This is a genomic window from Proteus hauseri (genome assembly GCF_040139125.1).
Lineage (GTDB): Bacteria > Pseudomonadota > Gammaproteobacteria > Enterobacterales > Enterobacteriaceae > Proteus > Proteus hauseri_B.
The window spans coordinates 115,343-173,013 of the sequence record NZ_JBEEUB010000001.1; the positions used below are offsets into that span (position 1 = coordinate 115,343).

Here is a 57,671-nt window from a genome sequence, read left to right on the forward strand (position 1 = left end):
CATTAACAGTTGGGTTTTATTGCCTACGTTAAATCGCTTATTTTTTAACAAGAATAACAACAACTATTTATCTATAAGCCTTTTTTATCTTCTGTTTTTTCTTAAAAATATAAATAATCAAGTGAGTAATGTATGAAAAACATCAAAGAGATGGCGTTACTTTCCACCCCTTTATCTCGCCGTGGCTTTGTCAAAGTGGGTGCAGCAGGTGGATTAGTCGCAACTGCAGGTGGGTTATCTCTCCCCTTCAGTCAAGCTATCGCGGCACAACAGGGAGCCGAAACATCTGCAAGTAACGAAAAAGTGGTATGGAGTGCATGTACCGTAAACTGTGGTAGCCGTTGCCCATTACGTATGCATGTTGTTGATGGTGAAATTAAATACGTTGAAACTGATAATACTGGTAACGATATTTACGAAGAGCTACACCAAGTACGTGCTTGCCTGCGTGGTCGTTCTATGCGCCGCCGAGTTTATAACCCAGACCGTTTACGTTACCCAATGAAACGTGTTGGTAAGCGTGGTGAGGGTAAATTTGAGCGCATCTCATGGGATGAAGCCTTTGATACCATTTCTGACACCATGAAGCGTCTGATTAAAGATTATGGTAATGAATCGATCTACCTAAATTATGGTACAGGTACATTAGGTGGCACGATGACCAAATCTTGGCCACCGGGAGCAACCTTAATTGCTCGTTTAATGAATTGCTGTGGTGGTTATTTAAACCATTATGGTGATTACAGTACTGCTCAAATTGCTGCTGGTCTTAATTATACCTATGGCGGCTGGGCTGATGGTAATAGCCCTTCTGATATTGAGAATTCTAAATTAGTCGTGATGTTTGGTAATAATCCCGGTGAAACGCGTATGAGCGGTGGCGGTGTTACCTATTATGTTGAGCAAGCCCGCGAAAAATCAGATGCTCGCATGATTATTATTGACCCACGTTATACAGATACCGGTGCGGGTCGTGAAGATGAGTGGATCCCTATTCGCCCTGGTACAGATGCCGCATTAGTCAATGCCCTCGCTTATGTGATGATCAAAGAAGATTTAGTTGATAAACCATTTTTAGATAAATATTGCGTTGGTTATGATGAAACCACAATGCCAGCAGGTGCGCCTAAAAATGGTCACTATAAAGCCTATATTTTAGGTGATGGCATTGATGGTCAGCCAAAAACCCCAGAGTGGGCAGCACAAATCACCGGTATTCCTGCATCTCGTATTGTGAAATTAGCCCGTGAAATTGCCAGCGCCAAACCCGCTTATATTACCCAAGGTTGGGGACCTCAACGCCGTTCTAATGGTGAGCTCGCTTCTCGTGCTATCGCTATGTTGTCTATTTTAACTGGCAATGTGGGCGTTAGCGGCGGTAATACGGGTGCTCGTGAAGGTTCTTACAGTATTCCTTTTGTTAGAATGCCAACTTTTACCAACCCAGTAACCACCAGTATTTCGATGTTTATGTGGACTGACGCTATTTTACGTGGACCTGAAATGACAGCGACTCGTGATGGTGTTCGTGGTAAAGATAAGCTTGATGTGCCTATCAAAATGGTTTGGAACTATGCGGGTAACTGTTTAGTTAATCAGCACTCTGAAATCAATCGTACTCATGACATTTTGCAAGACGATAAAAAATGCGAAATGATTGTGGTGATCGATAACCATATGACGGCTTCAGCAAAATATGCGGATATTCTATTACCTGATTGCACCGCTTCAGAGCAGATGGATTTCTGCATGGATGCATCAGCCGGTAATATGGCTTACGTTATTTTTGCCGACCAAGCAATTAAACCTCGCTTTGAAAGTCGTAATATCTATGAGATGACTAGCGAAATCGCTAAACGTATGGGCGTTGGTGAGAAATTCACTGAAAATCGCACTCAAGAAGAGTGGTTACGTCACCTTTATGAGCAATCTCGTCAAGCATTGCCAGAACTGCCAACCTTTGAAGAGTTCCGTGCTAAGGGTATTTTCAAAAAACGTGACCCTGAAGGTCATCATGTTGCTTATCGCCAATTCCGCGAAGATCCCGTTAATAATCCACTGACAACACCATCAGGTAAAATTGAAATCTACTCTTCTCAACTTGCTGAAATTAAAGCGACATGGGAATTAGCCGCCGATGATGTTATCGATCCACTGCCAGTCTATTCTGCTGGATTTGAAAGCTATGGCGACCCTGCAATGGAAAAATATCCATTACAAATGACAGGATTCCACTATAAATCACGAACTCACTCTACTTATGGCAACGTTGATGTATTAAAAGCGTCATGTCCGCAAGAGATGTGGATAAACCCTGTAGATGCATCAAAACGAGGCATTAAACATGGCGATTTAGTGCGTATTTATAATGGTCGTGGTGAAGTGCGTATTAACGCCAAAGTAACGCCTCGTATTCTGCCCGGTGTTGTCGGATTAAGTGAAGGTGCATGGTATAACCCAGATAGCAATCGTATTGATCACGCAGGTAGCATTAACGTGTTAACGACCCAACGCCCTTCACCACTTGCTAAGGGTAATCCTTCTCACAGTAATCTTGTTGAAGTCGTCAAGGCGTAAGGAGTCTGGTTATGTCAACGCAATATGGTTTTTATATCGATTCAAGTCGTTGTACCGGCTGCAAAACCTGCGAACTCGCGTGCAAAGATTTTAAAAATTTATCTCCTGAAGTGAATTTTCGCCGCATTTATGAATATGCTGGTGGTGATTGGACTGAGCAAGATGGCGTGTATACACAAAATGTGTTCGCCTATTATTTATCTATCTCTTGTAACCACTGTGATGATCCTGCTTGTGCAAAGGTGTGTCCAAGTGGTGCGATGCATAAACGTGAAGATGGTTTTGTCGTTGTTAATGAAGAAATTTGTATTGGGTGTCGTTATTGTCATATGGCATGCCCTTATGGTGCCCCTCAGTTTGATGAAGTGAAAGGTCATATGACCAAGTGTGATGGCTGCTACGAGCGTGTTGCTGAAGGTAAAAAGCCGATTTGTGTCGAATCTTGCCCACTGCGTGCATTAGATATGGCACCTATTGAAGAACTTCGCGCTAAATATGGTGACTTAGCTGAAATCGCACCACTGCCTTCTGCTAAACATACACAACCAAATATCGTACTTAAATTAAATGCCAATAGCCGTCCTGTGGGAGATACATCAGGTCATCTGGCAAACCCAGAGGAGGTTTAAGATGGGAATGGGATTACATGAATGGCCACTAATGTTTTTTACGGTTATTGGTCAAAGTGTTGCCGGTGCCTTTATCATTATGGGATTAGCTATTCTCTCAGGTAAATTACCAGAGGAACTTAATCGTAAGGTTCATTACAGTATGTTTGGACTTTGGGCATTAATGGGAATTGGTTTTTTACTCTCAATGATGCATATGGGGTCACCTTTACGCGCATTTAACTCATTTATTCGCTTTGGACAATCATCGCTGAGTAATGAGATTGCCAGTGGTGCAACTTTCTTTGCCCTTGGCGGACTCTACTGGTTATTGGCTGTATTGAATAAAATGCCAGCAGCATTAGGTAAATTATGGCTTGCACTAGTGATGGTATTAGCCGTGTTATTTATCATTGCTATCTCTCGTGTTTACCAGATTGATACCGTACCAACTTGGTATAATGGTTTCACTACCTTTAACTTTGTTCTTACTGCATTTATTGGTGGCCCTATTCTTGCGGCACTTTTAATGCGTATCGCAGGTTTTAACTTAAATTGTGTGAGTTCACTACCGTTACTGAGTGTTATTGCGGTGGTGATTAGTGCCATTGTGGCAACATCACAAGGTTTTGAGTTAGGTTCTATTCAAACATCAGTACAACGAGCGGTTGATTTAGTACCTGATTACGGTTTCTTAATGGGGCTAAAACTGGTCGCTTTAGTGTTAGGTTTAAGTTGCTGGATTGCACCATTGCTGCGCAAAAACAACCCTTCTGTTGCTATTATGGCATTGGGCTTTGTTTTGGTGTTTGCGGGTGAGTTTATCGGTCGTGGCGTGTTCTATGGTTTACATATGACTGTCGGCATGGCTGTTGTTGGCTAATAGTTCATAATTCTATTAATTAAGCCGCTATAATAGTTTAGAGTCAAACTTTCTAACTATATGGCGGTTTTCTTTTTTGCAGCACTGCGCTTTTTTAATCTTGGTCATTATGTTGAGATAGAAAATCGCTTATAGTAAAAGCAATAACTTTGAGCGGATTATAAAAATATTATGGAACAACAACTTATTACAGATATTTCTCTGACAGCACGCATTCTTGGTGCCGCTTTTTATTACCCACCTACAGAGAACAATGATATTGTTGAGCTACTTTCTAGTGGCAACTGGGTTGCTGAATGGCCTTATGGTAACGATGAAGAAAAGCAGCGTATTGCTAAATTGCTTGAGCAAACAACACTTAATGATGAAAGCTTAGCACAAGCTTATCAGCGTTTATTCGTTGGTCCTTATGCACTGCCAGCGCCACCTTGGGGCTCCGTTTATTTAGATAATGAAAACGTGTTATTTGGTAATTCCACATTAGATTTACGTGAGTGGATGTTAGAAAATGGTATTGATATCGCACTAACGCAAAATGAACCTGAAGATCATTTTGGTTTGGTGGTTATGATGGCTGCGTGGATAGCGGAAACGCGTCCTGAGAAATTAAATGAGCTATTAGCAGAGCATTTATTACCGTGGGCTTATCGTTATTTAGAAAAGTTGTCACTACAAGGCGCATTTCCTTATTATGAAGGATTAGCGATGCTGGCAACATTAACACTAAAAAATTGGCAATCACTATTAAATGTGACACCAGCTCAAAAACAGCTATTTTGCTAATTAAGTGTATTAACTGATTTTATAGACCAGCCTAAAGGCTGGTTTTTTATGGTCTAAAGTAGTATCGGGTTGGTTAGCTCATATTGATCAAATATATTTTTTTGAATGATCCCAGCATCAAGCATTTTTGCAACTACGACTTCTTTTATTTCCTTGTTTCTATAAAAATAATAATCGGGTGTAATTTCTTTATTAGAAAACATTTCAATTAAATCGATAATTTCTGAAAACTCTTCTTTATGCTCTAATGTATTGAGCAATTTAATATAAATATTTATTTCTGGTATGATTTTTTTAAAATCATCTTCCATTTTTTTTGATAGGTGTGTATTAACAAAGTCATTAATAAACTCATCAAAACTATCACCATATTTTAATTTTAGACGTTTAATATCATCCGTTATAGCATCAAGAATATTTGAATAGGCTCGTCCATAAACAATATTGAAATCAAAATAGTTATATTTAAATAACTTTTGGCATAAGTAAAATAAGGTATTTAGGCTATATCGCTTTTTATCTTTAAGATGCGTCATTGCATAACAAACCAACAAGTGATTAGTGTTTAATGTACTTTCATTATTTAAATTATCTTTTTTTACCACAGGTGGATATATCGTTATTTCAACAGAGTCTAAATCTGAAAGTATGCTGGTAATCATATTTTCAACACACTCCCAGTCTAACCCACCATTACCACACCCCAATGGCGGTAATGATATTGATGGAATATTTCTTTTTATTATTTCTTGTTTTAGCGTCAATAACCCTTTTTCAATATAATCATATTGTGATTTTTTACGCCATGAGTCTTTAGTTGGAAAATTAACAATAATTTTTTCATTTTCGCTTGTGATTAGAATATCTCCAATTTTGAATCGGTTATCATCACACGCTTTTTTGTAGATTATATAATTTTCTGGGAATTTCACTTTGAATTGATAGGCGATGCCTTTCCCCATTACACCTTGACAGTTAACGGCATTGACTAATGCTACAGAGCTAGACTCAAAAATATCACCAGAAGAATATATAATCATTTTTTTACACAGAAATGTTCCATAATATTGATATATGTATTTAACCCATTTTTACTCAATAAGCCTTTAACTTCTTTCTCCATTTTTGCATCTTTTACATAAATACAGAAAAAGGAGCTTGCTGGTACTGTATTAGGAGAAAGACATTCTGCCATACAGACTAGCTTAGACGCAGTATTCTTGTAATCGCGTTGATCCATCAATTCCCAATTAATTGCATCAATGCCTTGTTCATAATCCATTTTTAATAATGTTTGGTAAATTGTCCAAACAAGTAAGATGATAAAGTAATAATTTATCTCGAATAGAAATATTTTCAGACATAATAACCCTTCATTGAATTAATAAATAGGTGAATATTTTCCAATTAAAAACTTTCCAATTAAAGAAGGTAGGCATGTAAAAATAATGCAATATAAACAATCTTTAGTCATATTAATTATTTTAATTACAAACTTACCTATTTGATATATTAATTATTATATTTTAAATACTTGAAGTTATTATTTAGAATGGTTTAACGCCATTTATTTTTTATTGACTCTTATCTTTATACCTATTTTTATACTTTTTTTACATCTTTTACCGCCCTTTTATCAACATCTTTACAGCCCTTTAAGTACGCTCACTCAATCAAAATAGTGAAAGGACAATTCTGATGTTGATATTTGGTGCTGTGGCGTTAGTTACCTTGCTCACTGCTTATCTTGTTTATGTGTTATTTCATGCAGAGGCATTTTAAAAATGGAAACGACAGCGTTGATATATATTGCTGTTTTTCTGATTACACTGTTAATCATAGGAAAATTTGTAGGCAATTATCTTGCTCGATTAATTGAAGGCGATTTACCTTATTGGATAACAAAAACAGAGCTGATTATTTGGCGCTGTTGCGGTTTTAAACCCATGGGTAAAGCCATTCAATCTATGAGTTGGTATCACTATATGCTCGCCCTACTTATTTTTAATTTAATGGGGGCTGTACTGCTATTTATTATATTGATAAACCAAAGCTACTTACCTTTAAATCCTCAAGCTATTCCTAATATGAATTGGGATTTAGCACTGAACACAACAATAAGTTTTGTTACCAATACCAATTGGCAAGCCTATAGCGGCGAAACTACTGTGAGTTATTTAAGCCAAATGACGGGGTTGGCGGTGCAGAATTTTCTTTCTGCTACCACGGGTATTGCTGTGGCTTTTGTTCTTATTAGGGCATTAACACAATCATCTTGCACTTTGTTAGGCAATGCATGGGTTGATATTGCTCGAATCACGCTCTATGTGTTACTTCCATTGGCTATTGTTTGGTCGCTGTTATTTGTAAGCCAAGGTGTTATACAAAATTTTCATCCGGCATTACTAAGTAGTGGTCTTGATGGGCAACAACAGTGGCTTCCAATGGGACCTGTTGCTTCACAAGAAGCGATTAAATTGTTAGGAACTAACGGTGGTGGTTATTTTGCTGCTAACTCTGCACACCCTTATGAAAACCCAACCGCATTAAGTAATTTTCTCCAAATACTGGCTATCTTCTTATTACCCACTGCATTGTGCTTTTCTTTTGGGCGTTTAAGTGGCGTGCAACGCCAAGGTCATACACTACTCTGGGCGATGTCGGTAATTTTTATTGTCGCGGTTAGTGTCATTTTATATGCCGAATGGCAAGGCAATCCTGAATTTACACTTGCTGGTGCTGATAGCACTTTTAATATGGAAGGCAAAGAGAGTCGCTTTGGCATTATTGGTAGTGCACTCTTTGTGGCTGTAACAACCGCGGCATCTTGTGGTGCGGTTAACGCGATGCATGATTCTCTCACTGCATTGGGTGGATTAGCCCCTATGTGGTTAATGCAAACGGGTGAAGTCGTTTTTGGCGGCGTAGGTTCTGGCTTTTACGGTATGATCCTCTATGTATTATTAGCCGTATTTATTGCAGGTTTAATGGTAGGTCGAGCACCTGAGTATTTAGGTAAAAAAATTGGCGTTGCTGAGATGAAATGGGTTGCTGTTGCTATTTTAATTTCACCTGCCGTTATATTAACAGGTACAGCGCTTGCCCTATTTACAGATGCTGGTCGTGACGCAATTTTAAACCCCGGCGCTCATGGCTTTAGTGAAGTGCTTTATGCACTAACTTCGGCGGCAAATAATAATGGCAGCGCTTTTGCTGGTTTAAATGCTAATTCTATGTTTTATAACTTATTACTTGGCTTTGCGATGTTAATCGGTCGCTTTGGTGTCATGATCCCTGTTCTTGCCATTGCGGGCAGTTTAGCAACCAAAAAGCGCCAACCTGAAAGTTTAGCAACCCTCTCAACAACATCTCCTTTATTTATTTTATTGCTTATCGTTACGGTATTAATGATAGGAGCATTAACGTTTGTTCCAGCGTTAGCGCTTGGTCCTATTGCTGAACATTTACAATCATTTTGGGCTAAATAAGGGGACATATCATGAAAAAAACAGCGATTTTTGACCGCGAAATGATGATATCTGCTTTTGCTGATGCAATAAAAAAATGCACGCCACAAGCACAATGGCGTAATCCGGTAATGTTTATTGTCTATGTCGGGGCGATATTAACAACGTTGTTTTGGCTAGCTTCATTATTGGGTTATCTACCTAATAATAACCAAAATGATAGCCGTTTTACGTTTCATATTACCTTGTGGTTATGGATAACATTACTGTTTGCTAATTTTGCAGAATCCCTTGCTGAAAGCCGCAGTAAAGCACAAGCGTCAAGTTTAAGAGGTGCAAAACAGTCATCAAAAGCCGTTCGTTTACAAAGCGCTGATATCAATGCGACTCAAGAAATTATTGATTCTCTATCATTGCATAAAGATGACATTGTTCTCGTCAAAGCTGGTGAAATCATTCCTTGCGATGGTGAAGTTATTGAAGGTGGTGCTTCTGTTGATGAAAGCGCAATTACTGGCGAGTCAGCGCCTGTTATTCGTGAATCAGGTGGCGATTTTTCTTCCGTAACTGGCGGTACTCGAGTGTTATCGGACTGGCTGATTATTTGCTGCACTGCTGAAGCGGGTAATTCATTTCTTGATCGAATGATTGGTATGGTAGAAGGCGCTAAGCGTAGGAAAACACCGAATGAAGTGGCATTAACTATTTTATTAACTGCCTTAACGCTTATTTTCCTATTAGCTTGTACTACGCTGTATCCATTTAGTGTTTTTGCGGTGGAATATCAAAAAAGTGGTGATGTTATTTCGATAGTGACTTTAATCGCTTTATTAGTCTGTTTAATCCCAACTACGATTGGCGGATTGCTCTCCTCTATAGGTGTGGCTGGGATGAGTCGTATGTTAGATGCCAATGTAATTGCAACAAGTGGTCGCGCTGTTGAAGCCGCAGGAGATGTTGATGTTTTACTACTGGATAAAACAGGCACAATTACTTTAGGCAATCGCCAAGCATCTCGCTTTATTCCTCTTTCGGGTATTACTGAACAACAACTTGCTGATGCTGCCCAATTAAGCTCATTAGCAGATGAAACACCTGAAGGCCGTAGCATTGTTATTTTAGCTAAGCAACGATTTAATTTACGTGAACGTGATTTAACCTCTCTTGGTGCTTCTTTTGTCCCATTTTCAGCAATGACCAGAATGAGTGGTGTTAATTTGGGTGAGCGCCTAATTCGTAAAGGTTCTGTTGATGCCATTCGTCGCTATGTTGAAGTAAGTCATAATCATTTTCCTGATGAAGTTACGCTAATTGTTGAGCAAGTAGCCAGAACTGGCGGTACTCCATTAGTTGTGGTTGAAAATCAAAAAATTCTTGGTGTGGTTGAGCTAAAAGATATTGTTAAAGGTGGTATTAAAGAGCGTTTTGCTCAGCTTCGTCAAATGGGGATAAAAACGGTGATGATCACCGGTGATAATCACCTTACAGCAGCCGCGATTGCCGCAGAATCGGGTGTTGATGATTTTTTAGCAGAGGCAACGCCAGAGGCAAAATTAGCATTAATTCGTCAATATCAAGCGGAAGGTCGCCTCGTTGCAATGACAGGTGATGGTACTAACGATGCACCAGCATTGGCGCAAGCAGATGTTGCAGTAGCAATGAACTCAGGAACTCAAGCGGCAAAAGAAGCCGGTAATATGGTTGATTTAGACTCTAATCCAACCAAATTAATTGAAGTCGTGCATATTGGCAAACAGATGTTAATGACGCGTGGTGCATTAACAACATTCAGTATTTCCAATGATATCGCAAAATATTTCGCCATTATTCCAGCCGCATTTGCGGTCACTTATCCTCAGTTAAATATGCTAAATGTAATGAATTTACATTCCCCTTCATCAGCAATGTTATCCGCCGTGATTTTCAACGCATTAATTATTGTATTTCTTATTCCATTAGCACTGAAAGGTGTGCACTACCACCCTGTTTCCGCTCATTCATTATTGCGTCGTAATCTGACTTTATATGGATTAAGTGGGCTGTTAGTGCCTTTTGTTGGCATTAAAATCATCGATATGCTTTTAGCTTTTATTGGATTTTAAGGGGTTGAATATGCATCTATTTCGTTCATCACTGGTGATGTTGTTATTACTGACACTTATCACTGGATTAGTCTATCCTTTATTGGTTACTGGATTAGCAAACTTATTTTTCCCATGGCAAGCTAATGGTTCTCTCATTTATCAAGATGATAAACTAATAGGCTCAACATTAATTGGTCAGCCATTTTATCGTACTGATTATTTTCAAGGTCGTCCTTCAATGACCGCTGAAATGCCTTATAACAGTATGGCTTCAGGAGCGAGCCAATTAGCCTCTTCTAATCCTCTGTTATTAAATGAAGTTACACAACGTGTACAAACATGGCAAAAAATGATGAATAATCATCAAGTTGTTCCCGTTGATTTAGTCACAGCATCAGGTAGTGGACTTGATCCTCATATTTCAATGCAAGCGGCTTATTATCAAGCGGATAATATTGCTCATCAACGTCAATTAGCTAAAAATGAAATTAACCAGCTAATTAAGAGTAATACTATCTCACCCTTTATTTCATTTATGGGTGAACCTGTTGTAAATGTATTCACACTTAATCAAGCGCTTGATAAGTTAACATTTGAAAAAAAAGCCAATGAGTGAGCAGTAAAATGGAAAATAAACAGCAATGGCAACGTCCTGATCCAGATGATTTACTTGCTCTAACAAAAAACTCAACTCGTGGGCGTTTAAAAATATTTTTTGGCGCTTGTGCTGGCGTTGGAAAAACTTACGCCATGTTGCAAGAAGCACAACGTTTACATCAACAAGGAATTGACGTCCTTGCGGGAATAGTGGAAACACACCAACGACAAGAAACCGCAGCCCTATTAAATGGGCTGCCTATATTGCCACTCCAGCGAATTCATCATCATGGTCGAAAACTCACTGCATTTGATTTAGATAGCGCTTTAGCACGACATCCTGCGGTGATCTTAATGGATGAGTTGGCATTTAGTAATCCACATAAATGTCGTCATCCTAAACGATGGCAAGATGTAGAAGAGTTATTAGATGCTGGCATTGATGTTTTAGCAACCATTAACGTTCAACATATTGAAAGTCTTAATGATATTGTAGGAAGTATCACCGGTATTCGCGTTCAAGAAACGATCCCTGATTATATTTTTGATCAAGCAGATGAAGTGGTGATGGTAGATTTACCACCTGATGATTTACAGCAACGATTACACGAAGGGAAAGTCTATCTTACAGGACAAGCAGAACGTGCCATTGAGCACTTCTTTCGTAAAGGTAATTTAATTGCTCTGCGTGAATTAGCACTGCGTAGAATGGCAGATCGCGTTGATGCTCAAGTAAAAGAGTTTCGTGATAGCCAAGGTTCAGCGCCTGTTTGGCATACCACAGATAGTTTAATGGTATGCCTCGGTGCACATGGTGGAAATGATAAATTAGTACGTACTGCAGCACGTTATGCCGCTGCTTTTGGTTGCCAATGGCACGCTATTTATGTAGAGACACCCAAACTACACCAAATAGGCGAGAACAAACGGCGAGCAATTTTACACTCACTTAAATTAGCTCAGCACCTTGGCGCAAGAACCGCTATTCTTTCTGATAATCAAGCAGAAAAAGCAGTGATTCGTTACGCAAGAGAGCATAATCTCGGTAAGGTAATCATTGGGCAGCGTTCGTATCAAAAATGGCAATGGTTAAAGCGTTGGATACGGATGCGTTTTGCTGAAAGACTAGCTCGATATGCACCTGATTTGCATATTATTAGTGTGGCGCTAAATGATGAGGATTTACGCTATCACACTAAAACGCCACAACTACAAAACGACAAATGGCGACAAAACCTAAAAGGTTATCTCACAGCTATTGCACTCTGCTTAGCAATTACACTTTTTTCACGCACTTTTTTATTGGCATTAGATAAAGCTAACTTAGTGACACTCTATTTATTGGGTGTCGTTTTAATTGCACTCTTTTTTGGTCGTCGCCCTTCTATTTTTGCCGCTTTAATCAATGTAATTAGCTTTGATCTGTTTTTTGTTCAGCCCCATTTTTCGCTTGCTGTATTAGATATGCAGTACTTAATTACCTTTACTGTTATGTTAATTGTGGGGTTAGTTGTCGGTAATTTAACCGCAGGTATGCGTTATCAAACCCGAGTTGCACGTTATCGGGAACAACGTACTCGGCATTTATTTGAAATGACAAGAGAACTAAGCCGAGCCGTGACATTAGCAGAAGTGGTACGTACAAGTTATCATTTTTTATCCAGTGCCTTTGATGCCAAGGTTTGTCTTCTTAGCAAAAATGAAAATGATGAGTTAGTTCCATTTCAAGCGCAAGGTATGGCTCATTTACCTATCGATGAAGCTATTGCGCGCTGGTGTTGCGATAAAGATCAAGTTGCAGGTGCTGGCACAGATACCTTGCCAAGTGTTCCTTACCAATTACACCCAATTACGGCATCCCAACAAGTTTTGGCTATTTTAGCGATTGAACCTAATAATCTTCGCCAATTGCTTATTCCTGAACAACAGCAGTTATTACAGACTTTTAACGGGCTTATTGCGAATGCACTTGAGCGATTACAACAAGCTAAAATAGCAGAACAATCTCGCATTAATATAGAACGTGAACAACTACGAAATGCGCTATTAGCGGCACTTTCTCACGATTTAAAAACACCATTAACCGTGTTGTTTGGTCAATCAGAGATTTTGCTTCTCGATTTAAGCGCTGAAGGTTCAGCACATACGGAACAAGTTAATCAAATTCGTCAGCAGATCCTGACAACATCTCGATTAGTGAATAATCTGTTAGATATGGCTCGTATTCAATCGGGTGGTATTCAAGTCAATTTACAATGGAACTCATTACAAGAGATTGTTGGAAGTGCGGTTCGTTCACTCTCTTATCTACTTGATAAACACCCTTTACAAATTGATATTTCAGCCGATTTATTACTCTATTGTGACAGCAACCTCATTGAGAGAGTTATTACAAATTTGCTGGAAAATGCAGTTAAATATACGCCATCAAACACAAAGTTAGGGCTAAAAGCGGCGATAGAAGAAAAACAGATCCATGTAGAAATTTGGGATGAAGGTAACGGTATTCCAACCGAGCAATTGCAAATTATCTTTAATAAATTCTCACGAGCAGTAAAAGAATCCGCTATTCCTGGTGTCGGTTTAGGGTTAGCAATTTGCAGTGCCATAATTCGTTTGCATGAAGGTTTAATTTGGGCTGAAAATAATGAAAAAGGTGGAGCAAGCTTTCACTTTGTTTTACCTTTAAAATCACTTCCTAATATTGATGAGATTGAAGCAAATCCGTGACTCCTTATAACGTATTGATTATTGAAGATGAAAAAGAGATTTTACGCTTTGTTCGGCTTGCACTAGAGAACGACGCTTTTCGTGTTTATGAAGCATCAGAATGCCAACGGGGATTAATGGAAGCGGCATCAAGAAAACCCGATTTAGTTATTCTTGATCTTGGTTTACCCGATAAAGATGGCATCCATTTTATTCAAGATTTTCGTCAATGGAGTGCAACGCCGATTATTGTACTTTCTGCTCGAGATTCAGAACAAGATAAGGTGATAGCATTAGATGCAGGTGCTGATGATTATCTAACAAAACCCTTCGGTATTAGCGAGTTATTAGCCCGAGTTCGTGCCTCATTACGTCGAACAATCAAACAGGAAACTGAACATACTCAGTTCTCTTTTGGTGATATTACTATCGATTGGGTTAATAGAATGGTAACTCGTAAAGAAGACGCTATTCACTTAACCCCCACAGAATTTCGTTTATTAAGTGAGTTAGTTAATAACAGCGGAAAAGTATTAACTCAACGCCATTTAATGCTTCATGTTTGGGGACCCAACTTTGTCGAACATAGTCATTATTTGCGGATATATATGGGGCATCTACGTCAAAAACTTGAAACCGATCCCACATGTCCTGTGCATTTTATAACAGAAACAGGGATCGGTTATCGTTTTATGCCATAGCTGAGATTGTTTTTCTAAATCGCAAGAGTGCTAAGCAGAAAAACACTGAGCCAATAACAATTAAGATAATAAATTGTGGCCATACAATAGAGAAATCTGCACCACGATATAAAATTGCCTGCGCCAAAGTCACAAAGTGAGTTGTTGGCATCGCTTGCATTACATCTTGAACAAACTGAGGCATACTTTCTCGTGATGTCATCCCTCCTGATAACATGATTAAGGGAAGTAACACCATGATCATTAATAAGCCAAACTGAGGCATAGATCGTGCCATTGTCCCTAAAAAGATCCCAATAGAAGTCGTCGCAAATAAGCTTAATGCTACACCACACATAAATAGTAAAACCGAGCCTTCAATAGGCACATTGAGCAGTGATTTAACGACTAAAACCAAAGATATAGCTGAAGCCAATAAAACAACAAGCCCCATTGACCAAATTTTAGAGAGCATAATTTCAAAGGGAGTTACAGGCATTACTAATAAATGCTCAATAGTGCCGTGTTCTCGTTCTCTAATTAATGCAGCCCCGGTTAAAACTATCGATAACATAGTGATATTATTGATAATTGCCATTACTGAACCAAACCAAGATTGTGTAAGATTAGGGTTAAAACTCATTCTTACTTCTAAATCAACAGGAAGTGGATCATTAGATCTGTTTTTTGCTAAAAAGGTTTTTGCTTCACCCATCACAATACTTTGGATATAGCTATTTCCTAAAAATGCTTGGCTCATACGGGTTGCATCAATATTGACCTGTATTTCGGGCTTACGCCCCGCCAGTAAATCACGCTGAAAATTAGGTGGAATATCTAAAGCGAAGGTATAAGTTCCTCTATCTAGAAAGCCATCAATTTGTTCAGGTGTAATATCTGCTGGTGGCAAGAAATATGGCATATAAAAACTATTAACAATACGTGCAGATAACTGTGATTTATCCTGATCCGCTACCGCTATTGGCGCATGATGTAGTGAACCGGGAGTAACAGTGGCTGATGAGTAAATTGAGACAGTAAAAGCAAACACAATCAACGCTAACATCGCCTTATCTCGCGAAAGACTTCGTAGCTCTTTTATTCCAAGATTAAAAACATTTTGAATAGTGCGCCACATTTAAGCCTCCTGCTTTTTCAAGAAAAAGACACTCAGCCCAATAACAATGGGGATTGTGATTAATAAAGGAATAAAAGACCAAGGTAAATCGAAGAGATTTAATCCTTTAGAAAAGGTCCCTCTTGTAATGGTTAAAAAGTGTGATGTAGGGTAAATATGCCCTATCCATTTACCAATACCTTCAAGAGATGAAACGGGATCAATCATGCCTGAAAATTGAGTTGCAGGTATTAAGGTCATAATTGATGTACCAAAAATAGCCGCAATTTGGCTTTTCATAAAACATGAAATTAATAATCCCATACCTGTTGCAATAGTAATATAGAGCAACGCGCCTAAAGAAAGCGTTAATAGACTGCCTTTAAAACTCACGCCAAAGACAAAAACGGAGAGTATACAAAGCATAAAGAAGTTAAACATACCTAATAAAATATAAGGTAGCTGTTTACCTAATAAAAATTCAGCTTTGGTTACTGGCGTTACATACAAGTTAATAATAGAGCCTAGCTCTTTTTCACGTACAACGCTTAAGGCGCTAAGCATTGCGGGTATCATCATCAATAATAGCGGAATAACTGCGGGTACAATTGCAGGTAAGCTTTTTACATCAGGGTTATAACGATAACGGGTTTCAATATCAATGGGTGCAAGCCTATCTACCATATTGGTTGGTTGACGCATCGCCATATCAAGCATCCAAGTTAAATGCATTGCTTGAATATATCCACGTACTGTTTCAGCTCGGTTTGGCATTGCGCCATCAATCCACACACCAATTTTTACCGTATGCCCTTTGGCTACATCACGAGCAAAATTAGGTGGAATTTCAACTGCAACGGTAATATCGCCACTGCGTAATCTGCGCTCAAGTTGGTCATAATCAGTAATAGGTGCTTTTTCAATAAAATAACGAGAGCCAGATAAGTTCTGACTATATGCTTGACTTAATCCTGTTTGGTCTCTATCCATAATACCAAAACGAAGATTTTCCACATCCATACTGATACCGTATCCCATAATAAACATAAGAATAACTGTACCTAATAGTGCTAGCGTTAAACGTACAGGATCACGACGTAACTCCATACCTTCACGAATACTGTAGCTAAATAACCGGCGTAAACTAAATCGCTGTTTTAATGCTTGTTCTGCACTTTCGGTACTAGATGTTGGAAGTTGTAACTCTTTACCTTCAAGTTCAGGGTTTTCTTGTTCTCCTGATGCCTTTTTAAGGTAATCAATAAAGACTTCTTCTAGCGTATCAAACTGACTATTTTTAACTAAATTACTCGGTGTATCTGTAACCAATACTTTACCTGCATGCATCAATGACATTCTGTCACAGCGTGCCGCTTCATTCATAAAGTGGGTTGAGATAAAAATAGTGACACCGTCACGTCTTGATAGGTCAACCATCAAATTCCAGAACATATCACGAGCAATTGGGTCAACGCCCGATGTCGGTTCATCTAATATCAACATCTCAGGTTGGTGAATAACGGCAACGGCAAGAGATAAACGTTGGCGAATACCTAATGGCAAACCATCTGGCATCATATCTTCAACTTCAGTGAGATTAAATCGCTCACTCATCTCTTTGATTCGTTCAGGAATTTCATTTTCAGGAAGATGAAAAAGTTTGGCATGTAATTCAAGATTTTGCTTAACTGTTAATTCACTATAGAGCGAGAAAGCTTGTGACATATAACCAACACGTTTACGTGTTTCAATATCTTTAGGATCAACTTCTTGACCAAATAACCATGCTCGCCCTTCGCTTGCTTCTAATAACCCAGTTAGCATTTTCATTGTGGTTGATTTACCACAACCATTTGAACCTAAGAATCCAAAAATCTCACCTTTTGGAATACGAAAGCTTACATGGTCAACCGCGACAAATTGACCAAAGCGCATGGTTAAATCTTGCGCCTCTATCGCAATGATATCGTCATCGCTTTTATCTCGTGGTGGAATAACCACTTTTTGGTGATTTTTACGCTTTTCTTCTGGTAAAAGCTCAATAAATGCAGCTTCTAATTCATCAGTATTGGTTTTAGCTTTTAGCTCATCGGCATGACCTGTTGCTAAAACTTTACCGGCATCCATCGCAACTAACCAATCGAAACGTTCAGCTTCTTCCATATAAGCCGTTGCAACTAATACGCTCATATTTTTTTGACGTTTACGAATTCGGTTAATCAGTTCCCAAAATTGCGCTCTTGATAATGGGTCAACACCCGTTGTTGGCTCATCTAAAATAAGTAATTCCGGGTCGTGAATAAGCGCACAACAAAGCCCCAATTTTTGCTTCATACCACCTGATAATTTTCCTGCGGGTCTATCGCGAAATGGCGCTAATCCTGTACTCTCTAATAGATCATTAATACGTTCTTTACGTTCTTGTTTTGATTGACCAAATAACCGACCAAAAAAATCCACATTTTCAAAAACAGAGAGAGTGTGATAAAGATTTTTACCTAATCCTTGAGGCATATAAGCAATACGCGGACAAACGGCTCGGCGGTGATCCAGATCATGCATATCACCATCAAGTACAATGACTTGCCCTGCTTGAATTTCTCTTGCTCCTGAAATAAGTGAAATTAAACTCGATTTTCCGACGCCATCAGGACCTATTAATCCCACCATTTTTCCTGCGGGAATTGCTAATGTCACATCATCAAGAGCCAAAGTATCACCATAATGTTGGGATACATGAGTCAGTTCGATGATATGAGAATGACTTTCCGTTCTCATCGTTTGACTCATTGTGGTAATTTCACCTCTAATTCAGCGGGCCAATCTTGTTTGTTATCTAAGCGAATATAAGCACGACCAGGTAATCCTGTTTTTACATATTCTAAATGTTGTTCTAATAATTCTGGTGCGATACGTGCCCTGACACGAAACATGAGTTTTAATCTTTCATTATCTGTTTCAACCGTTTTGGGTGTAAATTGTGCAACGCTGGCAACATAAGTTGTTTTTGCTGGGATAACAATATGTGGAGCTGCATCTAAAATAATATGGACTTCACTACCTAAAGCGGCTTTACCTGCAGCTTCGGTAGGTAAGAAAAAAGTCATATAAACATCACTTAAATCAACCATATTTAATACACGACCGCCAGCGCCTAAAACTTCACCGGGTTCTGCAACACGATATTGTACTCGACCATTACGCGGCGCTTTTAATATGCTGTCATCAAGTTCGGCAATAATGCGACGTTCGCTAGCTGTTGCGGCATCTACTTTTGTTTTGGCTTGAATAATACCTGCTTTTGCTGAATTTATTGCCGCCAACGCAGCGGTTACTTGTGCTTTAGAAGCTTCAACAGCAGCTCGCGCGCCTTCAGTTCTTGCTATGTCATCGTCGAGTTGTTGAATAGAAATTGCATTCGTTTTTACTAATGCACGAGAACGGTTAAGTCTTTTTTGTGCGGCATCAAGTTCAGCAATGCGTTGCCTAACCACGGCTTGAGCAGCAAGTTGCTCACTTTGACGTTGTGAGAGTGCTGATTCAGCGGTTACAACACTACTTTTAGCTTGATTTAATTGGGCTTGAACTTCATGAAGTTGCTCTTTTAATGTACGGGTATCCATATTAGCTAACACTTCACCCGCTTTAACAAAATCACCTTCTTGAACAAGTATAGAGTCAATTCTTCCTGGGCTTTTGGTTGAAATATCAATTTCGGTTGCTTCTATTCTCCCATTACTTTGAGCAAAGCCTTCGGGAAGTGCAGGTATTTGAGACTTCCACCAAAAAATACCTGCTGCAACTACTGCAATAAGTACAATGCTGTAAACAAAAAAACGATTCTTTTTTTGATTTTTCATATAAATTATTTAACCTTCCTTTAGCCATAAAATAACGTCAATATTTTGTGTGAATTACTGTATGTAAAAAAATAGTTAAACAACGCAAGAAAATTATAATTTGTTTTTTATCTACGTTAAAAATAGTTCAATTATATTAATAAAGCTAATTTATCTAATACGGAAAACAAAAGAATTTAAAGTTAACCATATGAATTATAAAATATAATACATTCATCATAGAGCGTTAAGCTAAATTAATGTAGTGCGTTTATCACATAATCGTTATCTATTTTTGATTATTAGAGAAAACACACAATTTGTATATCGCATAAAGGAGCGGTTACATTTAAAAACAGAAGAGATAATAACGATTATGAATTATAAAGAATCAAACTAAGTAATCTTGCTACTAGGTTATTTAAAGTGATATTAGGAAAATAAAAAAACAGATAGGAGTTTCGAACCTGGTGCAATGTAAAATATTAAATTAATCAACAAGATGGCCTGAAAAAACAACAAAATAAAAACTACTTTTATTAACTTCAAATAGAGACATCAACTTAATATAATTTTATTGTCATTTCTATTTTCTATAATATTATTTTTATTAAAAATAATATAGCCATTTGTTTTTGCTGCATTTAATCTTATTAGATGACAAATAAAAAAGTGTCAATGCACTCAATAAATAGAAAAATAATATGTGATCAGACCACTCTTACTATAAACTTTTTATATATTGATTATTGCAGTTAATAATCACTGCATAACAATATCGATGTGTAGCAATATAAATATAGTGATAAGTTTTTATGAAAATATCAAATTAATTTTAATAAAAAAGAAGAAGGTTTATATGAACAATACTAAGTATAAGCTCGCAACTATCACCCTATGTACTCTTTTTGCCTCATCTGTTTTAGCCAGTAGTGAAGCGCCTATTCGTTTAGTTATTCATGGTGGTGCAGGTACAATCACTAAAGATACGATAACTCCGGAACAAGAAAAAGAATATAACGAGAAATTAACGGAAGCATTAACTGCCGGATATGCGGTACTAAATAGTGGAGGTACAAGCATCGAAGCTGTACAAAAATCAATAAATATCATGGAAGACTCTCCTCTTTTTAATGCTGGAAAAGGTGCCGTTTTTACACATGATGGACGAAATGAACTTGATGCTTCAATTATGGATGGTAAAACTCGCAAAGCAGGTGCAGTTGCTGGTGTTACTACGGTAAAAAATCCTATCAATGCTGCAATTGCAGTGATGAATAATAGCCCACATGTATTAATGGTTTCTACTGGAGCAGATCTTTTTGCCAAAGAGCAAGGTCTTACTATTGTTGAACCTTCATATTTTAAGACTGAACATCGTTGGCAACAGTTACAAAAAGCGATAGAAAAAGAGACGGTCGTTTTAGATCATGATGGTAAAACAGCCGCACTTTTTATTGATCCAATGATGTACGACTATAAATATGGCACAGTTGGTGCTGTTGCATTAGATAAACAAGGTAATTTAGCTGCGGGAACTTCGACAGGTGGAATGACCAATAAACGTTATGGTCGAGTTGGCGATTCCCCTATTATTGGCGCAGGAAATTATGCAGATAATGAAACTGTTGCCGTATCTGCAACGGGTTCTGGTGAAATGTTTATTAGAACATTAACCGCATTTAATATTGCGGCTCAAGTAAAATACCAAAAGCTTCCATTAGAACAAGCAGCAAAAAATGCATTAGATGAAGTCAAAGCTATAAATGGAAGTGGTGGTGTAATTGTTTTAGATAAATCAGGAAACTACACCATGTCTTTTAATTCTGAAGGCATGTATCGCGGCACTGTTGGAAATGATGGAAAACCAACCGTTGCTATCTACAAAGACTAATAGATATTTTTCGTACCCTAATTTTTAGCTTATGTGTGCTACTGTTAAAAATTGCATACCAAAATATTAGGGTACGTCGCTAATTAAAAAGCGTTTTTCTTCACTGACTCACCTGCCTTTTCAGTGCATATTCTCTGATCCATTTAGAGAATTCTATTTTAGACTAACTAGCCTCGTTTACTATTTAAACTACAGTTGAACAAATAACACTCCGATTGCTTTAAAAATAGACTAGATCCGCTCTACTTATTAAAATGATCCTTTGAAAAAGTAGTCTTTTTATTCTTTAAATCTGTTAGAATATTCATTACGGTTATGTTGATTTAATAAGGAAATTACAATGGAAAATCACCACAACGATCAGGAAAATACCTCAGAAACATCGCTAGTATTATCTGAAAAACAGACATTATTGGATCTGAATGCAACCTTCACTTCACCCGCTCACAGTAATCCTGCATTAGCTTATTTAATGAGCTTAGGTTCTAAGCGTAGTCGTCAAACGATGGGATCGTTTTTAACTATAGTTGCAAAAATGATCGGGTTTTCTTCTCTAAAAAATTGCCAATGGGGTGCCCTTCGCCGCCATCATATTCAAGCAATTATTGATATGTTGTCAGATGCGAATAAAGCACCAGCAACAATCAATACTTATCTTGCTGCATTAAAAGGTGTTGCTTTAGAAGCTTGGGCAATGAAACAGATGGACACGGAAAGTTATCAACATATACGACAAGTAAAATCTGTTCGAGGAAGTCGATTACCAAAAGGTCGAGCATTAACCAGCCAAGAAATTCGCACTTTATTTCGTTGTTGTGAAAAAGATAATTCATCTAAAGGATTAAGAGATGCTGCAATATTAAGTGTGTTATTAGGTTGTGGATTACGCCGTTCAGAAATAGTGGCTCTTAATTACGAGCATATTCAATATCGTGATCAGGCTTTTATTGTTCGAGGAAAAGGTAATAAAGAACGTATTTCTTATATGCCTGATGATACTTGGGATAGAGTTCAGCTTTGGATTGATGAAATTAGAGGTGAGCAAAATGGTCCACTATTTACACGAATTCGCCGATTTGATGATGTCACTGATGAACGAATTACAGACCAAGCTATCTACTTTATTTTAGAAACTCGCCAACTAGAAAGCGGTATAGATAAATTTGCTCCTCATGATTTACGAAGAACGTTTGCATCCGCAATGCTGGATAATGGCGAGGATATTGTCACCGTAAAAGATGCAATGGGACATGCCAGTATTATGACAACCCAGCGTTATGATAGACGTGGTGATGATCGTTTAAGAAAAGCCGCACGACATTTACGTTTTTAACTCATCTAGTTATCTTAATAATCCCCTATCTGCTTCAGATTAAATGTATAAAAAAACACCCAGCGCTATTTTTAAGCTTGAGTGTTTTTTTACTACTCTAATTCTAATTTTTTTAATGTAATTATCTAAATGGTGGTTCGTTAAATGTTCTTAATTTTCGAGAATGTAAACGGTCTTCTTCTTGTTTCAATAATTCGATAGCTTGTATACCGATTTGCAAATGTTCAGATACGGCTCCCTCATAAAAATGGTTAGCCTGACCGGGTAATTTAATCTCACCATGCAAAGGTTTATCAGAAACACATAATAATGTGCCATAAGGAACACGAAAACGATATCCTTGTGCGGCAATTGTTGCGCTTTCCATATCAACTGCAACAGCTCGACTTAAATTAAATCGTCTTGCGGATGCTGAAAAGCGTAATTCCCAGTTTCTATCATCGGTTGTTACAACAGTTCCTGTTCTTAACCGCTGTTTTATTTCATGCCCAGGCTTACCACTGATCATTTTAGTTGCATCATATAAAGCGCGTTGAACTTCAGCAATATTAGGAATTGGAATATCTGGTGGTAACACCGCATCTAAAATATGATCATCACGTAAATAAGCATGAGCTAAAACATAATCACCAATCAATTGGCTTTCACGTAATCCACCACAATGACCAATCATTAACCAAACATGTGGGCGTAATACCGCCAAATGGTCGCAAATTGTTTTAGCATTTGAAGGGCCAACGCCAATATTAACTAATGTTATTCCGGGACCTTCTTTTGCAATTAAATGATACGCCGGCATTTGATATTTCTTCCACGTTAAGTCAGAAATAAATTTTTCGGGATCTATAGTATCTGCGGTAATTTGTTGAAATCCGGCACAAGAAAGTGCGCAATATGGGCTATTTTTATCAGCAACTTGTTCACTTGCCCAGCGAACAAACTCATCAACATAACGGTTATAATTGGTGAATAAAATATAGGGTTGCACATCATCAGGTGGCGTACCGGTGTAATGTTTTAAACGAGCGAGTGAAAAATCGGTTCGTAAAGCATCAAAATGAGAAAGGGGTAATACTTCCCTATCACAAACTAAACCATCCGTTATTTCGTCTCCTATTTTAGAGAGATCGGTTGTCGGAAAATATTTAGCTAAAGAAGCACTCATTACTCTATCAAAACCAATACCTGTTCCATCAATAACAAATGGATATGGAATTTCTTGTTTTGAGGCACTAACTTCAAAAGTAGCGTGATAAGCATCGGCAATTAATTGAAGTTGTTCAATTAAATAATTTTCAAACAGACTAGGATTAGTAATTGTGGTTGAATAGACTCCTGATTGAGGTAGTCTTCCATAAGCTCTTGTTCTATCTTCTGTTTTTGTTTCACCATACCAATTAACTGTTAATTGGGGATAAGCAAATAATCCTTCGGCTCTCTGTTTTATATCAGGTAATTTTCCATCTTGAGCATAATCAATAATTGCATTACGTAGTGCATCGACTGCATTTTGATATTGTTGCTTTAACTCTATGATTATTCTATTTATTTCTGAGGTATGCAATTGTGACATAAAAGAGCCTCTTACTTATTATTAGTTTGTCTACATCATAGCAAGAAGCTCTGTTTAGCCCAAGATTAAGATCTTAAAATGGCATATTCATAGCTACTTTTATTATCTAAAGTAAGTTCTCTTTTTTTAAGATCATATTCAAAAAATAATGTTATTTTATCTTCTAACGCTGCTTTATCACCAACAGATAATAAGTTGGCAATTTTAGGATTATCGTTTAAGATTTTTGTATAGTCCTTTATTTCCATTGGTTTTTCAAGAATTTCGTCACCTATGAGTCCTACCAATTTATAGTTATCTTCATTAAGATAATCTAGTCCTAATCCAATTAATTTATCCATATTTTTTCTACCATCACTATCATTAACAAATAGCGATTTCTCATTTGTTGCTTCTATTTTAATTTTATCGTCTTTTCTTGTTATATTTATAGAAGTATGACCATTATAAGGAACATTAACCATTCCAGCAAAAAGGTCTTGCTTGCCAATAAATTCTTTAAATGCTAGAACACCTTTTTGATATAATAATGAAAAAATCAATTCTTTATCTTCGACGTCCATAAGCTTAGATTTTAATTTATTAAATTCAGATTTTTTAAAGTCATTTTCACCTATTTCTTCTGCTTTGTTTTTTAAGTCAGCGATTGGCTCTCCATTGAATGTAAGTGACATTCTTGATAAATCATTAAATAGCTCTTTTTCTATTTTATCTAATAATGTTAGTTCTTCTCCTTTTTTTTTCTCAACCACACCTGACTCTTTTATTCTTGATTCTTGGATGGTATTTATTTTTTCTCTTTCTTTTTCTATTAAGTTATTGAGTTCAAATAAGAAATCCTCCACTCTAACATCTGCTTTTTTAGTGATACTATTTTTTAAAATATATTCATTATTTAAGTTTTCGTGATTTTTAAATTTATCACCATTATCAGCGATTAGCTTTATAATGATCTCTTGTTTTATTTTATCACCATCCTTTTTTATGTCTTTCCTCTCAACATATTCATGTATGGCATCGTACAATAAATCACTAAGCCCATGTTTTATTAGTGGAATGATTATATTATTTCTTAATTCACTATTATTATTTCCATATTCGCTTTCACACCATGAAAAAGTTACTTTTTCATCATTATCAAATTCATTTAAGAGGATGGAAAAATGTATATCATTCTCTTTCATCTCAACTATAAATTTATCCTTATATACATTACCTGCAAAGTTTCTTAATTGATTAAACCCATCTATTTTCTCTAAAATACTTTTTTCATTATTAAAAAAAACATCATTAACTAAAGGTAAAACTATATTTTCCTTTCCAACACCAAACCAGTTTTTTATTTTTTCCCACAAGGTTCTAGCATTTAATGGAGTGTCCGAATTTTTTATTCTATCTATTTTTTGGTTAGTAATTACAACACCAGAAATTTTCATGATTTTTGTTCCTATATATAAAATCTATAAAAATTAAAGTATCAAAAAATAGTTTTTATGATATAAAAAAACACCACTCTATTTTGCAAGTGGTGTTTTTTAAATAAAAACTCTCAAATTTTCACATGACTACATTGCTAAAAATCCTAATACAATAGGCAATGTAATTGCAGCAAACATAGTTTGTGAGGTAATAATTCCTGCCATCAATTCTGAATCACCATTAAGCTGACGAGTAAGAATATAAGAAGTCGGTGCAGTTGGTATTGAAAAGAAAATTACCATTAACACAGTGACTGATGATGATAACCCTAATACGCTCGCTATCGTATATGCAATAATGGGTACAACTGTTAAACGGCTAATGGTATTGACGCTAATCATTCTACTTTCTGCTTTTAGCGTCGAAATATGTAATGCGGCACCGATACAAATTAAGCCTAAAGGTAAACTGGTTGCGGCTAGTAATTTAAGGAACTGATCACTACCAAAAGGTAGCCCTATTCCGGTTAAATTAATAACAATGCCAATAACGCAGGAGATAATAAGAGGGTTTTTTATGATAGGTAAGACCAATTGCCGTAAAGTAACATTTTGTCCGGCGGTTAAACATAAAACAGATGTAACGTTAGATAATGGAACCAAAATTGCTAATATTAATGCAGCTATCCCAAGCCCAGAAGTACCAAATAGATCAGCCACAATAGCTAATCCTAAATAAGTATTAAATCTAATATTACCTTGGACAATTGCGCCAAATCGACCCGCTGTCCAGCCTGTAAATTTCTTTAATAGCAAACATAAAATAGTAATCGTTATTACAACAGAAAAAATTGCACCTGCAAGGTGAAATAATTGAGGATCGTTTAAAGGTGCTTTAGCCAAACTATTTATAAGTAACGCAGGGAATAGTAAAAAGTAATTAAGTTTTTCTGCACCGACCCAAAAAGCAGGTTCAAATGTTTTATTTCTTCTTAAGATTGCACCTAGCGCAATTAACGCAAATAACGGCCATAACGTTAATAACACATTTTGCATAATTTTCATCACCCTAGAAATATTTTATTTCTTTACAATATCGCAACATCAGCGAGATTACTATTTTATATCAATAAATATAAAAGCCAATTCAACAAATAACGAAAATAGATAACTTATCGCATTTTAAGAACAGCTTTTTATATATTAGCATGACTAAAAATAGATGCTCTTTTTATGATTATTTTGGTGTTAATTTATTAATTCCGTATCTAAATCAATAAACATTCGATAGCAGTGTAAATTTGTTTTAGTCAAATTAGAATAATATTCGCGTTCTTCCAACACTTTAAATCCTTGTCTTAAATAGAAAAGCACTGCATTAGGAGTGGAATCCAGTAATAATTGTGGTTGCCCTCTTTTTTTAGCCTCTATTTTAAGCTGCTTAAGGATCAAACTTGCAAAACCCCTTCCCATATATTCAGGAAGTGTAAAAATTGCTTCAGCAAACCCTGTTTCAAGACTCAAAAAACCTGAAGCAACAGGAATATTATGATTATCATTATCAATAACATAAAATGGGTTTTTGGTTATTGCATTTCGATAACCCTCTGGCATTTCATCAGGAGTCCACGCGGCTAAAATAGCTGGGGGATAAACATTTTCACAACCAAACCTCAATGCTTGATTTCTCAAATACCATAGTCGTTTAGCCTCCTGCGGCTCTGCCAATCTTAGTTGAATACTTTTCATTACCACCTCATTCATTAGAATTAAGCGTTAAAAATTAATTAATATAATTTATATAATCCATACTCTGCGTTATTGCCATTTTCTCTTTTAATAAATCGGTACAAATTTTTCAGATGACATGATATGTTTCTGTAGAAGGAATAAAATAAGGAAATTCCATGCCTACAAAAATATTACCTTCAACAATAACAAATACCCCTCTAGTTGTTGCAGGTTCCCCACTCCCTTTCTATTATCAAGTAGTCTCAAAAAGTATTAGAGAATTTTATTTTTCTAATATTACGACTGTTTACCATAATAGAAATTCACCAAAAGATATACATCCTAAACTGATAATTTGTAGTCATCGGAACAGTGCTTTTGATGCTTACATTGCACTAAAAGAATTCCCTAAAGCACAGGCACTGGCTTCAATTCAGTTACTAAATAGTCGTTTAATGAGAGCTTTTTTTACAGGTATTCCTGTTATAAGAAAAAAAGACAGAGCGCGTTTCGGTATTAATTCCAACGTGTTTTCTAGCCCATCAGAAGCAGCAATAGCACATATCAAAGCCGGTGGGGATTTATTGCTATTTCCTGAAGGTAGTAGTGAATGGGGGCATAAACCACTGCCTTATCAACGAGGTGCAGCACGAATTATTAGAACGTTACTTGATGAGGGGATTACTTTTGATGTTGTTCCTGTCGGTTTATTTTACCTTGCACCAGATAAATTCAGCTCTGAAGTAGAGTTATATATAGGGGAAAATATTGTTATTCCTCAAAAAGATAATTTAACATCAAGAGAATGGGAGCAAAGTATTCATCAAGATATTTCTCTTGCTTTAAATAATATTTCTGTTAACTGCCCTGATATTGATTCATTTAAAAAAGCATCAGATTATGCTTATAACAAAAAAAGTAATGGAAGCTCTTATGCTGAATCGTTTATTGATTATCAAAATAATTTAATTAACCATGATGATTTGAATAAGAATATAAAAAGTAATGTTTTGTCTTCTATTAAAATTTGGCGCTATATCTCTTTTTGCTTTATGTTTATTTTATTTCCAATATTGCTTAGTGCTCTTATTGCTTCTCGTTTCGCTGATGCACGTAATACAGTGAGTTTTTTTAAAATTATAGGGGGCAGTTTAGCGACTGTTATTTGGTTACCTATACTGTTTATTTTATTATTTATCTCACCACTCTCTATCTGTGTAAGCCTTATTAGTGCATTAATTGGGATTGGAATTATAAGAACTAAAGGTTCAAAAATATGTTAGCTTCTAAGACAAAACAACAACTTAATCACCTGTTTTCTCTTCAGTTATTTGTTATTTGGTCATTAGGTACTTATGGTAGTTGGCTGCTTAATAGCGCAGATATGCTTCCTGCCATTATTTCAGGCTTGTTCTTTTGGCTTTTACTCATTCTTGTTGGATACAGAACTCGGAAACAGACCTCACCTACCCGATTTTATTGGTTTGGATTACTGCAATTAATTGCATGTTGGTCAATTTTTCCACTTTTCAAATCAATTCGATATGGGTTATACCAAGAAAATTTTGATGTTGTTTTATATAAGTTAGATAAATTCCTATGGTTTGGTAAAAGTCTACCAGAGTGGTCTATCTCTATACAATCAGGCTTATTAAGCGAATTGCTCGCATTTTGCTACTTCAGTTTCTATTTTTTAATCATAGGTAGCGCGTTATTTTTCTTTTTTATTCGTCAACCAACAGTTACCCATAACTATTTTTTTGGCTTAATGCTAATGTATTTATTTGGTTTTATTGGCTATTTTTCCATACCCGCTGCGGGTCCTTACGCTGCTTTTCCTATGGATTTTACTTATCCTGTTCACACCGGAGCAATGACACTATTTCTGACCGAATTGGTTGATAAAGGTATTACTGGAATGGATGTATTTCCTTCCTTACATACTGGAATAACACTTTACATACTTGGTTTTTTCTATTTTTCTGGTTATCGAAAAATAGCTTACTGTTTATTTCCTCTATCAATGGGACTTATCTTAGCTACAGTCTACCTACATTACCATTATGGTATTGATGTTATTTGTGGTGCATTACTAGCGCTGTTTGTACTTTATTTCACATGTAAAAATAATAAGGTCATATATGGAACTCATTTATAAAATTAACGACCCTGCTGCTACTGATGTGCTGATAAGCGGTGGAAAAGGCGCTAGTTTAGCTAAAACAATCCAATCACTACCCGTTCCTGATGGTTTGATCCTATCTTGTCACGCATATCAATTATTTATTGCTCCTTTGCTTCCTAAGATTAATTTGCTGTTATCAACCTCCAACCAAGAAGTTGATGTAATTAGCAGCCAAATCCGCCAAATTATCTTACAAGCTGAATTACCTAAAAAACTAATTGATTCATTAAGTTTAATGTTGGATAAACTGGACTTAAATAGCACACCTTTGGCAGTAAGATCTTCAGGCACACTTGAAGACATGCCTGGTGCAGCTTTTGCCGGACAACATGATACGCTGTTAGGTGTTAGAACATTACCGATATTACTTGATGCGATTCGCCAATGTTATGCTTCCTTATGGCACGCTCATGTAATGCTCTATCGCCAACATTTAAATCTGTCACATTCTCATGCCTCTATGGCAGTTGTTTTACAACGAATGGTCGATGTTCAACAACATGAAGCTGCTGGCGTGGCTTTTTCTATAGATCCCGTTCAAGGTTCTCTTTCTACTGTATTAATTAATGCCGCCTTTGGGCTTGGTGAAACGGTAGTTGCTGGTGAAGAGCCTATTGATGAGTATCTTGTTGATAGAGATTCTTATGCGTTAAAACAGCAAACTATTGCTGAAAAAACAAATGCCATTATCATGTCAGAAAATGGTGTTAACTGTTTACCAATTGATAATAAAAGAAAAAATACCCCTTCATTAAATGGAGAACAATATACACAAGTCGCTAAGTTGGCAATTTCAGCTGAGAAGTATTTTGATTTTCCACAAGATATTGAGTGGGCATTTCATGATGGGAAACTGTGGCTTTTACAATCACGAAATGTGACACAAATTGCCCCTATTTGGACAAGAGAAGAATCAGCAGAACGTTTCCCTAATCCGATAACACCATTAACTTGGGATATGTGTGAGGCAGGATTCCATTCTTCATTAAACTTTAGCCTTAATCTTATGGGATTACCTTCTTTTAATGGTAAATGGTTTGGTGTGCAAGATTACTATATTTATGGTAACCAAAATGCGGTCTCTTTATATAGTAATCGTCTGCCAGCTTCAATGATGAATGATTTACCAACGCTGTTAAAATCATTACCTGAGATTGCTCAAAAATTTAGTTGGGTACAAGAATTACCAATAACGTGGATGCGAGATTTAGATAAATATTTAATCTCTATTGGTGCATTGATAAGTGAACCATTACAAGATAAAAATTTATTAGAATTATGGCACTATGTGCAACGTATCAATAAATTAGGTGCTGACTATTTCTTACCTAACATCGCGATATCGTTAACTCAGCGTTCGCTCTATTCTGCATTAATGGCATTATTGAAACTGTTTTTTAAAGAAGAAAAACATGCTCATAATGCATTCGATAATTTAATTGCTATGTCTGATACTAAAACAGGACAAGTTAATGCAGAGCTTTGGACTCTTTCACGTTATGTACGTCAGCATAATGATTTAGTTAATGTGTTAGAGAACATTAAGCCAAATACCATAATGGCTGAGCTTGCTGCCATAGATCCTCATTTCTATCAGCAATTTACCCTATTTCTTACCAATCACGGGCATCGAGAATTAGATTTTGATGCATATCATCCTACTTGGTTAGATGCACCGCATATTGTTTTAATACAAATAAAAGCAATGGCTGATTTAGCGGATGATAAACGTGCTGAAGATCCTCTTAGCAAAAAGATCCTACAGTCGGAAACTGAATTTGAAATTATTTCAGATGCTCCTGAAGAGCTACGCTTTTTCTTACAAGAGATTATTCGACTTGCTCGTGTTTATACCGCATTAGATGATTTAGAACATTATCAAACAACACGTCTTGCTCTACCTATGCGCCGAGGATTAAAAGCATTAGGCGAACGTTTAGTTATCCGTAGTATTTTGGATTGCCCAATGGATATCTATTTTGCTAATGAGCAACCACTTGCCGAAGCAATAAAAGCCGACGAACCGACAAAATGGAATGAGTTACGCTTACATATTTACCAAAACAAAGTGGGTTACTTAAAAGCTAAATCGACAACGCCACAATGGATTTATGGTGAAGAGAGTCATGATATTGATACTGCTGAACACTTGTTAAAAGGATTAGCGGGTAGTGCCGGAATTATAGAAGGTGAGGTTTATTTAGTTCATGGTCCTGAAAACTTTGCAGAATTTCCGCAAAACGTTATTTTAGTTGCAAGAACCACCAACCCTGCATGGACTGCACTTTTCTATCGCGCCTCTGGTATTATCACTGAAAGTGGTGGTCCATTATCACATGGTGCAGTAACTGCTCGTGAATTAGGTTTACCCGCCGTTATGGGAGTTCGTAATATATTGAATATATTAAAAAATGGGCAAAAAGTAAGAGTTGATGGTCAGAAAGGTACTATCGAGATTTTATCTTGATAAATCAATGTAAAATATTAGCTTATTAACCAAAAAGAGCATCGCTTAAGATGCTCTTTTTTATGTTCTCTTTACCTTAACTTCAGTTTACTATTTTATTTTTGTCTTCATCGGTGTTGATATCTACTTTATGTGCAGAAGGTGCAAATAGCGCAATAAGGTAGCCAATCAATACAATAAAAGAAAGTACCATCATAATATTAGGTGAGTAAATGAGTGTATATGGCATCAATAATAGAGAACCTGCAGTGAAAATAAAAGCGATGACTACTGGGTAACTTATTCCGATATCTCGTATACGTTGAGATAAAATAAGGGTAAATATGTAGATCTGTATTACGAAAAATATTATTTCCATTAATCCAAAGGTACTAAAGGAAAATTGGTAATAAAAAGTACTTTGAAAAACAAGATCCATCTCTTTAGGATAAAGCTTTACATATCCTTGATATACCAGTGCTTGAATAATACTTAATAGAACTGACCAATATATTTCAGCACCTAAAAATGATAGTCTTGCTCGCCTTTTCTGTTTCCATTGATATGCTAATTTAGTAAACAACATAAGTCCCTTCATGATTTATTAAGCAGGTTTGATTATATTACTTTATAATGCTATTCCTAGTATAGTAAACAACTGTGACTACAGTTAATGTTAATTTTTTAATTAGATTAACTTAAATAAAAATAAGGAGTTACGTAATGCCTATTCAAACAACCAAAGGCGCCCTTCTTTGTTAAAACACACTTTTAATTAACAAGAAGGGCTTACCAAATGAGTTACAATAAAGTAGATTTAGAACAATGGAATAGAAAAGAACATTTTCTTCATTATCGTCATAACTTGCAGTGTGGTTTTAGTTTAACCACTAAGATAGATATAACATTATTAAAAACAGTATTAGCTGATAAAAATATTAAGCTTTATCCTGTATTGATTTTCTTGATAGCTAAAACAGTTAATAGCTATTCTGAATCTAGAATGGCGATAAAAGATAATGAACTGATTGTGTGGGATAAAGTAAATCCTGCTTATACTATTTTTCATCCAGAAACAGAGACTTTCTCCGAGATATGGAGTGAATACACCGAGGATTGGATAGTGTTTTCACAACGGTATATGCAAGATTATCAACAATATAAAGATAATTTAGCGTTATCACCTAAACCTAACCATCCTGAAAATCATTTCTGTATTTCCATGATACCTTGGGTGAATTTTGATGGGTTTAATCTCAATATTACCAATGTAAAAGATTACTATCCACCTATTTTTACTATGGGGAAATATTGCCAAACTGATAGCAAAATATTATTGCCATTATCAGTTCAAGTGCATCATGCCACTTGCGATGGCTTTCATATGGGAAGAATGATTAATAAACTACAAGCGTTATGCGATAAGTTTGCGGGCTAGTTTTATAAAGCTTAAGTAATATATTACATATTTTTTCAAAAACCGCCCTTTTATTACTTATATAAAGAGCGGTTTTATTTTTATTAAGAAAATATCATATAATACAAAAAATAAATGATTGTAAAAGACGCTAAAAAATAAAGTGCTTATCTAACTTGCTTATTTATCCATTTAATATCAGCATTACTAAACTGGATATTACTCTCTTTAGTAGTATCGGTATCTAGTAAAATCTTTTCTTTAATTAGCGTGGAAACAGGCACAATTATATTGAAATGGTCACCATTTTTTATGCTGTATATTTTTAATGGAATATCATTCACCATTGCAACTTCTCGAATTTCATTAAATTCATCCCAAAAATAACTACGACCTTCAAAATAAAAAGTCGGATTTTTTATGGATTTAATATAACGATATACGGAACGGACATTAAATTCTTCTGCATTATTTTGATCAAATGGCAGTTCAACAATCATATCTCCCGCTGCTCGTAATTCAAGATCAGGAATTCCACCTAATGAGAAAATAGCTCTAAATTTATCACTATATTCACTCGCCAATAATGCACGAGTACCACCAGTGCTGTGCCCCACTACATAGATACGTTTAGGGTCAATATATTCGAGAGAGGCTAGATATTCCCTTGCTGAATCTAAATCTTCTATCTCACCATAAAACATTTCATAGCGACCCGGATTGGTATTTTCTCCTCTAAAAGAAGGTATCATCAATACCATATTTGGGTCGCGAAAAGTGGCACCCGTTTGGTCATTACTAGCAGGTTTCTTTTGCCAAAAGTAATCATCGCCCCCAATTCCACCATAACCTCCATTTAGCCAGATTACAGCAGGTAATTTAACACTCTTATTTTCTGGTGGTGGTGTTAGATATGCAAACATATCCCCTTGTTTTGCTGGGTATTTTATTACGTTAAATATTTCTGCTGGTGCTTCCCAAGGTGGGTCAATATTGTCAAAACTATCATTCACAATATTGGTTTTAAACCGCTGATGAGCTTCAAATAAAGTTTCATCACGTACTTCTATTTTTGCACTTACAGCGAATGTGCTTGAGCATAGAAGAGAAAAAAGCACAATACGAGCTACTTGCAGGCAACTTGTTTTATTCATATCAACTTCCCTATAGATTATTTATGTGGCGAGATAATAACATAGGTTGTTTTATGTTTATGAATATAGATTTCACTAGTAGATTACTACAAAGAAAAAAAGCATCTCTATAGAGATGCTTTTTGGTAAGTCTAAAAAAACATTGATTATCTTATATTTACTTATTTTGCAGTTGTGCGAATTAAGTAATCGAAAGCGCTTAAAGAAGCTTTGGCTCCTTCACCAGCAGCAATGATGATTTGCTTATAAGGCACTGTTGTACAGTCACCGGCAGCAAAAACACCTTTAATATTGGTTTCGCCACGCGCATCAACAATAATTTCGCCCATCTTATTACGTTCGACAGTACCTTCTAGCCACTGTGTATTTGGTAATAAACCAATTTGAACGAAAATACCCGCTAACGCGATATCGTGCATGGAATCGTTAGTACGATCTTTATATTTAAGACCCGTTAACTTAGTACCATCACCATACACTTCTGTTGTTTGTGCATTTAAAATGACCTCAACATTACCTAAGCTACGTAGTTTTTTCTGTAATACTGCATCAGCTCTCATTTCTGGAGCAAATTCTAATACAGTCACATGCTCAACTAAACCCGCTAAATCAATAGCCGCTTCAACACCTGAGTTACCACCACCAATTACTGCAACTCTTTTACCTTTAAACAGTGGACCGTCACAGTGTGGGCAATAAGTTACGCCACGGGTACGATACTCGTTTTCACCAGGAACATTCATGTTTCTCCAGCGAGCACCTGTTGCAATAATCAAACTACGCGTTTTTAACGTCGCGCCAGATGCAGTTTCAATTTGGTGTAACTCACCTTCTGAAGCTCCTGGGATCAAACGACTAACGCTTTGGCTATCAATAACATCAACTTGGTAGTCATCAATGTGGGCTTTTAATGCGCCAGCAAGTTTAGAACCTTCTGTTTTTGGTACTGAAATATAGTTTTCAATATCAACAGTATCAAGGACTTGACCACCAAAACGCTCACCAATAAGTCCAGTATTTAAACCTTTACGTGCTGAATATACTGCAGCTGATGCACCCGCAGGACCACTACCAACAATAAGAACGTCAAAAACATCTTTCTTATTTAAAGCTTCAGCTGCACGTTTTTCTGCATTGCTATCTACTTTATTAACGATATCAGCCAGTGTCATACGACCTTGCCCAAACTCGTTACCATTTAAGAATACAGCAGGAACGCCCATCACGTTACGTTCCTGAATTTCATTTTGGAACATGCCTCCGTCTATCGCAGTGTGTGTGATTTTCGGATTTAAAATCGCCATTAAGTTTAATGCCTGAACAACATCAGGGCAGTTATGACAAGAGAGCGAATAATAGGTTTCGAAATGAAACTCACCGTCTAACTGACGAATTTGTTCAAGTAATTCTTGGGCTTCTTTAGATGGATGACCACCTGTTTGTAATAACGCAAGTACTAGCGATGTAAATTCATGCCCTAATGGCGAGCCCGCAAAGCGTACTCCGGTTTCTTTCCCTGGGTTGGTGATAAGAAAAGAAGGTTTACGTACATTGGCACTATTATCTTCACGATAAGTGACTTTATCGGATAATGGTTCGATCTCTTTTAATAGAGACTGAATTTCAACAGAATGTTTGCTGTCATCTAATGTTGCTACTAACTCAACAGGCTGGGTTAATCGTTCTAAATAAGCTTTCAGCTGAGTTTTTAAATTATTATCTAACATTTTTGCACCCTCAATAAAATCGGGTGCCGAAACACCCGATAAACAACTTTTTTAGTGGCTTAATTCTTAATTAGATTTTGCCGACTAAATCCAGTGATGGAGCTAAAGTTGCATCACCTTCTTTCCATTTTGCTGGGCATACTTCGCCTGGATGGCTAGCGACATATTGAGCAGCTTTAACTTTACGCAGTAAGTCTGATGCATCACGACCAATGCCTTCAGCAGTGATTTCGATAGCTTGAATGATACCTTGTGGGTCAACAACGAAAGTACCACGGTCTGCAAGACCTTCGTTCTCACGCATGTTCTCAAAGTTACGAGTTAATGCACCAGTTGGGTCGCCAATCATGCCATATTTGATTTTGCCGATGGTTTCTGAACTGCTATGCCATGCTTTGTGAGTAAAATGAGTGTCTGTAGAAACAGAGTAGATTTCTACACCCATTTTTTGGAATTCAGCATAGTGATCAGCTAAGTCACCTAATTCAGTTGGGCAAACAAAGGTAAAGTCTGCTGGATAGAAGAAGAAAATGCTCCATTTGCCTTCGACGTCCTTTTCAGTCACTTCTACGAATTGACCGTCTTTAAATGCCATGTTTTTGAATGGTTTGATTGGGGTATTGATTAAAGACATTGTATTTCCTCCTGTTTGGTATGGACCTAATGTACCTATTCCACTTGAGAATAGCTAATACATTCCCGCTATCGTATCAATAGGTTTTGCCTAATGAGTTGAAGAAATTGATAGAGATAAGTTAACGAGATGTAGCTATTAGCGCAAATAAACCATAAAAAACGGTTTGTTTATTAATCTATTAATTTCAGCCTGTTAGCTTAATCAGAACAATAACCCATTATGTACAGATAGTGGCATAGTAAATTAATATAACTTATTGATTTGCTTTGGCTTCTTTGATGATTGTATAAGTACATTCAAAAGCCGCTTTTTGTATTCTGTAAATATCTCGGTTATCTGTTGTGGATTGAACAACGGCATCACCCGATTGGAAACGTTGTAGTTCTCCCCAAGGCGCCTTCATTGTAAATGGAGGTGCTGAATCAGGAACAATAAAGTAGTTCATTTCAACACCTTTAGGGATAAATTGCTGATATTGGTTATTATTAGAATTTATTTTTACTTCACTCTGTTTTGCTGTGTTATAGCGTTGAGCAAATTTCTCTTTTCTAACTAGAATTTCTTCATTGCCTGTTTCAGGACAAATATTTTGTACAACCCAATCGCCTACTTTTGCAGGTTCTGAAATGGTTTCAACGCCTTCACCTTTAATAATGGTGGTAATAATCTCATCTTTTTGAGCGGGTCGAGCTAACACTGGTTTTGTTTTTATAGCAAGCCCCGTTATTCCTGCTTGCTGTGCTTGTGAGAAATATTCAGAACGCTCTTTCTGTGGCAGTGTTGCAAGGTCATTTGCAAACGAGGTTGTTGGTAGTAAAGCCATTGCTACTAATAATGTTTTGATAAAATGATTGTGTGTGAATTTGTATATGTGTAAAGGCATAGTTATTACTCATTCAATGATAATACATTACTGCATTATTCTTTATTATTGGTTACGTTGATTAGTAATATTATGACAAGAATAAAAACATTAGCACTTGAAAAATCAGTCACCTATCGGTCTGAGTCTCAAAAACTCGAGAGATCTCACAACTTAGATAGCATGAGCTGAAATAATGAAAAAAAACTACCGATCTACAAAATAGACCGGTATTAATAGCAATATCAGAATTAAAAAAGATATTTAAAACGAACCCTTGCACCATAGCGATCTTTATCGCCATTCTCTACATTAATGTCATCTTGACCATCAATATGAGAGTAGTAAGCGCCTAAGTAAGTTTTAAAGTTATCCATACCTAAAATATTAGGCAGTTCATAAGAAGCAAATACAGTGTTGATGCTGTATTTCCCTGGGTTAACGGTAAGATAACTATCATTATTACCTATGATTTTTTTATCGTAAGCTTTGATATCGTTATGTGCATAAATATAACCTAGCTGGAATTTTTGCCATAAGACGTTTCCTCCTATAGAGAAATCGTTCTCATTTTTAGCATCAAGATAAGCTGTGCTTAAATTAGCCACAATGCCATTAATTGGATCATTTGATAACGTATCCCACTTCAGAGTAAGACCATAACCAGTACGACGTGATTGATCTTGGAAATTACCATTAGCATCTTCATAACCATATGCATTACTGATAACGTTACCATCTACGGCCGCAGCAATAGTAAAATTATCTTTTTGCCATGCCACCACAGGTCTCATATAAATAACATTTTTACGGTTATCCAGTTTTCTACCGTGATATTCGCTATCTTTAAATACAGAGGTGCCATCTTCGACTAAGGCGTTTAACTCAAAATACCAATTGTCATATTGAGTATTGACCATCATGCTACCGCCATCACTACTACGACCTCGCCCTTCTTTCATCATATAGATATAGCCAAAACCATCACCATATAGGTCATTGGCTGTATTACCGGAATATTCGACAAAGGTATCTTGGTTCAATGGGAACATGTCATAAGCTTCATAACGCCCAATTTTATATTGCCATTTATCACGTTGACCAAAATAAAACACAGCATCATCAAGATTCATTTTTCCGGTCATATCTGCCATTGGTTGAACACGAAATCCTGCATAATTACCATTTCTTAATGCTCGTTCACCATCAATACCAATTAAAATGCGACCATTAAGTCCCCATTTTTCACTATCATCAAAGTCTTTTTGATTACCTGGCATTGAGCGCATTGATGTCAACTGACCTTTTTTACTAGCAGCATCGATATTATATTCAACATCTCCATATAACTTAAGATTTCCCCAGTCTGTATTAGTAGAGAAAAGGCCTTTATTTTCAGTATCTTTTGCTACTTGCTGTTGTCCTATTTCATCAAGTTTAGCTTGAGTTTGGATTGCTTTCACTTGAGTGTCTTCAGACTGTTTTTCTAATACTGAAACACGTTGTTCTATGTTTGTTGAGGCATTATTTTTTGAGGAAACGGTGTTGCTAGATGCATTACTTGAAACAATTAATTGCTCAAGTCTAGCCGCTTTTTGTTCAGCAGCTACCGCTCTTGCTTCAGCATTCGCTGCTCGTTGCTCTAGTGCATTTAGTCTCGCTTCAATTGCGTTCATATCTGTTTGAGCATTTGCATACAGTGGTATTGCTAACACCAAACCAATAGCTAACGATAATGATTTCATTTTCATTCAAATATTCCTAAATCTAGCAATGTGGACTGAAATTGGCATTACGATACCCAGCATTCAATTGAGTGATCGATTGCTTTAATTGATGGAATTATTATTATGATTTTATCTTCTGTACTTTTTTATTTTAGTATCAGATAGTTATTCACATCTTAAGCTTATTGTTAAGCAATTAGTCATTCTACTGCACCTTATTAAACTAGCTAAATTGGCACACTTATTCTCGCTTAAGTGCTTTTAGATAGAGCGGATTTACAGCTGATGATATTTGTAATGCTTATTTTAAGCTGAGTTCTGGTTTGTGTTTTCTATTTTTATTGGTTTATAGAGATAGCTAGTCTAAAGTAATCGTTAATATGGAACATTTCCATAGGCAATTTTACTTTTTTTGATGTAGGTACAATAACTCAAGATAAATTAAGCTGTTTCACGTCTAAATAAGACTACTTTGTATTTAAACCATTTGTATTTAAACAAAAGAATTAATCTTTAGCATTAGTGGTATTAAAGATTGTTAGAACGAGATGTGTATAAAGAGAAGAGAGCTTGCCTTTGCGATTGAAAAGCTAGCTTTAATCGATAATTTCAAAGAGATACTAAGTTAGCGCTAAGTTATTACAGTAATTGACAGAGGTCATTAAATTATAACCTCCGTCTATCTATCGTTATATTCTACCGGGTTTACGCAATGCTCGGCGAAAATAAGATACTGGCATTTTAGGACAAATTTGTTCTTTTAGTGCAGGATTATTTTCTAAATCCTCTTTTTCTATATCACTATTTTTTCTTCTATCTTGTGGTTGCGTTTCCGTTTTATTCATCTTCCCTTTCCTCAGAGATCAACGCCTCATTAATAGCTTCAATTTTTGCTACTGCTTCATTAAGAATAGATGCAATACGTTCTGCTTTTTCAACAGATAGCTCTTTTAATACCAATTTATGGCGCAATACTGCTTTTAATTTACCTACAGCAGACTCAATGTCTTCAGAAACACCGCCAGCGTTTTGAGATAAATCTCTGGCATAAGCGAGTTTAGTCTGAATATTTTGTGCAATTTCCTGATGTTCAGCTAAGAAAATCGTACCTTCAGGTGTAATGCTATAGTTTTTACGCCCTTTTTCAGCAATGTTTGCCACAACGAGATCTTGCTCTTCAAGCAATGTTAACGTTGGATAGATAACGCCTGGGCTTGGCACATACAAACCTGAAGATGCTTCTTCAATACCTCGAATTATTTCATAGCCATGACTCGCTTTAGTCGCAATCATGCTAAGCAATAAAACGCGTAAGTCACCATGATCAAACATGCGTTTTAGTTGACGACCCTTACCTCTGCTTCCACAGCCGCGACCGCGTTGTTTGCCTTGTTCACCACGTTCTCCGTGACAACATTCGCCATGACCTTCATGGTGTTTACCATGCTCACCACGTTCTCCGTGACAACATTCACCATGACCTTCATGGTGTTTTCCATGTTCACCACGTTCTCCATGACAACATTCGCCATGACCTTCATGGTGCTGGGTTTGCTTACCCTTTCCACCACAACGACCTTTTCCATGACCATGCCCACGACCACCGTGTTCGCCATTATCGGCATGTTGTTGGTAAAGTGAGTTTAATGCTCGAATCATCATAAATATTCCCTCATTGTTTTAGATATATCGAAATTATGTGTAATAATATAATCCGATATATCTAAACGATCAAGTTTTAGATATATCTATTTACTTATCTAAAACTTCATTTTAGCTTAACAATTTGATTTATTTATGATTATATTTTTAAGTAGCAAATATTATTATGAATGATTCTTATTCTCTAGCTTGGTATTCTGTGCTATCAACGTAAAAATAAGGTCAAAAATATCTTTTAGACAAAATTATTATCGTTAAGAACAGATAAGAGGAAGTGAAAAAATAGCAGAAAGATGAAAAACGCAGTTATTAAGTGACGCTGTCACTTATATATTTCTAATAACCAAATGTTTTAATAAACAAATTATAGCAAAAAGGCGGGGTTGTTATCCGCCTTCTGCCTAAGTAACAACTAAATCAACAAAAACTATACTTCTATTGACTGGTTTTCTAATGCAGATAAAACAACCTTTTTGATATATTGATACCCAGCATCTATATGTTGAACTCCGCATTTTTCTGCGTCTTTCATTGTTAATTGAAGTAGGTTTAAGTGCTTGATTTTTTGCCATTCATTTTTATCTAAATCGCATTCATAACAGAATTTAGCCGGAATATCATCACTATTACGGGCGCAAAGTGTCAGTAAATTCAAATCTTGTTTATAATTACTCTGTAAAACTAAATTTTCATAGATAGCTTTATTGAGATTATTTTGTACTTCTAAGGCATGATTGCCTTTAATAACTATCGCAAAACTAAGTTTGTTAAAATCAGAGGTTGGTAATGGTTTAATGATATAAGACTTACCACCTTTTTTTATTTCCTTAGCTTTTTTCAATATTTTTTCAAGTTTTACTCTAGCTTTCCATAAAGCTTGTGCATGTTGACCAAAACCTGATGTATTAAATGGATAAAGTTGATGAATGCTCCAAATTGATGCAACTGCTGGCGCGGATTGGATCCCCTCAATTTCATAAGCAGCATCAGCTTGCTCAGGACATACTTTCGGTGGGTTGGCTAGAAAACGGCTCATACGTGCATCTTTAATGCAAACGATCCCCGTAGGATATGGTGAAAATCCGGCTTGGAAAGGTTCAAATGAAACCGAATCAGCTAAAGATAAATAAACAAAGCTGTCATAAATGCCGGGTTGTAATTCAAGTTCAGGTGCTTCCTTTTTGATTCTTTTACTCAATACTTCATAAGGAATTATTTGGTTATCTTTATCAAGAAATAAGCTCTTCATATAGCCAAGCTGCGCTGCATCAATATGAATATAAAATGAGCTATTATATTTATGCTCGCACTCTTCGCGTAACTCAAAAAGTGGTTTTAGCATATCAATACTGCCATAAGTTGGTGATCCTAAAACACCAATCACACCAAGAATTGGTTCACCCTGCTCTATCAGTCGTAAAATTATCTCTCGTGTTTTTTTTGTATCTGTTCTAAATGTTTCATCTATAGGCAGTGCAATTAGGTTGTCATAACCTAATCCCAAAATATCCATTGCCTTTTTCCAAAATTCAAACCGAGAAATAGGAACAAGTAACTTACCTAGATGCATTGTTCGAGTCATGCCAGTACCTCGACAAGTGAGATTACTTACATCGTCAAAAATACCTCGTTCATGCAGTTTTTCGCCTATCGATAAAATTTCACTGACAGACATGTTGAATAATTCAAATGCTTTTTTATCAGCAACTAAATCTCTTGATTTAGGGTGTCTTGCAATTGCCATTGGTAATGTCTTTAGGTTTCTTAATGCCCAAAGTATTTCATAACAAGCAAGAATATGGCTTGTGGTTATATGTCCAAAAGCTTTATCTGTATCAAATCCAATTAATTGGCAAAGATCACTTGTAATGGCTTTTTCTTGCTGCTTTTGTAGTGGCGAGTGATTGTTAAATACATTATCTGAGTTATATGCCAATGCACTGAGATACCCTAATTTTGCCAATTGCATCACTTGCGAATTATGATGCGAAAAATAGGGTTCTATATGTGGCTGACTATTAAAAATTTGCTGTTTTAATGCAGTAAGAATATTGTCATAAGCATTATCGACTGCTCTTTTTTCAGTAGCATTGTTTCTTGTTTTGAATTCAATGTTATCACTACTATTTATTTTTGTTTTTTGGGCTTTAGAAAAAAGATATTCACTATCCATTAATATTTTTGTCATCTCTCGATGATAACATGCTGCGGTATCAGTCGTTCTTGAATGATATACACGTTCTGTAGCACTCAGACAGATTTCTTTGTTGTTTGCCATCATCGCACCTATATAAAATTTTGTTATTAATTCTAATGAAAATTGTGCTTATTTAGCATAATTAATAAATCACTTTTTAAATGATATACTACATGATGAGTAAGAATCTTCTTTATTTTATTGATATCAGTTAAGATTTTAGAAGCTATGATTATATTTTTATTCTTTAATGACAAACTATTCAATTTTATTCGTTAATTCCACTTCTTTATTATCAATTTTGATTTAAGTTATATTTTAATGAATATTATATTATTTTCGCCGTGGTCAATACTTAACCCTAACCTAATATAAATATACAACCGTTTTTATCGACTAATATCTATTACAAAGTAAGGATTATTTATTTTGTTCTTCTAAAGTGGGATTTTTTTATTAAAAGTCATAAGTTTTTATTTCAATAGAAAAAAACACACAATAAATTTGATGTGTGTTTTTCAGAATAATCGCGATCAAACTATACAGCCTAGCAATATTGCTTATAACAAAATATTTTTTACAGGCTCTATATAATCTATTTTTGTTATATCAGGAGAGATCTAGCATAACTTTACCAATTAAGTCGCCAGACTCCATTAATTGATGTGCTTTCCCCACTTTATCTAATGGGTAAACTGCATTGATAATGGGTTTTATTTTCCCAATAGTGACTAATTGCCAAATTTGTTGTTTTAATTCTTGTGCTATTTGTGCTTTTTCTTCTACTGTTCGAGAGCGCATCGTTGAGCCAGTATGAACTAATCGTTTGACCATCATTGGCATCATATTTAAGCTTTTAGGCATTCCTTTCATCATACCAACTTGTATTACTCTGCCAAATTTAGCGGCAACTTGATAATTTTTTTCAACGTAATCACCGCCAATAATATCAAGGATAACATCAACGCCGACTCCATTTGTTAAGATAGGAATTTCTTGAGCAAAATCCTTTAATTTATAGTTAATGACATAATCAGCACCCAATCTTAATGCAACCGCTTCTTTTTCAACTGATCCAACAGTTGTATATACTGTTGCACCTATTGCATGGGCAAGCATAATAGCAATAGAACCAATGCCAGAGGTACCACCATGTATAAGAACAGACTCACCCTTTTTCAATTTTCCTAATTGGAAAAGATTTGCCCATACTGTGAATAGATTTTCAGGTAATGCAGCCGCCTCAATATCACTCATTTCCATTGATGGTAGTGCGATATCTTCATGTACCAGACAATATTGTGCATATCCTCCTCCAGCAACTAAAGCACAAACGCGATCACCTAATTTCCAATGAGTGCACCCTTCTCCTAAAGCAACAACTTCACCCGCTATTTCTAATCCAGGAATAGGTGATGCATCTGCTGGTGGAGGGTAACTACCTTGACGTTGAAATATATCTGGTCGATTTACACCAGCAGCTCCCACTTTAACTAACATATAGTGAGGCGCTAATAAGGGTAATGGTGAGATTTGTGGTTGGAGTTTATCAATACCACCTGGTTCAATAATCGCAATTTCGATCATCTCTTTGGGTAATATGTAGTTTTGGGTCATTAGTTATCCCTTATCTCTTTTACTCGCCAACAGAATTTAATGATGTTTTAACCACTAAATAAAAACGAATATCAATATAGCCGATAATAGTTTTATCAAACTGACAAGTAAAATATTAAAGCACTAATGGAAAATTATAACCAACCTTGCCTTTTATGTTGTGTACAAATAGGGCATAGTTTTGATCCTGCCTCCCATGCAAGAAATGCTAAACGACACTTTTCACACTGAGCATCGTAATAATGATAACGTGTGGGTTCACTATTTTTTGCGACTTGTTCATTTACAGTTATAGATTTAGGAAAACAAACAACTTGGCAGCTCATACACCCCGTGCAGCGTTTTTCATCTATCGCAAAAATATTATCTTCAAGCTCAATGGCATTTTCATCGCATACTTTAGCGCAAGCAGAACAGAGGATGCAGCTCTCTTTATCCAGTTTAATTTGAAACCAACTATCTTCAGGATAAAGCTGTTTTCTTGCATTTAATCCTGTTTTTACATGACTTTTATTAAGTGGTTTTTCATCGAGTTTTTGACGAAAAAGCATAAAGCGTCTGCCACTATCTATCACTGTTGGTTCTGTGATAACTAACTGCCAAATAGGTTCTTGTAACGTTTTGAGTTGTAAGTTTAATTTAGCCAATACTGGAAGCCATTTATCAACTAAAGGCTCGGCTATTTTCATACCACGAATTTGAAATTGGCGATGCCAGACTAATAATTCTTCAATGCTGGCAAGCGGTTCGTCGTGGTTAACCACTAATAAGTTATCTTGGTAGGTTCTTTCATGAGGTGTGATATTTTCTATCGCATCAACAGGGCAAGTAAATAAGCAGTTACCGCATTGAAAGCATAGCTCATTATCTATTTCGACGCTTAAATGACCAAAAGTGATAGCGCCCACAGGGCAACTTCTTGAGCAGCTATCACATAGGCTTTGTTTGAGGCGTTTCCTGACACATTTATCATTAATTACAGGTTCAGGGGGAAGCTCCACCTTAATAAAACGCCTCATACATTATGACTCCGTTACTTAACTATAAAAAATGCAAAGCGATTAAGTATCTCAGCAATAATAGTTACACCACAACCTGCTAATAACAGGCGTGATCCTGATGTAAATACAGCCGCACGATATTTCCACAAGCTATATCCAATCATAACAATACTGAGAATAGACAATATCCATGCAGATATTCTTAATTCGAATGTTTCATTATACGCAATGATAGGCGTATGAGGGAAAGTAATTGCATCATTAGTTAACATTGTTGCTGACATCCATTCTAAATAGAAAGGTTGAACAGCCATGCGAAGAGTAACAGCAAAAAAGATTAAACCAAGAGCACTAAACACCATTTTCTTCGCTAATTCACCATTTACAAACGCCTTAACACGCATTGCTGTGATCGATAACGCAATTGCAGCGCCAGCTGAAAAGAGAGCACCAATAAACATAAAGTATGTATTGGCGTGCATCCATGTCAGCATCGATGTGTTGTAATAAAGTGATGCCATGCAGAAAATATCAATAATGCCCAATAAACCAATGATAGCGAGTATGGTTTTATTCATATGCCCTTTAATTAATACCATTAAGGTATAAAGGCATAAAGCACCTAGATAAATCGCTGCAAAGATAATTTCACGACTTAACCATGACGATGAAATATGGCGTAATGCATGAAATGCATTCCACGGATATCCCATATGTAATGTCGATGCCAGTAACCCCAAACAACCTAATACTGCACCTGTAAGTAAAACAGGACGCATTGCAACAGTTGCGCGTTGATTACCAATCTCTTTTTCTAACCAGCAAAAGTAAAGCGCGGTTAGAACAATCACACCAACAGAACTTTGAACGAACAAAGTAAAGGTAACTAATGGCCATTCACTCATGCTTGATTTCCTCCTTTTTTCATCGCGCCAGTATGTGGTTTGATAACTAAATTCGGATTAGTCATGGTGAAATCAGGTAATCCTTGGACTTGGCTTAAATTGCCATACTTCGCTCTTAAATCTTTAATTTTGCCAAATTTAATTGCATTTAATGGGCATGTATCGACACAGATAGGATTTTTTCCTTCTGATAACAGATCAATACAGAAGTCGCACTTCGACATTTGCCCGGTCTCTTTATTCATTTGTGGCGCGCCATAAGGACATGACCAAGAACAGTAACCACAGCCAACACATTTGCTGGTATCAACGCGAACAATGCCATCGCCTGGGCGTTTATGCATGGCGGTTGTTGGGCAGTTTTTCGCACAAATGGGATCGTCGCAATGGTTACAAGAGATTGTCAGCGTATATGCAAAAACATTGTTCTCAAAACCGCCATGACCATTTGGTGCAAAACCCCCTCCTTTTACTTCATAGATTCGACGAAAACGGCGACCTACTTCTAAGTTGTTTTTATCTTTACACGCCACTTGGCATGCTTTACAACCAGAACAGCGTGAGGAATCAATAAAGAAACCGAGCTGTTCGTCGCTCACTGGTGCATATTCTTTAAAATCACTCATGCTTTGGCTACCTCAACTAAGACGGTCAAATGCGAATTACCATGTGCCAATGGTGTCATTCGTGTTGATGTTAAAACATTAGGGCAGCCACCATGGTCTATTCCATCTTTATCCGGTGACCACCAAGCGCCAGCTTGTAATCCAACAACACCGGGAATAATGCGTTGCGTAACTAATGCTGGAATTTGAGTAATTCCTCTGTCGTTATAAATACGCACCATATCACCATTTTTAATGCCACGGTTTTGTGCATCAATTGGATTTATCCACGCTTCTTGTTGTTGTGCTTCTTTTAACCAAGGGTTATCGTATTGTGTTGAGTTAGCTCGATTTTTCCCTTTCCATGTCAACATTTGTAATGGGTAAATTGCTGTCAGTTTATCTTCAGGTCCTTCGATAGCAGGCACATAATGTGACAATGCAGGAATATCAGGATTGTTCATGTCATAAAGACGTTTAGAGAAAATCTCAATTTTTCCTGATGGTGTTGGGAATGGATTATTTTCAGGATCACGAATATTTGCTTCAAAAGCGACAAAAGGCTTGTCTTTAAAGAGATAACGACGTGTTTTAACCAATTCTTCAAAATCAGGGAAATCAGGTCTGTCTTTTAATCGTTCTTTGTTGGCATTAACAACATGAGCAATCCACTCTTTTTCGGTGCGACCTTCAGTAAACGCATCTTTCACGCCCATTTTTGCTGCAACTTCAGTTATCCAGTCATAATCTGAGCGGCGTTCAAATGCAGGTTCAACAACTTTTTCAGAAAGAATACAATAACTACCCGTTCCCCAAGTATCACCAACATTCCAGCGCTCTAGAAAACTGGTTTCAGGCAACACTAAATCTGCATATTTCGCTGACGGTGACATATATAAATCACTGACAACGATAAACTCGACTTTTGAATCATCAGCTAATAATTTAGCTGCCGCATTAACATCCGGATTTTGGTTAACTAAATAGTTACCCGCTAGCGAGAAGATCATCTTGATATTACTATCAAGTTTATCAACACCGACTAATCCATCTTCTGGTCGAACTTTACTTGCATCTTCAACCGCTTGCATCCAGTTCATAATAGAAACTTTGGCTTCGATTGGATTTTTACCAATATCAGGACCATGCATAGATTGGCGATTGCCAATACCACCATATCCCGCAGCCCAAGCGCCTTTTTTACCCACATTGCCCGTAATGGCGGCTAATAATGTTGAGCCACGAGCACTACGCTCACCACAAATATGACGTTGAGGCCCCCAGCCTTGAATTAATGCGGCTGGTTTGGTCATTGCATATTCACGCGCTAATTGACGAATAGTATTTGCAGGAACACGAGTGATTTTTTCTGCCCATTCTGGTGTTTTTTCAAATCCATCTTTTTTACCCATTAAGTAGGCAACTAAAGATTCATTTGCTGGAACACCTTCTGGCATATGTTCTTCATCAAAACCAACAACATATTTATCAATAAAAAGTTTGTCGTGTAGGTTTTCACTAACAATGACATACATCATTGCATCCATTAACGCATTATCAGTGGTAGGCAACAGCGGGATCCATTGATCAGCTAATGATTGGGCAGTATCAGAATAACGAGGGTCAACAACAATAAACTTAGTACCACTATTTTTCATTTTCTGAAAATAGTGGTTGGTATGACCAAAAATAGTTTCATTTGGGTTGTGTCCCCATAAAATCACTAATGGTGTTTTTTCTAATGTATCGAGTGAACTCCCCGTTTTAGATATACCGTAAGTATAAGGCGTTACTTTTGCTGTGTTGCCCAGACTAACGGAGTGGTAATAAGGAAGATATCCTCCGGTTAAGTTAAACAGTTTCTTCATCATGGTATCACCAGAGAAGATCCCGCCTGTTACTGCAGTACTTACCGTTAAAAAGCGACTTGCAGCACCATGTTTCTCCGTTAAACGTGTGACATTCTCGGCAATCATGGTGGTTGCTTCATCCCATGAAATACGCTCGAACTTGCCTTCGCCGCGTTTACCAATCCGTTTCATTGGATATTTAAGTCTATCTGCATGATAAGAAAATTTACGATAGCCTCTGCCACGCACACAGGCTCTCATAATTGGCATTTCTTCATCTAACTCGTTATCCGGTCTGGTTGTTATCCGAGTTACAATGCCATCTTTAATATGTGCACGAATGTCACATTTACCACCACAGTCAAAAGTACTACAAGTTGCAACAACCGTAGCTGCTTTTCCATCCACTTCAGCCATAGGCAAACTTTTATCAGCATTAGCTTGTGCATTTCGTGCGAAAAATGGCACACTAACTAAAGCTGCGCTAGCTTGTACAAAATGACGGCGAGTTAAACTTATAACCCCTTCATTTTGTTGCTTTTCTTCTATTTTTTTTATAAACATATTATTCTCACATAATGACTCTTGTCAGTGAAAATAATAGGATATGGTGGTTAACCCTTATTGATACACATCAATACCACTTAATAGGTAACCGAATATTTCAGTAACTGCGAATTATTCGCACTATAATTGCGATTTTATAACGTAAAGCTAACTCTAGTTAGCATTAAGTTGTATCAAAAATACATCTAGTGAACTCTACTTAAAAAGTATTAATAAAATAAAAGGAACAGTAGGAAAAACACGGATTTAAGATAAAGAGGTAAATGAAATGTCAATATAAAGATAGAAATTTTTGGAGCGCAGCTTGATTTTTGCTGTTTGACAAGGATAATTTAGCAATACCTCTATGACTTACCTAGAAAATCGAATAATATACCAACTCAGTATAGGGTTAGCGCAAATTGTTCTAAATTAGCCTCCAAACAAAACATTGTTTTTATCAATATACATGATTTGTTACATTCAGAATTATTTCTATGCGTACCGTTATTCCCCTTACTAAATACAGTAATATGTGTTAAAATTGACGCATATCAATATTTTTATTTGTAATGAGCAAGCTTATGATCCCAGAAAAACGCGTCGTTCGCCGAATCCAATCTGGCGGTTGTGCAATCCATTGTCAAGATTGCAGTATTAGCCAGCTCTGCATCCCGTTTACTTTAAACGAGCATGAGCTTGATCAACTCGATAATATTATCGAGCGTAAAAAGCCCATCCAAAAAGGGCAAACCCTGTTTAAAGCTGGTGATGAGCTGAAATCACTTTATGCCATCCGTTCAGGTACGATTAAAAGTTATACCATAACGGAAGAAGGCGACGAACAAATAACGGGTTTTCATCTTGCAGGTGACTTGGTTGGATTTGACGCCATTATTAATACTGAACATCCAAGTTTCGCACAAGCGCTTGAAACCTCAATGGTTTGTGAAATCCCATTTGAAACATTAGATGATCTGTCAGGCAAGATGCCTAACCTACGTCAACAAATGATGCGCTTAATGAGTGGTGAGATTAAAGGCGATCAAGAGATGATCTTACTGTTATCGAAAAAGAATGCAGAAGAACGTCTTGCCGCTTTTATTTATAATCTCTCTCGCCGTTTTGCACAGCGTGGTTTCTCACCTCGAGAGTTTCGTTTAACGATGACTCGTGGTGATATCGGTAACTACTTAGGTCTTACTGTTGAAACTATTAGCCGTTTATTAGGACGCTTCCAAAAAAGTGGAATGTTAAGTGTGAAAGGTAAATATATTACCATCGAAGATAATACTCTGTTGAGTGAATTAGCGGGTAAACTCCCTTCTTCCGCAGAAGTCTAATTTTTATTTCACATATTTCATTTTTTATAACGGGTCACACAAATTTGTGACCCGTTTTCTATTTTGTGCTATTGCATTTTATCTTCTTGGGTTATCTTTAAAAAGTAGATGGATAAATCCAGCCCTAAAGAGGATATTACAATGGAAAAATATCAAAACCTTCTCGTTGTCATTGATCCTAACCAAGATGACCAACCCGCACTTCGTCGCGCGGTCTATATCGTTCAGCGTAATGGTGGGCGGATAAAAGCTTTTCTACCGGTTTACGATCTCTCTTATGACATGACCACCCTTTTATCTCCCGATGAACGCAATGCAATGCGTAAAGGTGTTATTAGCCAAAAAGCCGCTTGGATAAAACAACAGGCTCGCTATTATCTTGAAGCTGGCATCGAAATTGATGTTAAAGTTATTTGGCATAACCGCCCTTATGAAGCCATCATTGAAGAAGTTGTCGCTTATGAGCATGACTTGTTGCTAAAAATGGCACATCAACACGATAAATTAGGCTCGCTTATTTTTACGCCTCTCGATTGGCAGCTGTTAAGAAAATGCCCTTGTCCTGTTTGGATGGTGAAAGATAAAGAGTGGCCAGAATATGGTTCTATCGTTGTTGCTGCTAATTTATCTAACGAAGAGTCGTATCACGATGCACTTAACTTAAAATTGATTGAGCTAACTAACGATTTATCTCATCGCATACAAAAAGATCCTGATGTGCGTTTATTAAGTGCTTATCCAGTCGCGCCTATTAATATTGCTATTGAACTCCCCGATTTTGACCCTAACCTTTATAACAATGCGTTACGAGGTCAGCATCTTATTGCCATGAAGGAACTTCGCCAGAAGTTTTCTATTCCTGAAGAAAAAACATATGTTAAAGAGGGATTGCCAGAACAAGTTATTCCTCAGATGTGTGAAGAGCTTAATGCAGGTATTGTTGTTTTAGGTATTTTAGGAAGAACGGGACTTTCCGCCGCATTTTTAGGCAATACCGCAGAACAGCTGATCGACCATATAAAATGTGATTTGTTAGCAATTAAGCCTGATGGTTTCACTTGCCCTATTACGGTTGATAAAGATCACGATTAAAATATTTATTCATAGCTTATTACGTTGCTTCATAAAAAAACGCCCAATTGGGCGTTTTTTCTATTACCTGTTTTTTATTACATTTTTCTATTACATATAGTTGTGATGTGTTGTGTATTACAGTGCTTTTAGAATTGCATCAACACTGTCTTTAGCATCACCAAATAGCATTTGTGTATTTTCTTTAAAGAATAACGGGTTTTGCACACCCGCGTAACCTGTATTCATTGAACGTTTAAATACGATTACATTCTGTGCTTTCCACACTTCCAATACTGGCATACCTGCGATTGGGCTATTCGGATCATCCTGCGCTGCCGGGTTAACGGTATCATTAGCACCAATAACTAAGACTGTATCAGTGTCGGTAAAATCATCATTGATTTCATCCATTTCTAATACGATGTCATAAGGTACTTTAGCTTCAGCTAACAATACGTTCATATGTCCAGGCAAACGACCCGCAACAGGGTGAATACCAAAGCGTACTTTAATACCGCGTTGACGAAGTTTTTCGGTAATATCGTGCACTGGATATTGTGCTTGGGCAACAGCAAGTCCATAGCCTGGGGTGATAATAACTGAAGTTGAATTCTTCAGCATATCAGCCACTTCTTCAGCCGTTGTTTCACGATATTCACCCATTTCGCTCTCTTCAGTCGAGGCGGAACCATCTGTACCAAATCCACCTGCAATTACGCTGAAAAACGAACGGTTCATCGCTTTACACATAATATAAGAAAGAATTGCACCTGAAGAACCGACTAATGCACCGGTTACAATTAACAAGTCGTTGCTTAACATGAAACCCGCAGCAGCAGCAGCCCATCCTGAATAGGAGTTCAGCATCGATACTACAACTGGCATATCAGCACCACCAATGGAAGCGACTAAGTGCCATCCAAATGCCAATGCGATTAGTGTCATTGCGATAATAAGGAAAATTTGTAAACCGACGCTGTCGGTTTTTACAAACCAAACCATGAGTAAAAATGAGACCACTAAAGCAGCTAGGTTTAATTTATGGCGATTAGGCAACATCATCGGTTTAGATGACATTTTTCCACTTAATTTACCATAAGCAACAATTGAACCTGTAAACGTCACGGCACCAATGAAAATACCGAGAAAAACTTCCGTTAGATGGATATTAACCATCACAGGTTCCATTGCTGTATTGTGATCAAGATAGCTATTAAAGCCCACTAAAACAGCAGCTAAACCAACAAAACTGTGTAAGATCGCAACAAGTTCTGGCATTTGTGTCATTTCGACTTTTTTTGCCAGTCGAATACCAATAACACCACCCACTACCATTGCAATAATAATCCAGCCAACATTACCTGCATAAGGTCCGAATATAGTAGCGAATAACGCTATCGCCATTCCCGCTATACCAAAGTAGTTCCCTTGTTTAGAGGTTTCATGCTTTGATAAACCTGCAAGGCTAAAAATAAATAATATTGCGGCGACAATATATGCCGCTGTAACAACTCCGCTGGACATAATTGCCTCCCTTATCCTTTACGGAACATTTTCAACATACGTTGAGTAACGGTGAATCCACCAAAAATATTAATGCTCGCTATTAAAATAGCGACAAATGAGAATAAACTTACCCAACCACCACTACCAATTTGTAATAGCGCACCTACAACGATAATGCCTGAAATTGCATTTGTTACTGACATTAACGGTGTATGTAGTGAATGACTGACATTCCAAACAACGTAATAACCTACCACGCAAGATAGTGCGAATACCGTAAAATGAGATAAGAACTCTTTCGGTGCAACATTAGCAAGCCATGCGAATAATAGAAAAGCGATAGCTAATAAACCGTATTTTTTCCAAGGAGAAATAGGTTTTGCTACTGGTTTTTCTTTTGGTTTAGCCGCTGGTGCAGCTTTGGGTTGCGCTGAAACCTGAATTGGTGGCGCAGGCCACGTAACTTCTCCGGCACGAATAACAGTAACGCCACGGATAACAACATCTTCAAAGTCGATATTGATGTTGCCATCTTTTTCTTTACACAATAATTTCAGTAGGTTAACTAAGTTAGTACCATAAAGCTGAGAAGATTGTGCAGGTAGACGTGCCGCCAAATCGGTATAACCAATAATTTTTACGCCATGTTCTGTAGTAAAAACAGTATTGGGTACAGTGTATTCACAGTTACCGCCATTTTGAGCTGCTAAATCAACTACCACACTTCCTGGTCGCATTGAGTCAACCATCTCTTTGGTAATAAGAAGAGGAGCTGGTTTTCCGGGAATAAGTGCCGTGGTAATGATGATATCAACATCTTTAGCTTGTTCAGCAAACAGTGCCATTTCAGCATCAATAAATGCTTTTGACATAACTTTGGCGTAACCATCGCCACTACCGGCTTCTTCTTTAAAATCAAGTTCAAGGAATTCTGCGCCCATACTTTGAACTTGTTCTTTAACTTCCGGACGTGTATCAAAAGCGCGAACAATTGCACCAAGACTACCCGCAGCACCAATAGCAGCAAGCCCTGCAACACCGGCACCAATAACCATGACTTTTGCTGGTGGTACTTTACCAGCGGCTGTGATTTGACCTGTGAAAAATCTGCCAAACTCATGAGCAGCTTCAACGACAGCACGATAACCTGCAATGTTTGCCATTGAACTTAAAGCATCTAATGATTGTGCACGAGAGATACGAGGTACGCTATCCATCGCCATAACATTAATATTTTTTTCAGCTAATTTTTCTAGCAGTGCTGCATTTTGTGCAGGCCAGATGAAACTAACTAATGTACAGCCCTCTTTCAATAATGTGATTTCATCATCAAGTGGCGCGTTAACCTTCAAAATAATATCTGATTGCCAAATATCTTGATGATCAACAATTTCAGCGCCCGCTTCATGATAAGCTTTATCTTCAAAGCTAGATGCTATGCCAGCTCCGTTTTCAATAGCGACAGTAAATCCTAATTTTATGAGTTGAGTAACAGTAGCTGGTGTTGCAGCAACTCTTGTTTCATTAGAAAGTCGCTCTTTGGGTATACCAATTCGCATAATTTTCCCTTCTTATCCATACGAAAACTGTTAAAATTCCTCTATTAATATCATAAATATGCAAAACTAGTGTTAAAAACAGTCATTTACATACTATAAATTAGAGCTCTAATAACCTACTGAAAATAAAACCAATAATCTATAACTGTGTAAAGCTAAAATTGAACTTAATTGGATCATTTTAGTCGAAAAGGCATATTAATGAATTATTCACTATTTTCAGGTAAATATCTGGTAACATATACTGGTCATTTGACCAAGTGGTTATTCACTAAATAAAATAATGCGACAAACGCTATTATTACATGTAATAATTGCACCCTATGTGATAGATCACTATGTTCAGCACATGACCAATATTAATTGCGCAAGGCGGAAGGATTTTGTATGAAGCTGAAAACCTCAGTCATCGCAGCAGCGATGTTGTCTTTAACGAGTATCACTGTTGCGCAGGCTGCACAGGAATTGACGCCAGAACAGGCAGCAGAATTAAAACCATTTGAACGAATTACAGTAATCGGTCGCTTTAATGCGATTTATGAAGCAGCTGACGCAGTTTCTCGTCGTGCTGATAAAGTCGGTGCTGATAGCTTCTATATTCAAGGTCTAGATGATGTCAGTGATAGCGGCAACATGAGTGTTACTGCTGATTTGTATCGAAAAGATGCGCCTAAGGCAGCTGAAGATACCTATCGCGTATTTCATGGGGTAGCAGAGTTACCAAAAACAGAAGCTGTTATGCTACAACCTTTTGATACCGTTTCTATTAGAGGTTATTACCCAACAACTCCTGATATTAACGATGCCATTGCTAAGAAAGCGGCAAGCAAAGGTGCAGCATCATTCTTTATCGTGCGTAATGTCTCGACAAATGATGGTGGTAACCAAGAAGTTACTGCATATATCTATAAAAAAGATGCACCTAAACGTGCGATTCAAGCGCCAGAAGCCGTTGTTCCTTTTGACTCAGATGCAGGTCGTGCCCTTATTGCTGAAGGTGGTGCTGCCGCAAATACAGTTGAAAAACCAGGACTTGCTTCTAATACAGACTTAGACAGAAGCGTCGGTACATTTGCTGAAACGCAAACATCGATGGGTGGACGTTACACTGTAACTTTACCAGATGGTACAGCGATTCAAGAAATTAACAAAGCATCTGCGGCATTAATGGATCCATTTGATACCATTACTTTCAGTGGCTATTTTGTTAATTCACCAGAAATTTCTTATCAAGTTGCAAAACGTGCAGCTGAGAAAGGTGCTAAATATTACCATATCACGCGTGAATGGCAGAGTGACGGTGGTACAGTCACCATTACTGCTGACTTATTTAAATAAAATACATCGCGTGAACGATTAAAAAGCCTTGCTTAAGCAAGGCTTTTTTTATTCTAACCTTGAGCCAACACAACCATTCTATAAAAATGCATAAAGTTTATGATTTTATGCATAGACAACCAAGTCAACTCTCCGTAAAATCTCGCTGTTTTTTAGTGTTTTTATCTTTGTCTAAATTTTAAATATTCATATTTATTCTGTTTATTAAGCTAAAAACAAGAAAATAAGCTATTTATTTACAATTTTAATCACGCAGGAAATTATCTTTGAATAAAAAACTAGGCTTAATGTCGCTAACTGCATTGGTATTAAGTTCGATGGTTGGTGCTGGCGTATTCAGTTTACCTCAAAATATGGCAGAAGTTGCTAGCCCTGCAGCACTTATTATTGGTTGGCTCATCACCGGTATCGGTATTCTTTTTCTTGCCACCTCGCTTTTATTGCTCTCTCGTCTTAGACCTGATCTTGATGGTGGTATTTTTACTTATGCTAGAGAGGGATTTGGTGAGTTTATTGGTTTCTGCTCAGCGTGGGGTTACTGGGTTTGTGCTGTTGTTGCTAACGTCTCTTACCTTGTTATTGTTTTTGCCGCATTTAGCTTTTTTACTGATACACCAGAAAACATAATTTTTGGTGATGGTAATACATTCCAAGCTTTAATTGGTGAATCGATATTATTATGGATTGTCCATTTGTTAGTGCTAAGAGGTGTACAAACAGCGGCAAGCATTAATTTAATGGCAACCATGGCAAAGTTAATTCCTTTAGGTCTTTTTATCATCATTGCCCTGCTTGCTTTTAATATGGATATATTTACGCTAGATTTTGAAGGCATAAATATGGGTGTACCTGTTTGGGACCAAGTTAAAAACACCATGCTGATTACCTTGTGGGTATTTATAGGTATCGAAGGTGCTGTTGTTGTATCTGCTAGAGCTAAAAATAGACGTGACGTAGGTTTAGCTACTGTACTTGCTGTAGTTGTTGCGCTGATAATTTATATTCTTGTGACTTTATTAT

General features: G+C 36.8%; 44 protein-coding genes (1 of these 44 cut by a window edge). 19 read left to right on the top strand and 25 right to left on the bottom strand.

Annotated features, from left to right (window positions below; genetic code table 11):
• The first annotated feature begins 132 nt into the window (after positions 1-132).
• The 4 genes from dmsA (at position 133) to dmsD (ending at position 4,851) form a co-directional block, all read left to right on the top strand.
• Positions 133-2,577 (top strand): dimethylsulfoxide reductase subunit A, encoded by a 2,445-nt coding sequence (gene dmsA, locus ABN099_RS00540; protein WP_349461727.1) that lies wholly within the window; start codon positions 133-135, stop codon positions 2,575-2,577.
• An 11-nt stretch (positions 2,578-2,588) separates the two neighbouring features.
• Positions 2,589-3,206: a DMSO/selenate family reductase complex B subunit gene (locus tag ABN099_RS00545; RefSeq protein WP_349461729.1), complete on the top strand. Its 618-nt coding sequence runs from the start codon at positions 2,589-2,591 to the stop codon at positions 3,204-3,206.
• A 1-nt stretch (position 3,207) separates the two neighbouring features.
• On the top strand, positions 3,208-4,068 hold the full coding sequence (locus ABN099_RS00550) for a DmsC/YnfH family molybdoenzyme membrane anchor subunit (RefSeq protein WP_349461730.1): 861 nt from the start codon (positions 3,208-3,210) through the stop codon (positions 4,066-4,068).
• A gap of 171 nt (positions 4,069-4,239) precedes the next feature.
• Positions 4,240-4,851 (top strand): Tat proofreading chaperone DmsD, encoded by a 612-nt coding sequence (dmsD, locus tag ABN099_RS00555; protein WP_349461732.1) that lies wholly within the window; start codon positions 4,240-4,242, stop codon positions 4,849-4,851.
• Between the two features lie 53 nt (positions 4,852-4,904).
• Here dmsD and ABN099_RS00560 read toward each other — a convergent pair whose 3' ends face one another.
• Complete coding sequence (locus ABN099_RS00560; RefSeq protein WP_349461733.1) at positions 4,905-5,891, bottom strand: macro domain-containing protein; 987 nt, start codon at positions 5,889-5,891, stop codon at positions 4,905-4,907.
• Complete coding sequence (locus tag ABN099_RS00565; RefSeq protein WP_349461734.1) at positions 5,888-6,133, bottom strand: DarT ssDNA thymidine ADP-ribosyltransferase family protein; 246 nt, start codon at positions 6,131-6,133, stop codon at positions 5,888-5,890. The genes ABN099_RS00560 and ABN099_RS00565 overlap by 4 nt, the downstream gene beginning before the upstream one ends.
• 502 nt (positions 6,134-6,635) lie before the next feature.
• Here ABN099_RS00565 and kdpA point away from each other — a divergent pair.
• Genes kdpA through kdpE form a run of 5 tightly spaced genes read left to right on the top strand, consistent with a single transcriptional unit; the run spans position 6,636 to position 14,409 of the window.
• The gene (kdpA, locus tag ABN099_RS00570) at positions 6,636-8,339 is read left to right on the top strand and encodes a potassium-transporting ATPase subunit KdpA (RefSeq protein ID WP_349461735.1); all 1,704 of its coding nucleotides are present in this window, start codon (positions 6,636-6,638) and stop codon (positions 8,337-8,339) included.
• 11 nt (positions 8,340-8,350) lie between these two features.
• The gene (gene kdpB, locus ABN099_RS00575) at positions 8,351-10,420 is read left to right on the top strand and encodes a potassium-transporting ATPase subunit KdpB (RefSeq protein WP_349461736.1); all 2,070 of its coding nucleotides are present in this window, start codon (positions 8,351-8,353) and stop codon (positions 10,418-10,420) included.
• A gap of 10 nt (positions 10,421-10,430) precedes the next feature.
• Positions 10,431-11,018, top strand: coding sequence for a potassium-transporting ATPase subunit KdpC (gene kdpC / locus ABN099_RS00580; protein ID WP_349461737.1), 588 nt, complete (start codon positions 10,431-10,433; stop codon positions 11,016-11,018).
• 8 nt (positions 11,019-11,026) lie between these two features.
• Complete coding sequence (kdpD, locus tag ABN099_RS00585) at positions 11,027-13,729, top strand: two-component system sensor histidine kinase KdpD (RefSeq protein WP_349461738.1); 2,703 nt, start codon at positions 11,027-11,029, stop codon at positions 13,727-13,729.
• Complete coding sequence (gene kdpE, locus ABN099_RS00590) at positions 13,726-14,409, top strand: two-component system response regulator KdpE (RefSeq protein ID WP_349461739.1); 684 nt, start codon at positions 13,726-13,728, stop codon at positions 14,407-14,409. Before kdpD ends, kdpE begins: the two co-directional genes overlap by 4 nt.
• Here kdpE and ABN099_RS00595 read toward each other — a convergent pair.
• From ABN099_RS00595 to ABN099_RS00605, 3 genes are read right to left on the bottom strand one after another with little or no spacing between them, the layout of a single operon-like run.
• Positions 14,399-15,526, bottom strand: a complete 1,128-nt coding sequence (locus ABN099_RS00595; RefSeq protein ID WP_349461740.1) for an ABC transporter permease — start codon at positions 15,524-15,526, stop codon at positions 14,399-14,401. The genes kdpE and ABN099_RS00595 overlap by 11 nt on opposite strands.
• Positions 15,527-18,283, bottom strand: a complete 2,757-nt coding sequence (rbbA, locus tag ABN099_RS00600; protein WP_349462226.1) for a ribosome-associated ATPase/putative transporter RbbA — start codon at positions 18,281-18,283, stop codon at positions 15,527-15,529.
• Positions 18,284-18,291: 8 nt separating this feature from the next.
• Positions 18,292-19,365 carry an HlyD family secretion protein gene (locus ABN099_RS00605; RefSeq protein ID WP_349461741.1) on the bottom strand — a complete coding sequence of 358 codons (1,074 nt, stop codon included), beginning with the start codon at positions 19,363-19,365 and terminating at the stop codon, positions 18,292-18,294.
• 838 nt (positions 19,366-20,203) lie between these two features.
• Between ABN099_RS00605 and ABN099_RS00610 the strand changes: the two genes are divergently transcribed.
• Together ABN099_RS00610 and ABN099_RS00615 are read left to right on the top strand one after the other, a co-directional pair.
• Complete coding sequence (locus ABN099_RS00610) at positions 20,204-21,238, top strand: isoaspartyl peptidase/L-asparaginase family protein (RefSeq protein WP_349461742.1); 1,035 nt, start codon at positions 20,204-20,206, stop codon at positions 21,236-21,238.
• 340 nt (positions 21,239-21,578) lie between these two features.
• On the top strand, positions 21,579-22,571 hold the full coding sequence (locus ABN099_RS00615; RefSeq protein ID WP_349461743.1) for a tyrosine-type recombinase/integrase: 993 nt from the start codon (positions 21,579-21,581) through the stop codon (positions 22,569-22,571).
• Between the two features lie 121 nt (positions 22,572-22,692).
• Here the strand turns inward: ABN099_RS00615 and ABN099_RS00620 are convergent, their stop codons facing one another.
• The 4 genes from ABN099_RS00620 to ABN099_RS00635 all read right to left on the bottom strand — a co-directional run bounded on the left by ABN099_RS00620 (position 22,693) and on the right by ABN099_RS00635 (position 27,311).
• Complete coding sequence (locus tag ABN099_RS00620; RefSeq protein ID WP_349461745.1) at positions 22,693-24,144, bottom strand: AMP nucleosidase; 1,452 nt, start codon at positions 24,142-24,144, stop codon at positions 22,693-22,695.
• Positions 24,145-24,209: 65 nt separating this feature from the next.
• A complete protein-coding gene (locus ABN099_RS00625) occupies positions 24,210-25,580 on the bottom strand; it encodes a hypothetical protein (RefSeq protein ID WP_349461746.1) in 1,371 nt (456 codons plus the stop codon).
• Positions 25,581-25,709: 129 nt separating this feature from the next.
• Positions 25,710-26,618, bottom strand: a complete 909-nt coding sequence (locus ABN099_RS00630) for an AEC family transporter (RefSeq protein WP_349461747.1) — start codon at positions 26,616-26,618, stop codon at positions 25,710-25,712.
• Between the two features lie 192 nt (positions 26,619-26,810).
• Positions 26,811-27,311 (bottom strand): GNAT family N-acetyltransferase, encoded by a 501-nt coding sequence (locus ABN099_RS00635; RefSeq protein WP_349461749.1) that lies wholly within the window; start codon positions 27,309-27,311, stop codon positions 26,811-26,813.
• A gap of 158 nt (positions 27,312-27,469) precedes the next feature.
• Here ABN099_RS00635 and ABN099_RS00640 point away from each other — a divergent pair, with 158 nt between their 5' ends.
• The 3 genes from ABN099_RS00640 to ABN099_RS00650 are packed head-to-tail and all read left to right on the top strand — an operon-like array spanning position 27,470 to position 31,945.
• Positions 27,470-28,576, top strand: a complete 1,107-nt coding sequence (locus ABN099_RS00640; RefSeq protein WP_349461750.1) for a glycerol acyltransferase — start codon at positions 27,470-27,472, stop codon at positions 28,574-28,576.
• Positions 28,570-29,451, top strand: coding sequence for a phosphatase PAP2 family protein (locus ABN099_RS00645; RefSeq protein ID WP_349461751.1), 882 nt, complete (start codon positions 28,570-28,572; stop codon positions 29,449-29,451). Before ABN099_RS00640 ends, ABN099_RS00645 begins: the two co-directional genes overlap by 7 nt.
• Positions 29,435-31,945, top strand: coding sequence for a PEP/pyruvate-binding domain-containing protein (locus ABN099_RS00650; protein WP_349461752.1), 2,511 nt, complete (start codon positions 29,435-29,437; stop codon positions 31,943-31,945). Before ABN099_RS00645 ends, ABN099_RS00650 begins: the two co-directional genes overlap by 17 nt.
• An 82-nt stretch (positions 31,946-32,027) precedes the next feature.
• Here ABN099_RS00650 and ABN099_RS00655 read toward each other — a convergent pair whose 3' ends face one another.
• A complete protein-coding gene (locus ABN099_RS00655; protein ID WP_349461753.1) occupies positions 32,028-32,510 on the bottom strand; it encodes a hypothetical protein in 483 nt (160 codons plus the stop codon).
• Between the two features lie 210 nt (positions 32,511-32,720).
• Here ABN099_RS00655 and catA point away from each other — a divergent pair, with 210 nt between their 5' ends.
• Entirely contained in the window at positions 32,721-33,362 is a 642-nt protein-coding gene (gene catA / locus ABN099_RS00660) for a type A chloramphenicol O-acetyltransferase (RefSeq protein ID WP_349461755.1), read from the top strand.
• A 146-nt stretch (positions 33,363-33,508) separates the two neighbouring features.
• Here catA and ABN099_RS00665 read toward each other — a convergent pair whose 3' ends face one another.
• The 13 genes from ABN099_RS00665 to ABN099_RS00725 form a co-directional block, all read right to left on the bottom strand.
• Positions 33,509-34,495 (bottom strand): alpha/beta hydrolase family protein, encoded by a 987-nt coding sequence (locus ABN099_RS00665; protein WP_349461756.1) that lies wholly within the window; start codon positions 34,493-34,495, stop codon positions 33,509-33,511.
• 161 nt (positions 34,496-34,656) lie between these two features.
• Positions 34,657-36,222 carry an alkyl hydroperoxide reductase subunit F gene (gene ahpF, locus ABN099_RS00670; RefSeq protein ID WP_349461757.1) on the bottom strand — a complete coding sequence of 522 codons (1,566 nt, stop codon included), beginning with the start codon at positions 36,220-36,222 and terminating at the stop codon, positions 34,657-34,659.
• A 70-nt stretch (positions 36,223-36,292) separates the two neighbouring features.
• Positions 36,293-36,856, bottom strand: a complete 564-nt coding sequence (ahpC, locus tag ABN099_RS00675) for an alkyl hydroperoxide reductase subunit C (protein ID WP_349461758.1) — start codon at positions 36,854-36,856, stop codon at positions 36,293-36,295.
• Between the two features lie 256 nt (positions 36,857-37,112).
• Positions 37,113-37,742, bottom strand: coding sequence for a hypothetical protein (locus ABN099_RS00680; RefSeq protein ID WP_349461759.1), 630 nt, complete (start codon positions 37,740-37,742; stop codon positions 37,113-37,115).
• Between the two features lie 230 nt (positions 37,743-37,972).
• Positions 37,973-39,472 carry a carbohydrate porin gene (locus tag ABN099_RS00685; RefSeq protein ID WP_349461760.1) on the bottom strand — a complete coding sequence of 500 codons (1,500 nt, stop codon included), beginning with the start codon at positions 39,470-39,472 and terminating at the stop codon, positions 37,973-37,975.
• A gap of 665 nt (positions 39,473-40,137) precedes the next feature.
• Complete coding sequence (locus ABN099_RS00690) at positions 40,138-40,293, bottom strand: hypothetical protein (RefSeq protein ID WP_349461761.1); 156 nt, start codon at positions 40,291-40,293, stop codon at positions 40,138-40,140.
• Complete coding sequence (locus ABN099_RS00695; protein WP_349461762.1) at positions 40,286-41,110, bottom strand: helix-turn-helix transcriptional regulator; 825 nt, start codon at positions 41,108-41,110, stop codon at positions 40,286-40,288. Before ABN099_RS00695 ends, ABN099_RS00690 begins: the two co-directional genes overlap by 8 nt.
• Before the next feature lie 427 nt (positions 41,111-41,537).
• The gene (locus ABN099_RS00700) at positions 41,538-43,388 is read right to left on the bottom strand and encodes a pyridoxal-dependent decarboxylase (protein WP_349461763.1); all 1,851 of its coding nucleotides are present in this window, start codon (positions 43,386-43,388) and stop codon (positions 41,538-41,540) included.
• A gap of 528 nt (positions 43,389-43,916) precedes the next feature.
• Complete coding sequence (locus ABN099_RS00705; protein WP_349461765.1) at positions 43,917-44,924, bottom strand: NAD(P)H-quinone oxidoreductase; 1,008 nt, start codon at positions 44,922-44,924, stop codon at positions 43,917-43,919.
• Between the two features lie 134 nt (positions 44,925-45,058).
• Complete coding sequence (locus tag ABN099_RS00710; protein ID WP_349461766.1) at positions 45,059-45,943, bottom strand: 4Fe-4S binding protein; 885 nt, start codon at positions 45,941-45,943, stop codon at positions 45,059-45,061.
• A gap of 14 nt (positions 45,944-45,957) precedes the next feature.
• Positions 45,958-46,830 (bottom strand): dimethyl sulfoxide reductase anchor subunit family protein, encoded by an 873-nt coding sequence (locus ABN099_RS00715; RefSeq protein WP_349461767.1) that lies wholly within the window; start codon positions 46,828-46,830, stop codon positions 45,958-45,960.
• Positions 46,827-47,456, bottom strand: coding sequence for a DMSO/selenate family reductase complex B subunit (locus tag ABN099_RS00720; RefSeq protein ID WP_349461768.1), 630 nt, complete (start codon positions 47,454-47,456; stop codon positions 46,827-46,829). Before ABN099_RS00720 ends, ABN099_RS00715 begins: the two co-directional genes overlap by 4 nt.
• Complete coding sequence (locus tag ABN099_RS00725) at positions 47,453-49,849, bottom strand: DMSO/selenate family reductase complex A subunit (RefSeq protein ID WP_349461769.1); 2,397 nt, start codon at positions 49,847-49,849, stop codon at positions 47,453-47,455. Before ABN099_RS00725 ends, ABN099_RS00720 begins: the two co-directional genes overlap by 4 nt.
• 566 nt (positions 49,850-50,415) lie before the next feature.
• On the opposite strand from ABN099_RS00725, the gene fnr reads away from it, so the two are divergent.
• Both fnr and uspE read left to right on the top strand, forming a co-directional pair.
• Positions 50,416-51,174 (top strand): fumarate/nitrate reduction transcriptional regulator Fnr, encoded by a 759-nt coding sequence (fnr, locus tag ABN099_RS00730; RefSeq protein ID WP_349461770.1) that lies wholly within the window; start codon positions 50,416-50,418, stop codon positions 51,172-51,174.
• Positions 51,175-51,315: 141 nt separating this feature from the next.
• Positions 51,316-52,266 carry a universal stress protein UspE gene (gene uspE / locus ABN099_RS00735; RefSeq protein ID WP_349461771.1) on the top strand — a complete coding sequence of 317 codons (951 nt, stop codon included), beginning with the start codon at positions 51,316-51,318 and terminating at the stop codon, positions 52,264-52,266.
• Positions 52,267-52,383: 117 nt separating this feature from the next.
• Here the strand turns inward: uspE and pntB are convergent, their stop codons facing one another.
• Both pntB and pntA read right to left on the bottom strand, forming a co-directional pair.
• Positions 52,384-53,772 carry a Re/Si-specific NAD(P)(+) transhydrogenase subunit beta gene (pntB, locus tag ABN099_RS00740; protein WP_349461772.1) on the bottom strand — a complete coding sequence of 463 codons (1,389 nt, stop codon included), beginning with the start codon at positions 53,770-53,772 and terminating at the stop codon, positions 52,384-52,386.
• An 11-nt stretch (positions 53,773-53,783) separates the two neighbouring features.
• Positions 53,784-55,313: a Re/Si-specific NAD(P)(+) transhydrogenase subunit alpha gene (pntA, locus tag ABN099_RS00745; protein WP_349461773.1), complete on the bottom strand. Its 1,530-nt coding sequence runs from the start codon at positions 55,311-55,313 to the stop codon at positions 53,784-53,786.
• Between the two features lie 387 nt (positions 55,314-55,700).
• On the opposite strand from pntA, the gene ydgH reads away from it, so the two are divergent.
• A complete protein-coding gene (gene ydgH / locus ABN099_RS00750) occupies positions 55,701-56,651 on the top strand; it encodes a DUF1471 family protein YdgH (RefSeq protein ID WP_349461774.1) in 951 nt (316 codons plus the stop codon).
• 266 nt (positions 56,652-56,917) lie between these two features.
• On the top strand, positions 56,918-57,671 hold the 5' portion of the coding sequence (locus ABN099_RS00755; protein ID WP_349461775.1) for a basic amino acid/polyamine antiporter. Its footprint extends 641 nt past the window's final position; only the first 754 of its 1,395 coding nucleotides appear in the window; it begins with the start codon at positions 56,918-56,920; the stop codon falls past the right edge of the window.

Bases quoted from the DNA above. Each gene is read 5' to 3' on its own strand.
- dmsA (WP_349461727.1), top strand. From the start codon at position 133: ATGAAAAACATCAAAGAGATGGCGTTACTTTCCACCCCTTTATCTCGC.
- ABN099_RS00545 (WP_349461729.1), top strand. From the start codon at position 2,589: ATGTCAACGCAATATGGTTTTTATATCGATTCAAGTCGTTGTACCGGC.
- ABN099_RS00550 (WP_349461730.1), top strand. From the start codon at position 3,208: ATGGGAATGGGATTACATGAATGGCCACTAATGTTTTTTACGGTTATT.
- dmsD (WP_349461732.1), top strand. From the start codon at position 4,240: ATGGAACAACAACTTATTACAGATATTTCTCTGACAGCACGCATTCTT.
- ABN099_RS00560 (WP_349461733.1), bottom strand. From the start codon at position 5,891: ATGATTATATATTCTTCTGGTGATATTTTTGAGTCTAGCTCTGTAGCA.
- ABN099_RS00565 (WP_349461734.1), bottom strand. From the start codon at position 6,133: ATGGATTATGAACAAGGCATTGATGCAATTAATTGGGAATTGATGGAT.
- kdpA (WP_349461735.1), top strand. From the start codon at position 6,636: ATGGAAACGACAGCGTTGATATATATTGCTGTTTTTCTGATTACACTG.
- kdpB (WP_349461736.1), top strand. From the start codon at position 8,351: ATGAAAAAAACAGCGATTTTTGACCGCGAAATGATGATATCTGCTTTT.
- kdpC (WP_349461737.1), top strand. From the start codon at position 10,431: ATGCATCTATTTCGTTCATCACTGGTGATGTTGTTATTACTGACACTT.
- kdpD (WP_349461738.1), top strand. From the start codon at position 11,027: ATGGAAAATAAACAGCAATGGCAACGTCCTGATCCAGATGATTTACTT.
- ABN099_RS00595 (WP_349461740.1), bottom strand. From the start codon at position 15,526: ATGTGGCGCACTATTCAAAATGTTTTTAATCTTGGAATAAAAGAGCTA.
- rbbA (WP_349462226.1), bottom strand. From the start codon at position 18,283: ATGAGAACGGAAAGTCATTCTCATATCATCGAACTGACTCATGTATCC.
- ABN099_RS00605 (WP_349461741.1), bottom strand. From the start codon at position 19,365: ATGAAAAATCAAAAAAAGAATCGTTTTTTTGTTTACAGCATTGTACTT.
- ABN099_RS00610 (WP_349461742.1), top strand. From the start codon at position 20,204: ATGAACAATACTAAGTATAAGCTCGCAACTATCACCCTATGTACTCTT.
- ABN099_RS00615 (WP_349461743.1), top strand. From the start codon at position 21,579: ATGGAAAATCACCACAACGATCAGGAAAATACCTCAGAAACATCGCTA.
- ABN099_RS00620 (WP_349461745.1), bottom strand. From the start codon at position 24,144: ATGTCACAATTGCATACCTCAGAAATAAATAGAATAATCATAGAGTTA.
- ABN099_RS00625 (WP_349461746.1), bottom strand. From the start codon at position 25,580: ATGAAAATTTCTGGTGTTGTAATTACTAACCAAAAAATAGATAGAATA.
- ABN099_RS00630 (WP_349461747.1), bottom strand. From the start codon at position 26,618: ATGCAAAATGTGTTATTAACGTTATGGCCGTTATTTGCGTTAATTGCG.
- ABN099_RS00635 (WP_349461749.1), bottom strand. From the start codon at position 27,311: ATGAAAAGTATTCAACTAAGATTGGCAGAGCCGCAGGAGGCTAAACGA.
- ABN099_RS00640 (WP_349461750.1), top strand. From the start codon at position 27,470: ATGCCTACAAAAATATTACCTTCAACAATAACAAATACCCCTCTAGTT.
- ABN099_RS00645 (WP_349461751.1), top strand. From the start codon at position 28,570: ATGTTAGCTTCTAAGACAAAACAACAACTTAATCACCTGTTTTCTCTT.
- ABN099_RS00650 (WP_349461752.1), top strand. From the start codon at position 29,435: ATGGAACTCATTTATAAAATTAACGACCCTGCTGCTACTGATGTGCTG.
- ABN099_RS00655 (WP_349461753.1), bottom strand. From the start codon at position 32,510: ATGTTGTTTACTAAATTAGCATATCAATGGAAACAGAAAAGGCGAGCA.
- catA (WP_349461755.1), top strand. From the start codon at position 32,721: ATGAGTTACAATAAAGTAGATTTAGAACAATGGAATAGAAAAGAACAT.
- ABN099_RS00665 (WP_349461756.1), bottom strand. From the start codon at position 34,495: ATGAATAAAACAAGTTGCCTGCAAGTAGCTCGTATTGTGCTTTTTTCT.
- ahpF (WP_349461757.1), bottom strand. From the start codon at position 36,222: ATGTTAGATAATAATTTAAAAACTCAGCTGAAAGCTTATTTAGAACGA.
- ahpC (WP_349461758.1), bottom strand. From the start codon at position 36,856: ATGTCTTTAATCAATACCCCAATCAAACCATTCAAAAACATGGCATTT.
- ABN099_RS00680 (WP_349461759.1), bottom strand. From the start codon at position 37,742: ATGCCTTTACACATATACAAATTCACACACAATCATTTTATCAAAACA.
- ABN099_RS00685 (WP_349461760.1), bottom strand. From the start codon at position 39,472: ATGAAAATGAAATCATTATCGTTAGCTATTGGTTTGGTGTTAGCAATA.
- ABN099_RS00690 (WP_349461761.1), bottom strand. From the start codon at position 40,293: ATGAATAAAACGGAAACGCAACCACAAGATAGAAGAAAAAATAGTGAT.
- ABN099_RS00695 (WP_349461762.1), bottom strand. From the start codon at position 41,110: ATGATGATTCGAGCATTAAACTCACTTTACCAACAACATGCCGATAAT.
- ABN099_RS00700 (WP_349461763.1), bottom strand. From the start codon at position 43,388: ATGGCAAACAACAAAGAAATCTGTCTGAGTGCTACAGAACGTGTATAT.
- ABN099_RS00705 (WP_349461765.1), bottom strand. From the start codon at position 44,924: ATGACCCAAAACTACATATTACCCAAAGAGATGATCGAAATTGCGATT.
- ABN099_RS00710 (WP_349461766.1), bottom strand. From the start codon at position 45,943: ATGAGGCGTTTTATTAAGGTGGAGCTTCCCCCTGAACCTGTAATTAAT.
- ABN099_RS00715 (WP_349461767.1), bottom strand. From the start codon at position 46,830: ATGAGTGAATGGCCATTAGTTACCTTTACTTTGTTCGTTCAAAGTTCT.
- ABN099_RS00720 (WP_349461768.1), bottom strand. From the start codon at position 47,456: ATGAGTGATTTTAAAGAATATGCACCAGTGAGCGACGAACAGCTCGGT.
- ABN099_RS00725 (WP_349461769.1), bottom strand. From the start codon at position 49,849: ATGTTTATAAAAAAAATAGAAGAAAAGCAACAAAATGAAGGGGTTATA.
- fnr (WP_349461770.1), top strand. From the start codon at position 50,416: ATGATCCCAGAAAAACGCGTCGTTCGCCGAATCCAATCTGGCGGTTGT.
- uspE (WP_349461771.1), top strand. From the start codon at position 51,316: ATGGAAAAATATCAAAACCTTCTCGTTGTCATTGATCCTAACCAAGAT.
- pntB (WP_349461772.1), bottom strand. From the start codon at position 53,772: ATGTCCAGCGGAGTTGTTACAGCGGCATATATTGTCGCCGCAATATTA.
- pntA (WP_349461773.1), bottom strand. From the start codon at position 55,313: ATGCGAATTGGTATACCCAAAGAGCGACTTTCTAATGAAACAAGAGTT.
- ydgH (WP_349461774.1), top strand. From the start codon at position 55,701: ATGAAGCTGAAAACCTCAGTCATCGCAGCAGCGATGTTGTCTTTAACG.